This window comes from Shewanella sp. MF05913, assembly GCF_059758095.1.
Map to the genome: position 1 here is coordinate 1 of NZ_JCAYNT010000025.1, position 57,671 is coordinate 57,671.

The window sequence follows — 57,671 nt, forward strand, 5'->3', positions numbered from 1 at the left end:
TAAATGGTTTAATCCCATTTGATTACATCATGGTTTGTCTTGATGAACTGTGTAAACCAGCACCGGATATCGACAACCTGTTACCATGGAATTTTAAACAATAGGTGTGGTTAGCTAGACGGTTACGTTTGAGTGGCATCCACAGTTGGATACAGGTCAAAATCGCCAAGCGAATTTAAGGTAGAGAATTGTAATTCGTTTTTTGCAACATACATTTCTTTACTGTCTCTATCACCATAATGCATGTCAATTTCATCAACATTGTTAAACGCTGTAGCAGTTAGCGTTAACAACGACATGTACTCTGGTGGATAGGATAATAAATTAGCACCAGCTACCTCAAGGAGATTATTACCGCCGACACCTTGATATGATAGCCATTCTTGGTTGCATATGTCTCGAGGTATTTCGCCTTCACCTGCTGCAGTTGGCGAACCGTCTAGCTTAAAGTCACAAGCCGGGTAAGGTACCACTGAAAAGTCATTCCCCGTAGCTAATTCGCCTTGAGTAGGAATCGATGCCATCCAGCCACCAAATGGGCCCGAGTATGGGTGTTCCATTAAAGCAAAGTTATTGACAATCGCGCCAGAGCTCATAACAGGCCACCATGAAAAGCGATATCTTTCTCCGGTTTGTTCGGCAAGACTCATCCATACGTCCATAGAGGTAATGTGTCCTGGTTGCCATACATCACTACGTAAATTGAACGCTTTTACTTCAAGTTGGGTCGCGATAATTTCTGGGATAGGATTTTGTTGAGCTTGGATTTCAGGGAGGGTTAATTCGGGCCCGCCCAGATGCATGAGTATTGGAATAATAAATTTACCATCATTTGCGGCTAAGCGGTCTTGCTCTTGCTTCCAAATCCAGTGTCTGCGGTTGGTCATAGCTTCGTTATGGGGTAAAAAACGCACCTGTTGATTTTCTCGTAACCATGTTTGGTCCATCCGGCGATAGTTATAATCTAAGCGTGAGCCGCCATACCAAGTATTCTGCCCTCTGCTATTTACATATGCAAAATGCCAATCATCGCTATTATAATATTCACCGTCTTTTTCATCAAACACACCATCTTGGTTTTGGTCCCAAGAAAGATGGAATTCATAGGTATCATAGGCTGAGTCTTTATAAGAAATGATATCCCCTTCAAAGCGTAAATCATCATGAGTGCCGACGACAAAGCGTAAAAGATCGAAATGACTATAGATACCTTCAACGAAAATATCAGGTCTTGAAGTTCCCGCGCCCAGTCCATCAGGATTGGTGGCTAAGTATTCACGCATATCCACAGTCTGAACATAAGAAATGGGTCCTGCTTCAACGTTCTTCATCCCTGCTAAGGTTGCATCACGGTGGTTAATAGCGCCATCACCGTTCATATCGCCAGAAAGATCACCGCTAAAAGAGCGCAGCAATGCACTGCTAACCCAAGGTTGAACATTGTCTTGCATCCTGCCCACGTACAGTTGGACTTGTCCTTTTAAGCTTGAATCACCGAACTCCATATAAGGGGAATCAATGTAATTCCAGGCTTCGTTAACCACTTTTCCTTCTGCTGGTGTTTGTGTAGTTGGAGTATCAGTAACGGGTTGATCTAATGCGACTACCGTTTTGTCATCAGATCCACAGCCCCACATACCAATCATCAATAATGCGATTAATGTTTTGCTTTGTATTTTCATCATATTTACCTTTTTCTTATTTATAACAGCTTTTATTTACACGACTATCGTCAAACAAACCCACAAATAAAACAGTGTTATTTAATGTAAAAAAGGTGTTTTTGCTTGACAAATGTGACCGGTGTTACTTAGTTATGGGTTAACTGCAAACGAAATAGAAAAAAGTCTTGTACAAATTGGATAAAACTTAGGCTAAGTATTGGTGGTTCTATAATTGATGATGATAACCACAGTGCCAATGCGCTAGGTTATGATGACGGTTTTACAGGTGCGATTGATGCAAATGCTGCCACTGTGACTGATAGCGGGATACGAACCGAGATTTATGCAAAAGATCTTGGCAGTAAACGTGGTGATGCTGCGGTACATGTCATGGTTTTGAAAATGAGTAAAAAAAGAAAGTAGAAGAATAGAAAACCAGTTGTAATTCAAAGGCCAGAATATGCAAATATTCTGGCCTTTATTCGACACTCAATTAGTTCGGATATTAATACAAGAGACTGGTTCGTTAAGTTGGTAAAGATCTCTGTTCCAACATTGAGATAGTGGTGTACTTGTTAGATGATACACTCATGGGTCGCTTTGTAAATGAGCTCCATTTTGTTCTTTGCAACCAACACTTCCTTGGCTAAATCAAGGTGATAGCTTACGCCTCTTTCAGTAAGATGTAACATGTTGCTAATTTCACTGACGTGAAATCCCATGGCAGTAAGCTCAATCACTTTGCGTGTTTTAGGTTTTATAGTGCCATTATATTGGCTTGGGCTAGTCAAATTAGAGTACTTTCGGGTCATATAAAAATGTATTAAATCGAGATAATCAGCGATTTTATTTTTTTCTAAGTAGTCTTCCAAGTCATCTTGCTTTATTTGTTCGCTGAATATAGCAAAACCACCTACAAAATCTTGTTCAGGACTACTCACAATAATGGTTAGACACGATTCACAACCCAAATTAAATTTGTCTTTTAATGTATCAGACCAAGGCTTATTACTGTCTTGTGAAAACCAACTAGATAATGGTAAATAACCTTTCGGCCAGTCGCCTTTAAGTGCAAAATCAGGTAACGAAATACTATTGACAGATGCAAATGTCGTTATTGGAGTTATTTTTGTCAATATCTTAAGATTAGTGACCAATAATGGATAATTATTTTGAATAACCAATGCCTTAGCAATAGATAGTTTTTTTCCTTTTAATTCACCAAGACCTTCTCTAGGATAGATTTTATAGGCAAGTTCTAATTTGTCATATCTGGATATTTTCTCCTTGAGTTCGCTCATTAAATCTAGTGTTTCTTTCAAGGTCAAACTCATACCAAACCTCTTACATAAATGTTGAGTAGCATTCAATTTAGTAGCTTAATGTTGGTTACATTATAGTTTTGATGATAATAAAACACTGTTGTTTTATGAAGTAAACCATTAGGTATTTGTTGATATGTGAACAAGGACATCATCTTGGGATTACCATACAACCCTCTGCTGTTGACATGATCGTTTTTTGTTAATTAATATAAGGATAATAGTTATCAAGATCTTATTAATAACATGATGATAAAAAAGCCCAGTCGTTATTACTCTGCTGGGCTTCATCAATTAAAGATAGATTATTTTACATTATATTTTTTCGGTTCATGGTTATAACCATGACAAGTACCACAAGTGTATGGATCAGGAAATACCTTACTTAACGTATAATCATTATTATGGCTAGGGACCCAAAGATCATCATAAGGTTGATAATTGCCTAATTCGTTCACAGTAGCTGTACTTGCATGACGTTGATTAGAAACATTCTTTTCTTTAGGAATAAACTTGGCTAAGTTGGAATCGCCATGATGTTTTTGGAGTTGACTTTCATTATTAGTATTGTGACACCAGAAGCAACGAGCCCCGCGGTTATGACCTTCTGTCGCCCCGTTATTTCCATGGCAAGTTGCACAATAATGAGGTTGGGGATAATCAAATCCATCAGCACTGTTTGTTGGCCAGCTTTGCCCACCATGGCCTAGCGGATCCTTTTTATCATTGTGACATTCAGTACAATCGGCTATTTTCCAACCAAAATGAGTCTGGTCGAGAATTTTAGCATTACCTACTTGTGTTTCACTCGTTGCTGCGGGGAGGTATCTTAATGTCCCTGTACCCGTTACGTCTGCAGATGGGTACATGTCAAAATCACCTAGGTTATCAAGTGTCGTATGCTGGAGTTCATCTTTTGCAATATAGACATCAATTTTATGATCTTTGTGTAAATCCACATCAATAGGATTAGGCTGTTCAAACTTAAATGATACTAATTGAAGATATTCCCAAGGGTATGTCATTATTCTTGAGTCATAAGTGAACTCATTGTTTACCGCTCCAGTTCCGTTAAAAGTTTGCCATTCTTTTGCGCAAACAGCTGGATTGATTGGGTCCATACCTGATGCCGGGGAAGATCCATCTCGATTAAAATTACACGCAGGCGGTGTATATGAGAAATCACCTGCAGTCGCAAGTTCACCACGTGATGGAGATGTAGCGGTCCAGCCACCATAAGGGCCAGTCCATTGGTCATACATCATTGCAAAATGGTCTACTACAGCCCCAGAACTCATGGTTGCCCACCAAGTAAACCTGATGTCTGCGTCAATTTGTTTTGCAACAGACAACCAGGCATCCATTTCAGTCATAACTCCCTCTTGGAATACATCAGAGCGAAGATTAAAAGGGTGTACTTCTACATTTTGAGCAACTACCTGCAGTTCACCTGTAAAAGAATTAATATGAAATACTTTTGGAATAATGTATTTCCCATCATCAGCCGCTAGACGATCCTGTTCTTGCTGCCACACCCAATGTCGTCTATTGGTCATCTCATCAGTGAATGGTAAGAATCTAATTTTCATTTCTCGTTTTAACCAAAATTGGTCGATGCGGTCATAGCTCGTTTCAAACGATCGGTTTCCATATTGTCTATTTTGACCAATTGATGGGAATATTGAAAAATGCCAGTTTTCACTATTAAAGTGTTCACCGTCATTTTCATCAAACAGGCCATCACCGTTAGCATCCCAAGAGATTTTGTATTCAAACGTATTATATTGTGAATCTTTATAAGAGGTTATATCACCTTCCCAGCGCATATCAGCACGGGTACCCACAATAAAACGAAGCAAATCAAACGGGCTATAGTGACCTGGTTTAAAGATATCAGGTCTTGCAGTGCCCGCGCCAAGCCCATCGGGGTTAGTTGCAAGATAATCAATCATAGCTTGTGTATTTTGGGTGTAAGCAGGTCCCGTTTCTTTATTAACAATGCCTGCTAGTGCTGCATCGTTGAAAGCAATTCTGCCATCACCGTTTATATCTCGAGAACTGTCACCAGTTGCTTGAAGATACAGGCCTGTGCCAACCCATTTGGTGGTATTGTCTTCAAGTCGGCCAATATTAACCCCAACATTTCCTCTTAATTCAAACCCTTTAATATCGAAATAAGGAGTTTCAATGTAATTCCAGGCTTCGTTAACGACTTTTGAGTCCGCAGGGGTTTCGGTAACGATTGCCTGTGGTGCATCGACCACAGTTTTGTCTTCTGAACCACAGCCCCATAAACTCACCATCAATAAGCTTATCAGTGTTTTATTATATAATTTCATCATACATACCTATTTATTATGTTTAAGTCTTAAACACATTTTTTTGCACAAGTATGGTGAGGTTAAGTTGATTAGTGTTCAGTGTTGTTTTCTGTAAAAAAAGCCGCGTGAGTTGTCAAATTATGAACTGTGTCACTTAATTGTTTGAATTTCGTTTGACGTCTAGAGGATATTCAAACCCCTTAGCAACAATTGGGTATTGATTATCGGGGCAGAAATTCTTCGTGCCAGAAAAATGATTTGATGAAGATAGACTTAGGTTTTTACATAAAAGTCAGTCAAAAACCTTCAAAAGTACTGTAAGAAATCACACACTTTATTTGAAAAAAATGTATCTGTGATCTTGCTCCTAGGCGAATAATAAAACTGGGGGTAACTTGCTTGGCATGTAGAGGTGGACAGTAATATAAACAATATATAACTAGTTCATGGGAATGCGGTGAGATACCGCGGCTGTGCCTGCAACTGTAATCAGAGCAACATATTAATACCACTGGTCGACGATCGGGAAGGAATATGTTTAGACGCTGAGAGCCAGGAGACCGACCTCTATTAGACTTTGACTCAAGCGGGTTTCTTGAGCAGACGACCAAGTATAATAGTGTCGGCAATTAGGGTGTATTTAACACTAGGCTTCACTCTCACTCGGTTTTATCTGTTGTGATCAGAATAAGATGAAACAACCTCTATTTTGATTATCTCCCCCAAAGGGAGCATTCCCGCGCTTTTAACTTTTTTCTAAGGAAAAACCATGCAGTTAAAAACGCGCTTATCTATTGTTGCCTTAATGTGTGCAGCAAGTTTCCAGGTAGCCTCACAAGAAATGGATGACGTTATGGTGGTCACTGCTGATCGCTTTGACACCTCCCCTGAACAACGTCTTGCCGTGGTCAATACCATTGAGCGGACAGAAATTGCACAGATTAATCCTAAATCTGTGGTTGATTTATTAGAACAATTACCCGGTGTGAGTGTTACTCGCACTGGTGGAGCAGGGCAAACCGCCAGTGTGAGTATACGTGGTGCAAATTCAGATCATGTTTTAGTGCTTGTAGATGGTGCTCGTATCAGCTCTGCAACCTTAGGCAGTGCCAGTTTTAATGGCCTATCACCAGAACAAATAGAACGAATTGAAGTCGTCAAAGGACCAAGAGCATCAGTATGGGGCAGCGATGCCATTGGTGGAGTTATCCAAATATTTACTCGTAAATATGCACAAGGCGAAGGCTTTGTTGGTGCTGAATTAGGTAGCGATAATTATTCTCGCTATAGCGCTGGTGGCGGCATTTCACATGGTGATGGATTAACCAGTGTGACTGTGTCAAAAGAGCAAAGTGATGGTTTTGATGCTAAGCGTGACGCTGAGACTGATGATGATGGATATGACAGACTGAGCGTGGGACTTAATGGTCTGCAAAATATTACCGATCAATGGTTAATCAGCTGGAATGGTCAATATTCTTCAGGAAACTATGAATACGACAGTTCTTGGGGCGGTAATGAAGCTGATTTTGATAATTACTACTTTAACGCAGCAGCGCAATACCAGTCAGATGCCTGGGAATCTAAGTTGTTAATTGGTCAGAGCCAAGATTCAAATGAAAATTTCCGTAATGGCGTTGAGGGCAAGTCGTTATACGAAACAACCCGTGACCAAGTGAGTTGGATAAACCAGTTTACAGTAAACGACATGCTGACGTTTAATGCGGGAGCAGATTATATCTCTGAAGAAGTAGAAGGCGATTATGCCCAAAATGAGCGTGATATAACGGCTGTTTTTGCTCTTGCTCGAGTTGATATTAATCAATGGTTACTTGAAGGCGTAGTTCGTTACGACGATGTCGAAAACATTGACAGTGAAACATCGTTCAATCTCAGTGCAGGTTATCGATTTGATGATAATTGGCGTATGAGTTTGGGCTATGGAACTGGTTTTAAAGCACCTACTTTTAATGACTTATACTGGCCTAATTCTGGTAACCCAGACCTTACGTCAGAAACCTCTACCAATGTCGACTTAACGCTAAGTTACACAAACGAAGATTATAATGCTTATGTCAGTGTATTTGATACAGAAGTCGATGATCTTATTAACTGGGTGAACACGGGTGAAAAAGATCAATATGATTGGGATATTTATCGTCCTGAAAATGTTGATGAAGCCTCAATTAAAGGTGCTGAATTTGGTGTTAACTTTACGGTTAATGGCCTACAGCACACACTGAGTTATACCTACCTAGATACTGAAAATAAACTCACTAATGTAGAGCTAGAAGGCCGAAGTGAGCATGAGGCAGACTTTTCTCTCGCATACCCAATCGCGGATTGGGATTTAAGACTTGATTACCATTATCAAGGCAAGCGTAAAGATAGCGCCGAATACAACGATGCTTACCATAAAGTTGATGCAAGTATTGGTTACACATTGGCGCAAAACTGGCAGTTTCGGTTAAAGGCAAACAACCTATTTGACGAAGATATTATATCAAATGCTGATTACTACGGCCCCGGTGCACAGTGGTATTTAAGTGTGAGTTATAACAAATTCTAAGGTTACCAATTGAATGTGTTAATCCTGATTAAAAGGTTAACACATTCTTTTTCCCCAAAGGTTTGCTAACGCGAGGTTAAGATGAACTGCCAATACGATAGCCATCACCACAGAACTCAATATTCTCACGTAACAGTGAAAGATGTTTGCTGGTCAACAGATAAAAAATCGGTGCTTGATAAGGTATCATTTACGGTAAATAAAGGTGAATTTATTGGTATTCTTGGTCCAAACGGAGTGGGTAAGTCAACCTTATTACGGTGCCTATATCGTTATATAAAAGCGAGTGCGGGTGAGGTTTTTCTCAATGGACACAATATTTCTAGCTATTCCCAAGCTGAGTTTGCGCGCCATGTGGCAGTAGTTACACAGCATTGTCCAACAGGATTTACCATGACTGTTCGGCAATTTTTAAGATCGGGTTTATTAGCCAAAAAGCCTTGGTGGAAAAGCGTTAACCAAGCAGATGAAACAACACAAATTAATGCGCAACTCAACCGAGTCAATTTACTCGACAAAGCTAACGATAATTTTGATTCATTATCAGGAGGGGAACAACAGCGAGTATTAATCGCAAGGGCATTATTGCAACAACCACAGTTACTTATTTTAGATGAACCGACTAATCATTTAGACATTCATTACCAAATTGAAACACTTAAATTAGTTAAAAGTTTGGGCATTACTGTTATTGCTTCAATTCACGACTTGAACCTTGCAAGTGCGTATTGCGATAGTTTGTTATTACTTCATCAAGGTAAAGTCTCTGCATTTGGTACGCCCAATGACGTACTCACTCAAGAAAATATAAAACATGTGTATCTTGTAGACGCAGATATTTACTACCATTCAAATAATGTTTACCCCAGTATTCGATTTAAATTTTCACAGCCCAGTAAGGCTTTATATCAATTCGCACCTAAGCAAGTCGCTGAAACTGAAAACAAAGATGAAAATGCAAATTCATCGGCCAGTGAACTCAAAGGGCAAATATATGCTTAAACCCAGCTGGCTATTATTTATCTTAATTCCGATTTTTATTGTGTCGCCCATATTTGCCATCGCCATGGGAAGTGCCGATATTGCCCTTATTGAAGTGTTTAATTCTTTTAGTCGCTATGTGATGGGCCAAGAATACGGTTCGTTAACTGACCGAATTATCTTAGAACTTCGACTACCTAGAGTAGTGCTGGCAATGCTATGCGGTGCCGGCCTTGCAGTATCGGGGACAGTGCTACAAAGCGTGACACGTAATCCACTTGCCGATCCTTATTTATTTGGTATTTCATCGGGTTCAACATTGGGTGCTGTTATTGCACTTACCATGGGGTTCAGTGGTGCAAGTCTACCTTTATATGCATTTCTTGGGGCATTAATTGCTGTTTTTGTGGTGATGATGATGGCTCGAGATGGTCAAGTTGAAGGGCTTATTCTTGCTGGTGTTGCCATTTCATTTTTATTGTCTTCATTGTCAAATATGGTGCTGTATTTCAGTGAAGATCAAGCTATTAAGTCGGTACTTTTTTGGAATATGGGCAGTTTTAGTCGCGCAAATTGGCATAACTTATTATTCCCAAGCATCGTTGTAATCGGTTCTATTTTCATTGTGTATCAATTTCAGCGGCCCTTACAAGCACTCATGGCCGGTGATGAAAGTGCTCACACTCAAGGCGTTGCCGTGGTGCCATTACGTTTAGGTATGTTACTGCTTACCGCAATGATAACCGCATCGTTAGTGGCAAACTGTGGCGGTATTGGTTTTGTTGGGTTGATGGTTCCTCATATCGTCAGAATGCTCATTGGTGCAGCCAGCAGAGCAACACTCATAGCCACAGGCTTGTTTGGTTCAATATTAATGGTTTGGGTTGATTTGTTGTCCAGGCAAATATTGGACAATCAAGAATTACCCGTTGGCGTTGTGACATCAATTATTGGCAGCGTGTTTTTTATAGGCATCTTGATGAAGCGAAAAGGAAAAACATTTTGAAGCAACTCATTATAGGTGGCGCGAGATCAGGTAAAAGCACGTTGGCTACAAAAACGGCGCTAACGTGGCAAAATCTTTCAGGTGGAAAAATTACTTTAATCGTTACGGCTCAACCTGATGGTGTCATCGGCAGTGAAATGTCTAAACGGATTGTGCATCACCAAATGAATAGACCCAGTGACTGGGATGTTATAGAGGCTTGGACAGATTTATCTGAGGCGATTGACCATGCGCAAGCAGATAATACGCTTATATTAATTGATTGCTTAACACTGTGGTTGGCTAATGAATTAATGAGTAACGAAGGCAAATGGTTAGTGGCTAAAGCAAGGTTACTTTCGACAGTGGCCAATAGCCATTGTCCCATCATCATGATTGGCAATGAGGTCGGCCAAGGTGTTGTACCTATGGGAGAGTTTAACCGTAAGTTTGTTGATGAGTTAGGTTGGCTGCATCAGCACCTTGGTGCAGTAGTGGATACCGTTACTGTGTGTATTGCGGGTTTGCCTATGATACTAAAAAGCAAACAAATCAATAGCAGTAATAGCTTATGATGCAGATGACTTGTAAACATAAATGGCAACCTAATCCCATTTTTATGGTTTTATTTCAATTAACTAGCATCATCTTATTGCTTACGTTATCAAGCTTAACGTTTGCTGCTGAGACTCATAGTATTGAACAATTGGATTTATCCAATACGCCTAGTCACAAAACCGTCAATAGTATTGTTGCACTATCCCCACATTCAGTTGAACTGCTTTATGAGATAGGCGTTGGGAATAAGATAATCGCCACCGTTGACTATGCAGATTTTCCTGAAGAAGCTAAAAATATTAAACGTATTGGTCATTCAGATTTCATCGATATGGAAGCATTGCTTGTACTTAATCCCGATTTAGTGGTGTTAAGTTTTGAAGATACCAGCCAACCTTTAATCGATCAGCTTAACAATTTACATTTACCTTTATTAGATACCAGTGTCAGTAAGCTAGACGATATAGCAGATAAACTTGAAGAATTGGGTGCGGCCACTGGACATCTTGAGGTCGGAAAACAAAAAGCCCAGGTATTTAGACACACTCTTAAGCAGTTACGCGAACGATACAGTCATAAAACGCCTGTAAAAGTCTTCTATCAAATATGGCCAGAACCACTTACTACTGTGTCAGGTGGTTGGATGAATGATCTATTAACAGATTGTGGCGCTATTAATATTTTTGCTAACGGTGTTGCTGCATATCCTCAGGTATCGATGGAGCAAGTGCTAGTCAGAATGCCAGAGCTAATTCTTAAACCTCATTATCACGGTAACAGTAATCAAGAAAGTATTGATTGGTCCATGTGGAACGAAATCCCGGCGGTTGCAAATCAGCAAATACAATTAATCAAAGGCGATCTTGTGCATAGAACTGGCCCTCGAGTCGTAAAAGGGATGGCTAAGATATGTGAATTAGTTGATGCGGCACGAGAACAACGGGCGGCATTATGATCAGTCTATTTATTGGCGGCGCACGCAGTGGTAAATCAGGTTTAGCCGAAGCGTTTATTACGGCACAAGCTCAAGGCGAACCCATAATATATGTCGCGACCGCAGAAGCTGCACCAAGTATGCAACAACGCATTGCACTGCACCAACAAAGACGTCCGAAAGAATGGGCCGTGATTGAAGAGCCTTATGCACTTGTCGATGTTCTACTAGACAATTCAGATGTAAATCAATGGATTATTATTGATTGCCTTACTCTTTGGCTGACCAACCATCTTATAGCTGCAAGCGACCTTAAACAGCAAATAGCACGTCTTATTGATGGACTGCAACGCACAAACGCTAATATTGTTTTGGTTTCAACAGAAACAGGGTTGGGATTAATTCCTGATGATGAGATGAGTCAACAATTTGTTATCGCAAGTGGTGAGCTACATCAAGCCGTTGCTACCTGTGCCGACAATGTCATTTTTTGCCAAGCTAATTTAGCCAACGTATTAAAAGGTAGAGATTATTTCGAGTTAACGTCAAACGCAGCACAAGCGCAATTGACGTTGGAGGCATTATGCTAACTAAAATGACTTTACTTAGGCATGGTGAACCGCAAAACGCACATTTATTACTGGGTCGAACAAATCCGCAGCTAACCGCTAAAGGGTTTGAACAGATGAAAGCAAGATGCAGTAACGCTCAATATAACCGAGTAATTACGTCGCCTTTAACTCGCTGTACAGATTTTGCCACTCAATATAGCACCCAAAACAACACACCACTGGTGATCGAAAACAGATTACAAGAGTTAGATTTTGGTGAATGGGACGGTTTAGCGTTGGCTGAACTTTGGCAAATGCCTACAAAAGCGTTTGAAACCTATTGGCACCAGCCCTGGCACCACATCCCGCCGGGAGGAGAGTCAACTAATGCTCTGTTACATCGCGTCAGTCAATTAATACATGAATTAAGCATACGTTTTACCGGAGAGCATATCCTCCTGATTACTCACTCAGGTGTTATACGGGTCATCTTATCTTGGTTACTACAAGGGCTACAGCAGGGAAATGCTCATTTAAGTCGTGTTGAGTTACAACATGGTGCCAGTTTGTCTATAGGGGTGTTTATAGACGATGAAGGTACTCAATGGCCTCAATTGGTAGGCTTAAATAATTCACCTTAAAAAGCTTTAATAAAATATATTGAAACAAATATCTGTTTATAAATGATTTTATCGATGAAATTAATTGATTAATGTTTTGTTTAATGATGAGCGTAAAAATAAATTACGGTGGATATGCTATGAAATCAAGTCTTGGTGTTAAAAACAGTAATGGTTCAGCCTCGATAGAGTATGTTAATGAACAATCAACTTCTTCAGTAACAAGTGATAATAGGAAAGTGATTGTTTTTAATATTCTTAATGCTGCAGCTACACAACTTGAAGAGCTGCATGGCATATCAGATGCGGGGGCTGGTAAAAATTTAATGCACCTGACACCGACACGCGATAGCGAGTTTATTTCTACCGGAGCACATCAAACACCGCTCACTACTTTGCCAAATCCAACCCAGCTTACACTCCAAGGTTTACTCGCCAACGGAGGGATTAGCCCTGCGGTGTTAACGCGTTCGTTATTAGCTTATTTCAATAGTTTAGGTTATGTCATTAAGTTTCGTAGTTATAACTTTGGGGTGCTAAAACCTACCGGAAAACCCAGTGATTGGATTATTTGTTGCGTTCATTATGGTGGTGAAGACGAAGCCCATCGTGAAGAAACTCGCATGCATTTACAACGCGAGTTACAGCAGCAAGCCATCTCAGGCCACATCAGCATTGTCGCTGAATGCGGAGTCGGTGGCACCACTTTTTCAACCCTATGGTTAAGGCTACTCACAGGGTTAACAATATCACCTGCAGGTAGTACAAAAGATAGCAATAAGCTTGCTAAAAAATCAGCAATACTTCGAGATCTAGAATTAGAATATCGTCTTTTACAATCTGATTTTAATCCTGAAACCTTACTGTCTAACCCAAGATTTCACGACGAAATACAAGCTGCAATTTACACCTTGATGTCTCATTGGCCTGCCAATCTCCGTCTACCAAGATTTGCTGGCGGTATGATGTTTGTTGCCCCTTTAATCGCGGCTTTACAACGCAATGATGCTGCCATGACCAATAAAATGCCAATGCAAGGAAACATCGATACCACGCGTTGGGTTTGTGGCGATGGCGTCGACATTGCACCTGTGCTCAGGTTATTGCCATCGTCATGGACATTTAGGGTTAACCGAACTCATTTTGCGAAAAGTCGTTTTTCATGTTTACAAGTATTCGAACAAGGCATAGTTGTTGAAGGCTGTGGCTTTGGTGGCTTGCTTGTACTTGCAGAAGAACTGGGCATAACCCAAGAAAACATTATAAGTGTTCTTGAAAATGCCTGTGAGCAGCACATTAAACAATCCACAGCAGCCCAAGATTCTAATGCTGCCTAATTACAGAGTTTTCATATGAATCGTTATAAATTAATGGTGCAGGGCACCACCAGTGATGCGGGTAAAAGTGTCATGGTTGCGGGGTTATGTAGAGTCTTAGCCCGTAAGCACTTCGATGTCGCACCGTTTAAGCCGCAAAATATGGCATTAAATAGTGCCGTCACTATTGAAGGCGGAGAAATTGGCCGTGCCCAAGCTGTTCAGGCACAGGCAGCAGGTCTTAAACCCAGTATTCTAATGAATCCGGTGTTGCTTAAACCCAATACTGACACTGGTGCTCAAGTGATTGTTCGGGGCAAAGTATTATCCGATATGGATGCGCGAGAATACCATGCCTACAAACCTAAGCTGTTGGCTATGGTGGTTGAAACCTTTGACGATCTCGGTAAACAATTTGAACATCGCATTATCGAAGGTGCTGGCAGTCCAGCAGAGATAAATCTACGTGATAACGACATTGCCAATATGGGTTTTGCGGAAGCCGTTGATGCAAAAGTGGTCATTATTGCTGATATAGATCGAGGCGGTGTATTTGCACATTTGTATGGTACATACGCATTATTGTCGCCAACTGAACAGGCTAGGGTATGCGGATTTATTATCAATCGCTTTAGAGGTGATCCAAGTTTATTGGATTCAGGCTTAACCTGGCTAACAGAAAAAACGGGGGTGCCTGTACTGGGAGTCATTCCTTACTTAAAAGGATTATACCTAGAGGCTGAAGACGCTATTAATGTGCAACAAACTGATGGTGATGCGCACTTTAAAGTCGTTGTTTTGGGTTTGCCTCGGATCAGTAATCACACCGACTTCGATGCTTTACGGCTTCATCCAAAAGTAGACCTCACTTTTGTACGCCCTGGCGATCAATGGCCTAATGCCGATTTAATTATTGTTCCTGGTTCTAAAAGTACCCGTGGCGACTTAGCCGCGTTGCGTACTCAAGGTTGGGACAAACAAATTGCAAGGCATCTGCGTTTTGGGGGGAAAGTCATTGGCATTTGTGGTGGTTATCAAATGTTGGGAAATAAAATTTCTGATCCCAATGGCGTAGAAGGTCCTGCCGGGGAGTGTTTAGGTTTAGGTTACCTCAATATAGACACCAGATTACAAAGAACAAAACAACTTAAACAAGTCTGTGGAACCGTAGCAATTAACGATAAAAAAGCCACTATATCGGGTTACGAAATCCATGTAGGCGAAAGCCATTCCAACGACTTACAACCTTTTACACTCAATGGCGTAAAAGATGGTGCTATATCAAGTTGTGGAAACGTACTTGGTGGCTATTTACATGGCATGTTCGATGATCCTGACGCGTGTAATTTATTGCTTCATTGGGCAGGTTTAGAAACCGCTCATTCTCAAGCATCCGATATGGATCAATTACGAGAAGCAGGATTAGACAGAGTTGCTGACACTTTAGAGGCACACCTCGATCTTGATACTTTATTTGCCGACATTAGAGGATCACTGTCGTGGAAAAAGTAATGTGTCCGGCTTTGTTTATTACCGCCCCTTCTAGTGACAGTGGCAAAACTACCGTGGTTGCGGCAATGGCACGTTACTGGCGCAATAAAGGCAAAAAAGTCAGGGTGTTTAAAACCGGGCCCGATTTTATCGATCCTAAATTTCATGAAATTGCCAGTGGACAACCTGCTTATCAACTTGATCTTGGCATGATGGGAGAGGCCATTTGCCGACGTCATTTATATCAAGCGGCTAAAGATGCCGATTTAATTTTGATTGAAGGTGTGATGGGCATGTTTGATGGCACAAGTAGTAGTGCCGATCTGGCCGCAAAATTTGCCATTCCAATGCTTGCGGTTATTCCAGCCGCTAAAATGGCACAAACATTTGGTGCTATAGCTTATGGTTTGGCGCATTACCGTAAGGATGTCACTTTGTTTGGTGTGGTTGCAAACAAAGTGGGTAGCGTTGGCCATGCAAAACTGTTGCAACAAAGTATCCCCGATGGCATTGCTTATTGTGGCTATTTACCAAGAGATGAAGCGTTGGCACTACCAGATAGACATTTAGGCTTAGTGCAAGCACAGGAAATTCCACAACTTGATAGTTGGCTAGATACTGCTGCATCGTTATTGGGCGAAAGTTGCGACATGCCATTACCACAAGCTGTATCTTTTGAATACGAACCACAAAATAAGCACCTTTTAAAATGTAATCAATTACTAAAAGGTCAATCAATTGCTGTTGCGTGTGACGCTGCCTTTGCGTTTATTTATCATGACAACCTTTCTTTACTACAGAATCTAGGTGCTGAATTGTGTCTTTTTTCGCCACTAACTGATTCCTTACCAGATTGCGATTCGCTTTATTTACCGGGTGGTTATCCAGAATTACATGGCCGCACTTTACAACAAAATCACGTTTTGATGGCCAGTGTTCAACAACATGTTGCTAGTAATAAACCTGTTGTTGCTGAATGCGGCGGTATGCTGTTTTTACTTGATACGTTAACAGATAAGCAAAATGAAACATTTCATTTTGCCGGGGTGTTACCAGGCAATGCAACAATGAAAGATAAATTACAAGGGATTGGTATTTTACAAGTTTCAATAGCTGATGAATTACTAAAAGGTCATTGTTTTCATTATTCTACTAGCGATATCAAGCTTCAACCTATTGCTACAGCATTTAGCACTGGACGTTTCGGATCGAGTGAAGCCGTATACCAACACGGGTCGGTCATTGCCTCATATGTTCATTGGTATTTTGCTAGCGCTCCACAAGTTGTTGCCAATTGGTTTTTAGGCAGCAGCTTACCAAAACATGAAATTTCCTAATAGGTATTGATGATGAGTAATAATCAATTAGCCCCAGAAAATAGTGAGGTTTATAGCGCTTGGCACCCTATATTAATTCTCACTGCTATCGGATTTTTAACACGTATTTCTATGCCTAAATGGGTTGGTTTTAGTCAACAAGATGTTGCTAATGCTTCAAGATGGTTTTCTCTTGTTGGTTTATTGGTGGGATGTTTTCTCGGGTGTTGTTTATGGCTGTTAACACCGTTATTTGGTCAAGCGATCGCGGTAGCCCTTACCATTATTATAAGTTGGCGCCTTACTGGTGGTTTTCATGAAGATGGACTTGCGGACGTGTGTGATGGATTTGGGGGGGCCTGGCAACGTGATCGTAAACTCGAAATCATGAAAGACAGCCAAATTGGGGCTTATGGTGTACTTGCTTTAATCGGATCATTTAGCCTTAAACTCCTTATTCTGAGTCAATTACCCCTAATGTTGGCTGTATTTGGCCTAATATGTAGCCACACTGCTGGTAGAGCTGGCGTAGGGTGTATGCCTGCATTACTTCTTTATGCCCGAGTGGATGGTCCGAGTAAAACCCCGCAACGTAAATTAATTCCGTCTAAAAGTGTATTAGTAATACTAGTGCTAATTGCAGCCATACCATTATGTTTATTCCCCATTAATGCATCACTTTTTTTATGTTGCAGTTGGATTATTGGGTTCTGGTTAATGTTTAGGTTGATGAAGCAGCATTTACAAGGATATACCGGAGATACACTCGGGGCGACAGAACAAGTAATCGAAATAGTGACACTATTAACGTTGGTGTTATTAAATAATTGTGGGGTGTTATAAATGTCAGATGTAAAAACAATCAGCAAACAAGAACAAGACCAAAAGCGTCGAGATGCACAAAAAGCCAAAGTTAACGAGGCTGTAGCAAAAGCGGACATTGAGCGGGGTTTATTACTCGTCATTACGGGTAATGGTAAAGGTAAGTCAACGGCAGGTTTTGGCAACATCACCCGAGCATTGGGTCACGATCAAAAAGTCGCAGTGGTGCAGTTTGTTAAAGGCACTCAAGCCTGTGGCGAGCGTAATTTATTATCAAGCCTTGGGGTGCCTTTTCATACCATGAATACCGGTTTTAGTTGGGACAGTGAAGACCCTGAGCGAGATAAGATGGCTGCACAACAAGCCTGGGCACAAGCCAAAAAGTGGTTGGCAGACCCTCAATATGATGTGATTTTACTGGACGAATTAACCTATATGATCACATGGGGATTTATCGAATTAGCGGATGTATTAAGCTCACTTTCCAATCGTCCTACAGAGATGTCTGTCATTATTACCGGCCGGGCTGCTCATCGAGATTTAAAAGCGCTTGCTGATACGGTGAGTGAAGTCAGGCCAGAAAAACATGCTTTTCAACAAGGTTTAAAAGCGCGTATTGGGATTGATTGGTAAATTATGCAGCATCTCATTAATATTGGTGTCGATCCAAAACCTGGACATTTATTTCAAGATTGGCAACAGGCTGAAGCATTTTTGTTGCAAAATGGCCTTGATGGTTTTGAAATTGCACCTCACGGAAATTTCAATTCGAGCTTATTACCTAAAGCATTAGTTAAAGGGCTGCATTTAACGTTTTTTCCTATATTGTTGCCGTTTTGGCAGCAAGATGCACAGGCGTTATTATCCATTTTTGGCGACTGGCAGACCATTGAGCAGTATTATGGTGGCCTTGAACCACAATGTTTGGTTGACACTTATGTACATCAGTTAAATATGGCGCAAGATCTTAATGTGCCTTATGTTGTTTTTCATCCGGTTAGTTGCGATATGGAACATTTATTCGATTTTGCATTTCCTTGGCAGTTACAAGACACGTTAAAAGCGAGTTCAGCTTTGATTAATGCTGCGCTTAAACAAAGTTATTTTACAGGTAAGTTATTGTTTGAAAATCTATGGTGGCCAAGTAGTTTTCGCCTTGATAGTCGGGATGAGTATGATCAATTACGCAAATTGATTAACTATGACAACTGTGGTCTATGCTTTGACACGGGACATATGATGGCAACCAATACCCAACTTATGAATGAAAGCGAAGGTGTTGCGTTTCTAATGAAAAAACTCCACCAGCTAGATTTATGCAGTGAAATTGAAACGGTACATTTAAATGCTAATCTCAATGGGAGCTATATTAAGTCGGCTAAGCTAAACCAACAGCCGTATCTGCATTGTGATGATTTTTGGCATCAGCTCGAGGTCGCTTTAAAACATATAAGCTTAATTGACAGTCATTCACCTTTTACTCAAGTCTCATTAGTGCCGCTATTAGAATTAATAAAACCTAATCATATTGTCCATGAACTTGGGCAACTCTCATTTGCTCATTGGCAGCAGTCCATTCGTGCACAAATACCTTTGGTGACCCTATGTTAATCAGTTTAATGTTTTGGCAAGTTTGCGCAGCGCTTGTTATAGCACTTACTTTGGATAAGTTGTTGGGTGAACCAAAACGTTTTCACCCACTGATAGGGCTTGGGAATGTTATTAGCTTTATCGAAAAAAAATATTATGCCAAACGCCGTATAAATGGTGTTGTTGCCGTTGTTTTATTGTCATTACCGGTGACATTATTGTATTGGGTCAACATTCCGTGGTGGCTACAAGCTGTTGTTTTATATTTTGTGATTGGTGGTCGTAGTTTAGGTGAACATGGCCGAGCGGTTGCTGATGCACTGCGTCAAAATGATTTATCTTTGGCGCGGGAGCGTGTGGGATATATAGTCAGTCGCCGAACAGAAAATTTGGATGAGTCTCAAGTCATTAACGCCACGATTGAGTCTATGCTTGAAAATGGAAACGATGCGGTATTTGGTGCGTTATTTTGGTTTATTGTAGGGGGGGCTCCGGCTGCGATAATCTATCGTATAGCCAATACATTAGATGCTAGATGGGGATACAAAAACGATAAATATCTTGTTTTCGGTTGGTTTGCCGCCAATTGGGATGATTGGTTAAATTATATCCCAGCACGCTTATGTGTACTGACTTATGCCATACAAGGAAATGTGGGTGATGCGTTAACATGTGCCAGAGTTCAGGGGGCGCAATGTGCCAGCCCTAATGGTGGGCCTGTTATGGCTAGTGGCGCGGGTTCATTAGGTATTACCATTGGCGGGGCCGCAGAATATGACGGCTATAAATGTGATAAACCTTTACTAGGTAAAGGGCCTAAGCCCGATTGGAACAGTATTTATAAGGCGATTCAGTTGGTGGATCGCGGTGCAATATTGTGGGCTGTGTGTTTAGGGATTGTTTATTTTTGTTTGTTGTTATCACAAGGAATATCGCTTTGAGCGGATTAATGCATGGCGGCCGGCTGAGGCTTGCATCTGATAAATATCAAATTCCATTTTCCAATTGGCTAGATCTTTCAACTGGCGTGAGCCCTTGGACTTACCCATTTACCAATGTCGACACATTATGTTGGAATAGATTACCAGAAGAGGAAGATGGGTTAGAAGCGGCGGCGCGGCGATATTATCAAACAGACACTCTTTTAGCCGTGGCGGGCTCTCAAATGGCAATCCAATTGTTACCTAAAGTATGGTTGGATCACCTTAAGGGAAAACCGCAATATTTGTCTTCAAATATTAATCTAAAGGTTGGTTTGCCAAAACAAGGTTACAAAGAACATGAAAAAGCTTGGCTCAAAGCGGGTTGGCAAGTCGTTCATTATGACGGTGTTCCTAGCGCTACTATAGTTGCCGATGTAAATGCATTAGTTGTGATTAACCCTAACAACCCAAGCGGTTTATTGATCAGCAATAAACAACTTTTGGCATGGCACCAGTTATTATCAGCAAATGACGGCTTACTGGTTGTTGATGAGGCGTTTGCTGATATCGATAATAACAGTAGTCTTAGCCATTTATGTCCAAAAAACAATCTCATTATATTAAGGTCTATTGGTAAATTTTTTGGTCTAGCAGGCATTCGAGTTGGGTTCGTTATCGCCAATACTCCAATCCTACATCGTTTAGCTGTAGAGATAGGGCCGTGGATTATAGCTGGGCCCTCTCGTGAAGTGACTAAGCAAGCACTTGAAGATAGCGGTTGGCATAAATTTCAATGTGCCAGACTCAAAAAAAGTACTGAGAGACTTGCAGTGTTATTAACTAAGATTGCTACAAATAAAATACAAGACCCTCACGCTCTGTCTGGAAATACTGAAAGGTGGCGGATTTCTGGTTCTAGTCTGTTTCAGACTTTGTACTTACCCAATGCAAAAGAAGTCCATGATAACTTATGTAAAGAGGCTGTTTTTGTCAGATTAACAGATGAAGAAGATGCGCTAAGGTTTGGTTTACCACTGAATGAAGAACAATGGCTCAGGTTAGAAAGTGTATTGCCAAAAGTATTAACTCTTAAATAATATAAATATCTCGAATAAAGGCATAATTCAACAAAAAAGTACCATCAATTATATTGATGGCACTTTTTAATTTCTATCACTTACTAAAATTTAGTTTAATTGGATACCTAAATCATTTGCGGCATCATTAGCATGTTGTATAAATATAGCCTGTACATCAGGCTTTTCTCCTAGCCCTTCGAGTACAGTGTTAACGTTTATTCCAAGTGTCGTTAATACCGTCTTCCATGAATCTTTTTCATCACTAGCCATATCGTTGTTAGCGTGATCGCCTGCAACAATCATTAATGGACGTAACATTATACTGGTTACATGTTGTGATTCTATTTGCATAACGATGTTATTTAAATCAGGAAAACCTTCAACTAACCCCACAAAAGTTTTAACTTGGGGATACATTTTGTTCATCTCTATTTCGAACTCTTGGTACAAACCCGTTGATAAATGTTCGTTACCGTGGCCCATATATACCAGAGCTCGATTTTGTGATTTTGCTTGAGCAACATCGTCCTTGAGAGCTATTGCAAGAGAATGTAAATCTTGATGGTATGGATATTTAACGCCCCAAGTACCAAGTAACGGACGCCCAAGAGCAAGACGTTTAAAAGGTTTAAATTTGGGTTTTATTGTTTCAATATCTGCAAGGGCATCGACAATGGCTTTAGTGTCAATATACTCTTCACCATGCGTTAAATGGGTAGGCTGTACAACAATATTACTAAAGCCTAAATCTTGTAAATCAGCGAGAGTACCAAGAACATTTTTTACATTATATAAGGTTGCGGGTACATTCTGATGTTCTGCAATATAGGTTTTATCTGCTGCTCTTTTGTGCCATTTTTTTCGGATGATATTAGAGGTAAACGCGAGTCTTACTTCAGTATTTGGATAACTGGTTTGCATTGACGATTTTATATCAAGCAGCGATTCAAGAGTCGACTCATAAGTGGTGCCAAAAGCGGCTATAACGATAGCGTTTTGGGGTTTGTTATCCATATTCTTTCCCGCAGCGTAACTATTAGAGATGAGTAAAGTTGAACCAATAATGACAGCAAATGCCTTATTAAATCGTTTCATATGTGGTCCTTATATTATAAATCAATAGAACTTAATAAGCCTGTTCGGCTTCCAGCATGAATTAACTGACAATAGATGAACAGCGGGTATTTCGGCGTGGTCACTCTACTTATTTAGAAGTATTGAATGCAATTTTAATTGTTATTTTTTATGTCATAGGGCACAAGTATTTATTTATTAATATGAGAAGTAATATGCAAAAATGGTTTATTATTAAAATTAATGTTAATAATCTCATGTTTTATCAATATTTTGTGTGGTATGAGCTTTAATGAAACAGTTAATAACCCCCAAAATCAATGTTTTTCACACAGTTAAATAACGTATTACTACCTAATCTCTACAGGCTCAGGCTGATAAGGTGCATGAAATTAAATTCATTAATAATTGGTAAAATAACAGCTCATTTTTGAACACATATAATTTGGTTTTTAAAGTTCGTGGGGGAAGGTCTAAATCAAATTGGTTGTGGCGGGATTTCCGGGATACAGGTCAATATCCATTTAAGGCACACAACTTAAGGGAGAATATATAGAGATTGAGTCATTGTCCAATACGGTTTAGATCACAGAACCATAACCTTGCTTAAAAGGCTGTTAATTATCACAGTGCTTTACTCATTATATCTCAATACACTTGCGAAGTTGATTTGCCATTAGGCCAGATTGTTGAAAGAGTCTTAAGCTTTAATACTCATTCAACCCTAATTTGAGGGGGAACCAGATGTTATTTCTGGGCTGTACCCGCAACTGTAACTGTTTACCTTTATGTACCTAGATTTATATTATAAATGAGTCGTATACATAGAGACAAATCAGAAGCCAGAGAACCCTAATCAACAAAAAAGCTGAATATCGGGCGGGCCTATCCGAATCACAGTTCAGGTAAGATTGGTATTATTATGTTAATTTATAAAGACATATCCTTAATACCACCTTTACTGGGAAAGAAGTATACCTTGTCTTCTTCAGCAAAATTTTACGTTCTTGGCCGGAACATCAGTTTTAGGATTTCTTCTTTTTGAAGAATAATTAAAATTTATGCCAGTAAATAATGTTATGTCAACTTCAGAAGTGCCTTTATCAATCAATACTCCTGTATTAGAAGGTAAAAGTTTACATAGAAGTTTTGGAAAACGAAAAGCTGTAGATAATGCAAGTTTTTGCATTAATCGTGGAGATATATGCGCTTTCTTAGGGCCTAATGGTGCGGGTAAAACAACGTTAATTAAGATGTTAACAGGCCTAATCTCCCCCGATTCTGGTGATATTTTATATGATGGTCATGCACATAGTACTGATCGACTAGCATTAAAACAGTTAATTGGCGTTGTTCCGCAACATAATAATATCGATCGAGAATTAACCCCCGTAGAAAACCTTACCGTACACGGTTTGTTGTATAAAATGCGTGGCAAAGCACTCACACAAAGAATTAACGAAAGTTTAGCCTTCGCCGAACTTGAAGAACACAGAGATACCCCTTCAGAGAAATTATCAGGCGGAATGAAACGTAAGCTCGTAATTGCTCGTGCACTTATGCACAATCCTAAAATTCTATTCCTTGACGAACCAACGGTAGGACTTGACCCTCATAGCCGACGTAAAATGTGGGATTTTTTATCCAAAATAAATAAAGAATTTGGTTGTACGATTTTCCTCACTACTCACTATATTGAAGAAGCTGAAAGAATGGCCAGTAGGGTCATTTTTATCGACAGTGGCAAAATTATTGCAGACAGTAATGTAGAAACATTAAAGCAAGATTTAGGTTCTCATGTACTTGAAGTAGGGGACGATCGTCGACAAGAGTTTTTTGCCAGCCGTGGTCATGCCATGAAGCGATTAGCCGAATTAGCTGAAACAGTGAGTATCAGACAGACAACCCTTGAAGATGCTTTTTTACAAATGACAGGACAAAGGTTGGTTAAAAATGCTTAGTGGAATAGTAGGGATTTATTACCGTGAAACCATGGTGCTGAGAAAAAAATTGTTGCGGGTTGTTATGGCTGCAGCTGTTCCACCTTTTCTTTATTTAATGGCATTTGGTTACGGTGTCGGAGAGGGAACATCTGTTAACGGGGTTGATTACTTAACATTTTTATTCCCAGGCTTACTCGCCATGGCCAGTATGAATCAAAGTTATAATATTGCGACCGAGATTAATATCAGTCGCTTTTACTTGAAAATTTTTGAAGAGTTTTTATTAGCACCCAATCAACGCTGGCAGGTTGTGGCAGCTCAAGTGCTATATGGTATAACGCGAGGATTAATTCCTGTTGGCGTTATCATCTGTTATAGCGTGGTATGTGGGGTGAGTTTACATTATTCGTTCGGTTTTGTGATTGCGCTATTAATGCACCTTATTGCATTCTCTTTAATGGGATTTATTGTTGCTTTAAAAATGCGTAACCACCGCGACCAAGCATCAATGACAGCATTTATTATTACCCCTATGATGTTTTTATCTGGCACTTTTTTTCCGGTAGATCAAATGCCAACAATTATCCAAGTTGTGGCGGCAATATCACCACTGACTTACAGTGCTGATTTAATACGTACTGCATTACTTAATAGTGGTGATTTTAATTTTATGTCGTTAATCATCCTTATTGGTTTTAATTTAGTCTTATGTGCCGCAGCGCTTCGTATCGCCGAGCGAGTAGAAACATGAAAATAATCTGTTTGGCCTGTTTAGTGTTCATTAGTTTAATCGCGACATTAGTCGGTCCACATTGGATTAATCCATTAAACATTTCGGGGTTAGATGGTGAAATATTAACCCAGCTCCGTGTGCCTCGAGTTCTCTTTGCTGCTGTCATAGGAGCCATGCTGGGGATCAGTGGCAGCATCTATCAACTAACGTTAAAGAATCCATTGGCTGATAGTTTTACTACCGGTGCCGCATCGTCTTCGGCATTAGGCGCTGTATTGGCCATTTCGTTGGGTGTTGGTGGCTATTGGATACCGGTATGTGCTTTCGCAACGGGCATGACAGGCTTATTGTTGGTGTATCGATTGTCGCAAACACAAGGTCGGATAAATCCTATCACTATGATTTTGGCTGGCGTGGTAATGAACATTATTGCTTCGGCAATAATCAGTTTCTCTAAGTATTACTTCGAAGATTCGCTTAATGCCATTGTCTATTGGCTTATGGGCGGGATTTTTTTAGTTACTTGGGATCGTTTATTACTCTGTGCTGTACTGTTTGGCATTATTTATCTATATCTTCAACGGTGGTCAATGGAACTGAATATATTGGCTTTAGATGAACAATCAGCACAAAGTTTAGGTGTCGATGTTAAAAAATTACGTTCGACTTCGTTTATTTTGTCTACTTTGCTCGTCTCGGTTGCGGTGAGCTTTTCGGGCATTATCGGCTTTGTAGGCTTAATTGTGCCACATATTTCAAGAAGTTTGTTTGGTAGTGATATGAGGCACAACATTTTCTACTCGTCTGTATTGGGCTGTGGGTTACTGGTATTGTCAGATGCATTCTCACGAGTGGTTATACCGGGTGGAGCAGAACTTCCTGTCGGCATTGTGACCGCAGTGCTTGGAGGCATGTTCTTTTTCTATCTTTTGCAATCTCGTCGGGAGCATTTTTGGAATGGTTGATATAAAAGTTAACAACCTCATTTATCAACGTGGTGACTTTAGTTTATCGGTAGATCATTTAACGATTAAATCCGGTGAAAAGGTCGGACTTATGGGCGAAAACGGTTGCGGAAAGAGTACATTATTAGGATTGTTAACGGGTTTACTTGTACCTGAGTCTGGCAGTATTGTTTATGGGGATAAGGCATTAAGCCAGTTATCTTTTCCTGCACGAGCAAAGACATTTTCACTATTAGCACAATTTTCTGAGATTTCATTTCCTTTTACTGTCTTTGAGGTTGTTCGTTTGGGGTGTTATGCCCAAAATAGGTTAGGCGAGTTTAGTGCACAAGATGATGCCCGAACATTAGCATTGTTAGACTTGCTCGACATTCGCCATTATGCCGAACGAAGTTACGCCGAGTTGTCTGGGGGTGAGAAACGTCGAGTGATGCTTGCAAGGGTCTTGAATCAGAACACGCCAATTATTTATTTAGACGAACCTAACTCTAGTTTGGATGTTCGGCATACGCTGGATATATTTGCACATTTAACCAAGCTTAATGCCAGTGTAATTACTTCGGTGCACGATATTAATTTGGCATTACACCATTTCGACCGGTTTGTATTTTTCAAAAAAGGTCTATTACTTTATGACGTTAACCGCGCTGATGTCAGCGCTGAATTATTATCTGAGGTATATGATGTTTCGGTTTCTATTGATAATCGCAGCTTTAGCTTTTTCCACTAACAATTATGCCTACGAAAGAGTGGTGTTACTTGCCCCTGCTGCTGGAGACTTATTTATTCAGTTGCAACAGCAGCATAAAGTCGTTGGGGTTACTCGTAATAATGACGATTTTAAAGATGCACTGAAAATAGGTAGCCATATAAAGCCGAATATTGAATTGATAAAATCGTTAAATCCCGATTTAATCATTATAGGTTCTTCAAGATTTTTTTCAGATGAGATGGTGTCTCTATTAGGCGCTAAAACAATTACTTACAACCCAGTTACTTTAGATGCAGTGTTACAACAAATTACACGCCTTGGTACGTTACTCGATTGTTCTGAGCAAGCAACTGCTTTAGTCACTACATTAACCCAAGTCCGTCTTCAAATTAAGCCGTTGCTGACATCACCAACGGTCATGTATGAAGTCACTCAAATGCCCCTGACTATCGCGGGTAAAGGCAATATTGTTAGCGACATTATTGATTCAGCAGGTGGAGTGTTAACAGCACCGTCGTCACGTAAGCTGATTAAATTTAATGTAGAGTCAGTATTGGTTAGTCAACCTGATTATTATCTCTACCAAAAAGGGCCAATGAACCCTAATCCACAACCACCTGAAACACGCCACTTATATAAGATGTTACCGAGCAAGTTTATACAAGTTGATCAATTATCCTACTCTAGAGCCAATAGCCAATCTTTTTATATTGCTGCAGAATTAAATCGTCAATTTAACAAATCATAAGTTTTGATGTGATCTGTAGACGGTTATAGATCACAACTTGGTTTAACAATCTAAATTACTGATATTTCTCACACTGTTTTGCCAGCAATTAGTCCCTAAAATTAATCTTAGTTAAAGCGCCTAAGGCGACTCTGTTGGGTTATTAAAGCGATATTTACATCGATAATCACATCGGTAATTACATCGTTTAATAATATCTATAAGAGTTAGGGGAACCAGATGAAATTTCTGGACTGTACCCGCAACTGTAAAAGATAAAGCGTATTAAACTACGCAGCTGAACTCAATACCACTGGCGCAAGCTGGGAAGGTGAGATTCGGTATAATCTTGAGCCAGGATACCCACTTTAACCATCATGATAAAAACTGGGCGGGCGTTCCTAGTGAGTTTATACCTCAGTGATAACAGCCCTTGATTCAGTACTCAATATTCGATGAATTGCTTGAGTTGTATACAGACTCAATTTTAGGGTTAATTGTGGATATAACGTCAAAAAACTCACCGATGGAAGCTGATTTTCCTTCGCAAGTGACAAAGATAAAGAAAAGTCGAAATCGCAAGGAATTGCGAAAAGGCTATACTACAGGTGCCTGTGCAACTGCAGCTTCTTTAGGCGCATTAACACAATTACTCACATCAGAATATCTTGCAACGGTTCAAATTACCTTACCAACAACAGAACAAGTTCAATTCGATTTACAGACAACCTTACAAACTCGCCAACAAGTCACTTGTTTTGTCATCAAAGATGCAGGTGATGACCCTGACTGTACCGACAAAGCACATATCACAACAACAGTCAGTTTAACCGACAAACCCGGTATAACATTTGTCGCAGGAAATGGCGTGGCCACCGTGACTTTGCCTGGTTTAGAGCTTGCAGTGGGCGAACCTGCAATTAATCCTGTGCCCCGTAAGATGATCCGAGAACATCTACTACCCTTACTTGCAAAATATAGCCAGGTTGGCGCAAGAGTCGAAATATCAGTGCCAAATGGCGAAAAGATGGCAGAAGAATCAATTGCAAGACGATTAGGACTCATTGGCGGCATTTCAATACTGGGGACTCGTGGAACCGTTTTCCCTTATTCAACCTCTGCGTATTCTGCTTCTATTCGTCAAAATATCATGGTTGCCAAAGCACAAGGCCTAGACACTGTGTACTTCACTACCGGCAGCCGTACCGAAAAAGCTGCCATGGAATATTTTCCTCACCAACCAGAATTAGCCTTCGTTCAAGTTGGTGATTTTAGTGGTGTGGGGCTACGAGCTGCTGCCCGTTACGAAATGAAACATGTAGAACTTGTCACCATGATAGGTAAGTTGTGCAAGTTAACCGCAGGAAATATGTTGACCCATGTCAGTGGTAGGGCAATTAATTTCAACCATCTTGCAGACATCGCCGCCACTATTTGTAATGAACAAGATGTAGATGCTATTCGTCATGCTTTAACAGGGCGGCATCTCTTGCAAATGAAACCGCCGTTACCTGATGCCTTCTTTGAACAAATTTGTTTAGTTGCTGCACAACATTGCATTGAATATGCACATTATTCTTATCAATTTAGTTTGCGCCTGGTTGACTTTAACGGCGCAACAATCGCACACGTGACTCTTGGAGAAATACAATGACAGCAATGTCACAGATGACGACACAAGGCCGTCAAATAGAAAATGATTCTTTTTCTATTATCGATCATGAAATACAGACGTTTCACGGTGGTCACCACTTTTCTGCCGGTGAGTGGAATGTAGTAAGAAGAGCCATTCATACCAGTGGTGATTTTGAATTTGCAACGTTATATCAATTTAGTGATAAAGCGGTGGAAACTGGCGTTAACGCATTGAAAAATGGTTGTAATATTATTTCTGACGTTACCATGATTACCGCAGGACTAAGTGCTCAGCGCAAAGCCGTATTTGGTAACCAGGCTTATTGTTTTATTAGCAACGAAACCGTGATTGAACGTGCTAAGGCGAGTGGTTCTACAAGAGCAATAGAATCTATGCGATATGCACGAGATCAAGGCTTGCTCGACGGTGCAATAATTGGTGTGGGTAATGCACCAACTGCATTGTTAGAAGTGCTTACCATGATCCAAGCGGGTGAAATAAAGCCTGCACTCATTATTGGTATTCCTGTCGGTTTTGTTAAAGCCGTTGAGTCTAAACAATTACTGGTAGATCAAAACCAAGTTGACTATATCGCTTCTTTGGGCAGAAAAGGTGGCAGTCCTCTCGTAGTTTCTAGTATTCATGCGTTATTAGTCGAGGCTGCTAAATGAGAGGCCAAATACGTTTAGTCGGTATTGGCGATGACGGCTGTTTAAGCCTAACCAGTCGTGCAATGAATGCCATTTCTGAAGCTGAAGTGTTAGCTGGGAGCGAGCGGCATTTAGCATTTGTTCCTCAATACATGGGTCAGAAGCTTGCAATGACTTCGCCTCTTTCTGGTTTCATTACCCAAGTCGTTGAGCTTGCCAGCCGTCAAGATGTTTGTGTGCTCGCATCTGGTGACCCATTGTTTTTCGGTATTGGTCCGTTATTACTAAAAGCGGCTAAGCAAGCAAATGTCGACGTAGATATTGTTCCATCACTATCAAGTGTACAACTTGCTTGTGCCCGTTATGGATGGTCAAGCCAACAATTGACCATGTTGTCAGTTCATGGCCGTTCATTAACTGGACTCGTTGCAAAATTACAGCAAGCTGATGAATTTGCGCTATTAACCGATGGTGTTAATTCCCCTCAGGTTGTAGCCGCTCATTTATTAACGTTTGCAGAAACACATTGGCAGATCCATGTGTGTGAGGCGCTGGGTGGCGTCGATGAACGTTGCCGAACATTCACCGTAGCTGAACTGGTCGCAGGTGAAGCAGGGGAAGTAAACCCTTTAAACTTAATGTTATTGCGCCGTGGAGATCAAGCCCCTTGGAATGGCATACCGGGTCATGTTGCAGATGAAGAATATGCTAAACGGATTCCATCACAAGGGCTCATCACTAAGGCGCCTATTCGTGCTGTAGCCATTGCTAATCTTAATTTAACACCCGACAGCATAATGTGGGATATCGGTACAGCATCCGGTTCGGTGGCGATAGAAAGTGCAAAGCAAGCATGGCGCGGTCAGATATATGCCATTGAATGTAATAGTGATTGCTTTGAAATGTTAGCGGCAAATCGTGAACTGCATAAAGTCGATAATATGAACATCATCAAGCAGAAAGCACCGGATGGTTTAGCTAATTTACCGGCACCAGATGCCGTGTTTTGCGGTGGAAGCCGCGGACAAATGAGCACTATTTTCACCCATGTTATGCAAGTTCTCAAAACGGGGGGGAGATTTATTGTGTCAGCCGTAACGATAGACAGTGTTACCGAGCTATTTAGCTTATGTCGCCAACATCAAATAGAGCCACAAATATTAATGCTTAATATCTCAAAGACAAAACCCTTAGCACATTACACCTGCTATCAAGCAGAAAACCCTATTCATTTATTTATTATAGAAAAGAGATAACCTACGTATGACAACTAAAATTGGAAAATTATATGCCATTGGTGTTGGCCCTGGCGCTGGCGCTGGCGATTTAATGACATTACGTAGCGTGCGTCTACTTAAATCACTTGATGTAATAGCAATACCTGAAAAGACTCTAGGTGCTCAAGATTCATTTGCATGGGCGATTACTCAACAAGAAGTGCCTTCTGACGAAGTGAGTGGCGAAAAACTATTTCTGTGGTTTCCAATGAGTCGAGACCATACCATTACAGTACCAGCTTGGCACAGAGCTGCTGACGCAATTGTTGAACGGTTGAAGCAAGGTTTAGATGTCGGTTTTATTACCGAAGGCGATCCATCAGTATTTAGCACTTGGGCTTACCTTCAAGAAGAGATTGCAGAACGTTTGGAGCATGTCGAAACAGAAATCGTGCCGGCAGTGAGTTCAATTACGGCAGTACCCTCAGCGACTCAAATTCCATTAGCCGATGGTGAAGAAAGATTCTGCGTCGTGCCAGCAACTTATGGCATTGAAATGTTGCCGAGATTGATGGAAGAGTTCGATACCATCATTTTGATCAAAGCGGGTCGAATGGTCGAGCCTTTGATTAAATTACTAGAGCCTATGAACATGTTGGATTGTGCAACCTATGTCTCATATGCAACTGGTGAAAACCAACAAGTATTTACAGACTTACGTGATGTCCCTAAAGAACACAAATATTTTGCGATGGTACAACTCTCCATTCGCAAGCGTAAAGGCATTTTGCGTAAAGGTACTGCGTAATGCGCATTGCCATACACGCCATTACCCGTAAGGGACAGTTGTTAGCCATGCAGCTTGCCTCTAGGTTAGAAAATGCTGAAGTATTTGTTCTCGATCGCAGTGGCGAGTGGGGTGGAGATACCGCATCAAAAGAGACTCTTAGAGATCATTTGAGTGATAGCTTTAGTCAATTTGATCAACATATTGGTATTTTCAGTGCAGGCATTGCAACACGGTTACTCGCTCCATTGTTACAGGATAAACGCACCGACCCTGGGGTGATATGTGTCGATGAGGCAGGGCAGTTTGTCGTGCCAGTGTTAAGTGGCCACAGAGGCGGAGCCAATGAAATAGCCCAAAAAGTGGCAAAAATACTCAAGGCACAAGCGGTGATCACCACCGCTTCGGATACATCTGAAACCTTAAGTGTTGATATGTTTGGAAAGCCACTAGGATGGCATTTAGCCGCAGAGTCTGAGGAGCATATAACGCCTGTATCGAGCGCGGTTGTAAATGGCGCAGCAACGCTTATTTGGCAACAAAGTGGTCAAAAAAACTGGTGGACCTACGCTAAAAGAATGCCAGAGCACATTTGGGTAAGTGAAACTCAACAGCAACCTGATTTATCTACTTATTCAGCTGCGATAATCATTAGTAACAAGCAGCATGTTATTGATACTGATTTACCTCATGTTATTTGGCGTCCCACCAATATAGAAATAGGTATTGGTTGTGACAGAAATACTCCCCTACATGTTTTACAGCAAGGTTTAGCTTATTTTTTAGAAAAAAATAATTTACACCCTAATTCAATTGCAGGTGTGCACTCTGCAGAACTTAAAGCAAACGAGCTTGGCATTATTGAATTAGCCCAACAACTTAAATTGAATTTTCATTGTTATCCAGCGAAAACGCTTGCTGAGGTTGAGGGGATAGAAAATCCTTCTGAAACTGTTCTACGTTGTATTGGGATTAGTTCTGTAGCAGAAGCGGCATGTTTGCATGGTAGTCAACGAAACAAACTCCTTATCCCTAAGTTTAAATTTAATGCCGACGGTTTCAACATGACATTGGCTGCATGTGAAAGGCATTTCAATGAACCCATGTTAGCAAAAAAGCGCAAAAATATTTGTGGTGAAACAATCGCTATTTCACACAGTTCACATAGAGCAAGTCATGGGCATAGGAAAGAAGAAAATAAGAGATTAATTAGAGAGACAAAGGCAAAGCCAATTAAACACTATGCCCATCATTTATTTATTTGTGAGGGGGGGCGTTGTCAAGATGAAGGCGCTGAAGGATTAGCACATTATATTCGTCAAATACTTAAATCAATGCAACTAAGTAGCGGCGCTAAAAGGATTAAAGTGACTCGTAGTCATTGCGTTGGCGCTTGTCGGCAACGAGCTACAGCAACCATATACGCTCGAAAGCAACAAGATCCGAATCATAGTGTGTGGTTACAATCTTTAGAATTATTAACAGAAGAAAAATGGCGGCAAGTATTACAAGCAATCGCTGACTCAGCACCATTGAATGAATTGTTAGATACTGATTTTATTGCAGAAGTAGAAGCAAGTAATTAGGCATTAAGTCACAAATAAATTCACCACGATCATAGATTAAAGTTGTCAATTGTGGTGCCAATAAGAGTTTTTGGAGGTTTCTGTGAGTGGAACATTAGATGTAGTAGGTATAGGGCCAGGTTCATTGTCTCTAATGACGCCTATGGCAAAAATTGCAATTAGTAATGCAGATTTTGTTGTCGGATATAAACCGTACCTAGATATGATAAGCCCATTACTGGGGGGCAAAGAGACATCCGCCAGTGGTATGACACGGGAAGTAGACCGCGCAGCAGTGGCTGTTGATGCGGCATTAGCCGGACGTAACGTAGCGATTATTTCTTCAGGTGATGCAGGCATGTATGCCATGGGCCCACTTGTATACGAGCTGCTTGCACAAAAAGAATGGAAGAACGATGACACTGTAAAGGTAACAATGATACCGGGAATAACAGCTGCAAATGCTTGTGCATCTTTGGTCGGAGTGCCGTTAGGGCACGATAGTTGTACCATTTCCTTATCGGACTTACTCACACCAATGTCACTCATTGAAAAGCGAATTGAAGCTGCTGCAGTGGCTGATTTTGCAATAACATTTTATAACCCTAGATCTCGTCGTCGAACAGAGCAAATCTTAACAGCACAAAAAATTCTATTAAAACATCGTCATGCAGATACGCCTGTTGCAATTGTTGACAATGCCTATCGTCCAGAACAATCAATTCAAATTTCAAAACTCAGTGAGTTTACAGATTGTGAGTTTGGTATGACTGCAGCAGTAATAGTCGGTAACAGTCAAAGTTATGAATTTGAGAATTTAATTATAACGCCTCGGGGTTATAGCAAAAAATACGACCTAGAAACTGGGTCAATTAAGGCGGGGCAAAAACGCGGCCGCTCGTTAAATGAAGTTCAGCAGGAGGAAGTTGTATGACCGTATTTTTTATTGGCGCAGGGCCGGGTGATCCAGAGTTAATTACCGTAAAAGGTGCTCGTTTAGTGGAAGAGTGTCCAGTGGTACTTTATACCGGTTCATTAGTGCCAAAAGAAGTCGTTGCTCGTGCTCATAAAGAGGCATTGGTATTGAGCTCTGAAGATATGGACCTTGATCAAATCATTCAGGTTTGTGTTGACGCAGATGCCAAAGGCTTAGATGTTGCTCGAGTACAAACGGGCGATCTATCAATCTATAGTTCTTTGGCTGAAACCACCCGTCGGTTAGACGACTTAAACCTCGATTGGAAAGTCGTACCTGGGGTCAGTTCTTTCCAAGCATCAGCTGCAGCATTAGGACAAGAACTGACATTACCGGAACAGTGTCAAACCATTATCTTAAGTCGTGCATCGGGTAGAACACCAGTACCAGAAAAAGAAAACCTTAAATCACTCGCGGCTCATGAAGCAACCATGTGTCTATTTTTATCGGCAACCTTAATCCGTAAAGTTGCTCGAGAATTGAAAGAAGTCTATCCAGGTAATTGGCCAGTGGCGGTTGTTGAAAAAGCTTCACATCCAGAAGAGCGAATTATCCGAGGCACCTTGGATGACATCGTTGAAAAAGTAGAAGCGGCTGGTATACGTTCAACAGCAATGATTATTGTCAGTAAAGTATTAAATCAAACCGAATTTAGAGATTCAAGACTTTATGCAAGTGAGTTTTCGCATGGATTCCGTCGAGGTAACAAGGAAGAGGAGGTTATCTAATGTCTAAGCCGGGGAAAGTATTTTTAGCAGGAGCAGGACCTGGAGACCCAGGTTTATTAACTCAAAAGACCGTTGAACTAATGAGTCACTGTGACGTGGTTTGTTATGATTTATTGATCGATCAAGCAGTACTCTCTATGATCCCCGCAGATAAAACAATGTTGCCAGTGGGGTATAGAGGTTACTGTGGTGCAACGATAGAATATGGCATGCACCCTCTTGTAATTGAGCAAGCTTTGGCCGGGAAATCGGTGTTGCGATTAAAAGCGGGTGACCCGTTTATTTTTGGTCGTGCAACCGAAGAATGCCGCAGCTTGCAACATCATGGCATTGAATATGAGGTGATCCCCGGCATTAGTTCAGCGCTTGGCGCAGCAGCCTATGCCGGATTTCCATTAACAAGTAATGGCATGGCTTCTGATGTTACTTTTGCAAGTGGTCATAAGGTATCAACTACTATTAAATCTTGGGCATTAGCCGGTGATGCTGCCGGCACATTAATTCTTTATATGGGTGCAAAAAAATTAAAGAAACATACAGAAGAATTGATGTTGCTTGGTAAATTACCCTGCACGCCCGTTGCGGTTATTGCAGCGGCCACCAGTTTTAAGCAACGTACATTGATTTCAACTATCGATCAAATCGGAGATCAGATAATTGAGTTTGATAATGGTGATCCAATGCTTGTTGCATTGGGAGAAGTAGTGAGTTTAGCCAACGAATTAAATTGGCGTGACGTATTACCCCTAAGTCAACAACAAGTATTAACCTGCTCTAACGACCAAGAAAGTCGTAATAAACTAAAATTACTTGGAGCAACCATAGTTGACGCACCAAAAATTGAAGTTAATTACCAGTTTGATAGCGAAGATTGGTTAACCATTACAACAAACAAACATTTATGGTTAGATTCTGAAGAAGCGGCCAAAAGCTTAATTGAATGTTCTCGTAAACATAGATTAGATATTCGAGATTGGCATTGGAATATATCCGGCAACCAAGATGCTGCTGATTATCTGCAGCATTTCGGTATTTTCATTCCGATAAATGACAAGCCTGTTGATCATGTTTGCATTGTAGCGTCAACGAAGAGTCATGGTATATGTGGTAGACAAGTTCGTTTGATACAACCTAATTATCAACTGTCACCCTCATCATTTGCATTGACGAATGAAATCGTTGCTGTTGAATTTTTGATCAACAATAATTTATTGCTAGATGATGCCGTAGTATTTACGCGCAATGTAGAGGTTGTAGAGTTTTTGTCTGATACGGATGTGAAATCATATTTGATCACTAAAAATGATTCTTTCGATGAATTAGACATTTCATCATTAATTTTATGTTCCCACGCCGCATAGCAGTATAATCTAAGTAAGCTAAAACAGTTTAGTGCTTAAGAAATCGGCTTAATATTATCGTCGACTTTTTAATAATGTAATTTCCTGGAAATTAATTAGGGCTGTTGTATTAACAGCTTTAATTTTTTTAATGTATAGACTTGCGACGTGTATCGATATTTCCGCGTTAGCGCTTTTTTATTTTAATTATTTCGCAGTTATCTGGCAATACACTAAAATCTGACCAAGGATGATGACCATTATGTATATTGATAAAAATGCGTAACCATTCCCCGTGACCAATTAATAATACATTCCTATCTGTATTATTATCACATAAAGATGAAATGGTACGAGTTATTCTAATTGCAACTTGAGATGCAGATTCAGAACCTTGAATATTCAATTCATCGTTAAGGTGTTTATTGTCAAAAGCATCCCAGAGTTGGGGTTGTTCAGTACGAGAAATCCCTTGTAAAATACCGAAGCCTCGCTCTCTTATTTCAGGCATTATTTCAAGTTTACTCCCTAAAAATGTCGACACGATAGTACCTGTTTCAACCGCTCGCCCTAAATCGCTGCATACGACATGTTCTATTTGATGAGTCTTTGCTTTATTCGCCAACGCTAAAGCTTGTGACTTACCAACATTAGTGAGTTCACTGTTAAATTGCCCTTGAATAAGGCCTTTTACATTCCAATGGGTTTGACCATGACGACAAAAAAATACTGGCATAAAAAAATCTTAACTTCAGATGGTTAATATATAAATTATAGCAAATTAGCATTGATTTGATTGTAACTATAATTAGATTTAGGCTAGAGATCACGCTATTAGTGTTATTAAATTATTTATCATCGGCTTAATTGTTCTACAGTGGTGTTGATAAGTAAACTGATGATCATGTATCACTAATATCGTCTAAATTACTGAACGAAAGCCTTGGTCGCTCGCCGTACGCATAAATATTTTTATATGTTCAATACGAATATTTTTAATATCATCTGGCCAAGGATTAGGGGCAAGTACATTGTCAACTAACTCTATGTAATCTTCAATTTTAAATTTTAAATTGTGCCATTGAAAATAAAACCTTACCTTGATCTCTCGAGTTAATTGAAGAATATAAGGCTAAATGGGATTGGGATTCGTGAAGAATGTATTGTGAATCCGACTATTTCTAATATAATTCAAGTTTTTTGGTCAAACATATGCCTTAAAAACGCAAATCACATCACCAGTTTGAAATAAATAACTTAAAAAAAGAAACGCTTCAATAAAAAGCAATTTAGCCAAATTTAGAGCTTAAACGTGCTTATTTGTCGAATAGGGCAACCGTATGATTGTAGATTTTTTGATCACAATGAATAATTTAAATATAAAATCACCTCCTATCATTCATGAACTGATAACATTCTGTACAAATGTAGTTTAATAAATATACGGAATATGTTTATAAAAACGTTCGCGATCTGGACCAGATTAGGTGAATTAATTTGAGCATGTTGAAGAAATTTGTGAAGACAATAGTGCGAGAAAATGGGCTATTCTTCGTCAAAAGTATCTAATTATGCTTGGTAAGACACTTTAATTTACCCTATCGGCACCAAAGGATGACGGGCTTCACCTAGTATGGCAAAGCTGCACAAAAGGGATACGATGGAACAATTTCAACTTGGAAAAATGTACGCGAATGTACTTCCGATTTCTTGCCCAGTAGGCGGTTAATTCACCGCGTACTTTACTTTTAACTAAATATCTTTAGGCCTCAAGGCTATTCAGTATGGTGGTCATCGCCGGAATTGCTTAAAACATAGTTTGGGCACTTAGGCACAAATTTGGGCACAAGTGCTGTTAGCTATTATTTTATTGACGTCTAAATAATTTATTTTAGTGATGGCTTAAACGGATGATATTGTTTGAATCTTCAAAGGGATTTTGGATTAGCATTCGGAGTAAGGCACACTTTTTAAAAAAAAATATAATAATAAGTGATTGAATTTTATAATGAAATGGTACACCCGAGTGGACTCGAACCACCGACCCCTACCATGTCAAGGTAGTGCTCTAACCAGCTGAGCTACGGGTGTATTGTTTACTTTTAACAAAAACTGACTCTTTATACTCTGTCAGAAGAGTGGTACACCCGAGTGGACTCGAACCACCGACCCCTACCATGTCAAGGTAGTGCTCTAACCAGCTGAGCTACGGGTGTATCGTTTAAAGTAAACATTAATTACGTTTTGCTTCAAAGCGGTCGCTATAGTAAGTGGGATAGCCTACCGCTTGCAAGTAAAAAAATCATTTTTATGATTAAATGGTGATTTGCTGTGCAACTTGATTCAAGGTTAAACAATATGAATGATTAAACCTTGAAAATGTTGCCCTAATTACCCAATCTGTTGAAACTCAAATCCTTTCTTCTGTATGTACTTTAAACGTATTGCAAACAATATTGCGGCTACGGTTAAACCGGCGATTAAACCAATCCAAAATCCATGCGCCCCGATTGGCTCAACAATGATGTTGGTATAACCTAAAATATAGCCCGTCGACATGCCCACAAACCAATATGAAAACAGCGTGATGTAAAATGCACTTCGGGTGTCTTTATAACCGCGTAAAGCGCCAGCGGCGACGACCTGGACTGAATCTGATATTTGGTAAAAGGCTGCCAGCATCATTAAGCTTCCTGCTAATGCAACCACTTCAGGGTTGTCGTTATACAGCAAAGCGATTTCATGTCTAAATGTAACTGTTAATAATGCCGTGCAAACTGCTAACACAAAGGATAGTCCTAATCCTACTCTGGCAACTAACGCTGCTATTTCAGGTTGATTACGGCCAAGGTAATAGCCAATACGGATTGAAACTGCAATGCCGATAGATAATGGCAACATAAATACAATCGATGAAAAGTTAAGTGCAATTTGATGGCTAGCTACAACATTTGCCCCTAACGGCGCAAGAAAGAGTGCAATAACCGCAAATAAGCTCACTTCAAAAAACAAAGCCATGGCAATCGGCATGCCCAGTTTGGTCATTGACCACATGCTGGCCAAATGCGGACGGTAAAATTGCTTAAAGGGCCCAAGTTCTTTAAAGGTCTTATCAACTAACATGTAAATAATCATCGCGGCTAACATTGCCCAGAATACTAACGCTGTAGCTACGCCGCATCCCGCACCGCCCATTGCAGGAATGCCGAAGCCTCCATAGATAAAGATATAGTTAGCTGGGATGTTCACAGCTAAACCAACAAAGCCAATCACCATGGTAGGCATGGTGTAAGATATTCCTTCACTGCAGCCACGTAATACTTGATATAAGACAAAAGCGGGGGCGCCCCATAAAATCGCATCAATATAACCCACCGTTAATGCATGTAATTGCGGTTCTAAATGCATTAAATCAAGTAAATAGGTAGAAGATGCGAGAAAGATCATCACGCCAATCCCACCAATTATGGCAATATAACCTGCTTGAAATATGAGAGACGGGATCACTTGTTGATTATTTGCACCATGATGTTGAGAAAACACTGGCGTAAAAGTCATTAATAAACCTTGAACAAATAAAATAGCAGGCAACCATAAACTGGTACCTACAGCCACTGCAGCCATATCGACCGCACTGACTCTTCCAGCCATTACCGTGTCGATGAATCCCATCATGGTTTGTGTCACTTGGGCAATAAGTACCGGAAGCGCTAATTTTATTAAGCGCTGAATTTGAAAACCTGTATTATTCATTAAAAAGCCTATTACGGAACGAGAGAAATATGTTTACTGGTATAGTTCAAGCCACTTGTGAAGTGGTATCAATACAAAAAACTGCAGGACTTAACACCTTTGAAATCCTTATGACATCAGAGTTAACAAAGGGATTAGTGACAGGTGCAAGTGTTGCCAATAACGGCGTTTGTCTAACAGTAACCAAGATACTAAATGATAAGGTTTTCTTTGATGTAATGGAAGAAACATTAGCGCTGACTAACCTAGGTAATACCTGTGTTGGGGATAATGTCAATATTGAACGTTCGTTGACATTTGGAACCGAAATTGGCGGACATATTTTATCAGGACATGTGCATACTCAAGGTACCGTTGGTGAAGTCAGTAATACTGCGGAACATTATAATATTGAGCTTAAGGTTGACCCACAGTGGATGAACTACATTTTTTATAAAGGTTTCGTCGGCATTAACGGATGCAGTCTAACAGTAGGTAAGGTAAGTGATAGCGGCTTTATGTTGCACTTAATTCCCGAAACATTGAAATTGACTAATTTAAGTCAATATAAAGTGGGTGATAAGATTAATATCGAAATCGATAGTCAAACACAGGTGATAGTCGACACTGTTGAGCGGATACTGGCAAAAAAGCAGTTACTCAATAATTAACCTATGACTAATACTCATCAGTGATAAGCATGTAACGCCATTATTGTTGCCATTATGGCGTTACCCCATTAAAAACGGTTGTCTTTTAAGCCTAATAAATTTGTTCATCATCTGAATCGACATGCAGCTCAATCATTCGTCGGTTTTCATCTAAGTGCATACGGATATGAATGGGGTTACAACAGATGCGACAATCATCATAATATTCTTGATCGCCAGCACTCGCATCGATTGTGACATGTTGATGATGACCGCAATGCGGGCAACAAATTGGGCGCGATAATAATCTCATTTTAAACCTCCCAGTGATGTTGTTATAAACAGTATAGTGGCCTCCTGTTATTGTGGGTCATCCATTTGTTTGATTTATGTCTGTTGAAATTATTTGACTCCAAATTTAGTTTTTTAAAGATTATTAAATAATAGATAATAATATCATTAGCATAGAGAGTGATTTAAATTAACTCTGACAAATAATTCCGCGAGGTACTATAAAAAATGGCTGGCAATATCAATGCTAATTCGTTGTATCTAAAATAAATAACGTAGAACATCAAATAAGTGGTGAATGTCATAATTTATTCTGCGGATAACTATATTTTCTAAAATCATCAAATATAGTCGTTATTCAACCTTATATAGTTGCGCCATAAACGGCTTATCACTTAGAATAAAGGCTACGTTTATGGGTAACTAAGACTCCTGTACTGTCTTGATTTCATTAACGTGTCTCTCGTTCCAAAAGAACATACTTAATTACCATGTGGCCCTACGTGTGGGTCACCACTGGACAAGGACATTTCATGCCTATTATTACATTGCCTGATGGCAGCAAACGTGAGTTTGCCAATCCTGTATCGACTCTTGATGTTGCATTAGACATCGGCCCTGGTTTAGCTAAAGCGTGTATCGCTGGCCGAGTTAACGGTGAGCTTAAAGACGCAACAGACTTGATCACAGCAGATTCAGAACTCGCTATCATTACGGCTAAAGACGACGAGGGTGTTGAAATCCTTCGCCATTCTTGTGCGCATTTATTAGGTCACGCGATCAAACAAATGTGGCCTGAAACAAAAATGGCTATTGGCCCTGTTATCGATAACGGTTTTTACTACGACATCGATTTGGACCACAAGTTAACGCAAGATGATATCGAAGCACTTGAAAAGCGAATGCTTGCGCTAGCAAAAACCAATTACGACGTGGTTAAAAAAGTCGTTTCTTGGCAAGAAGCGCGTGACGCTTTTAGCGAACGTGGCGAAGAATACAAAATTGCTATTTTAGATGAAAACATCAGTAAAGATGCAACTCCAGCGCTATATCATCACGAAGAATATGTTGATATGTGTCGCGGGCCGCACGTGCCGAATATGCGTTTTTGTCAAAACTTTAAGTTAATGAGTGTTGCGGGTGCGTATTGGCGTGGCAACTCTGATAACAAAATGCTGCAACGTGTATACGGAACAGCGTGGGCAGATAAAAAAGCCCTTAAAACTCATTTAGTGCGTTTAGAAGAAGCAGCCAAGCGTGATCATCGTAAAATTGGCAAACAGCTAGATTTATACCATATGCAAGAAGAAGCGCCAGGAATGGTGTTTTGGCATAATGATGGTTGGAGCATATTCCTAGAGCTTGAAAAGTTTATTCGTCAAAAATTAGGCCAGTACACTTATCAAGAAGTTAAAGGTCCATTAATGATGGATCGTTCTCTATGGGAACGTTCAGGTCACTGGGATAAATACTCAGAAGCCATGTTCACAACCAGCAGCGAAAGCCGTGAATACGCGATTAAACCAATGAACTGTCCTGGTCACGTACAGATTTTCAATCAAGGTTTAAAATCGTACCGCGACCTGCCATTACGTATGGCTGAGTTCGGTTGTTGTCATCGTAACGAGCCATCGGGTTCATTACATGGATTAATGCGCGTACGCGGATTTACTCAAGATGACGCTCACGTATTTTGTACTGATGATCAAGTTCAGCAGGAAGTGAGTGCATGTATCCAAATGGTATATGACACATACGCAACCTTCGGCTTTGAAAACATTGTCGTAAAACTGTCAACACGCCCTGAAAAGCGTATTGGCGATGATGCGATGTGGGACCGTGCAGAAGAAGCTTTGAAGCAAGCATTAGCCGCAAATAATATTGAATATGATATATTACCGGGCGAAGGCGCGTTTTATGGCCCAAAAATCGAATTTACCTTACATGATTGTTTAGATCGTGCATGGCAATGTGGTACAGTACAGCTAGATTATGCATTACCGACTCGTTTAGGTGCTACTTATGTAGCTGAAGACAACAGTCGCCAGACGCCGGTAATGATCCATCGTGCTATTTTAGGTTCGTTAGAACGTTTCTTAGGCATCTTGATAGAAGAATACGCGGGTAAATTCCCAACTTGGCTTGCTCCAATGCAAGTCGTTGTAATGAATATTACCGATAAACAAGCTGATTATGTTGAAGAAATCGTTAAATTCTTCAAAGAACAGGGTATTCGAGCATCTTTTGACTTGAGGAATGAGAAAATAGGCTTTAAAATACGCGAACACACACTTAGACGTGTGCCTTATTTGTTGGTCGTTGGTGATCAAGAAATGGAAAATAAGGAAGTCGCGGTGCGTACACGTGACGGTATTGATTTAGGCAAGTTAAAATTAGAAGATTTCGCCTCTATAATACGTCAACAAATTTCGCTCCGTAGTCTCAAATTGTTGGAGGAATAGGTCATAAAGATCAAAAGAACAGCAGGGCGACAGCCAGCCCCTAATAGAATCAATGATGAAATCACTGGTGTTCCTGAAGTCCGTTTGTCGGATTTAGAAGGAGAACCAATTGGTATCGTTAGTATTAAAGAAGCTCAGAGTATTGCAGATGAAGCCGGTGTTGATCTTGTAGAGATCAGCCCTAATGCTGAGCCTCCGGTCTGTCGCATAATGGACTACGGTAAGTTCCTTTTTGATAAAGCGAAAGCTCAAAAAGAACAAAAAAAGAAGCAGAAACAGGTCCAGGTGAAGGAAATTAAATTCCGTCCCGGCACTGATGAAAACGACTATCAGGTAAAACTACGCAACCTGATTCGTTTTCTAGAAGATGGTGACAAAGCGAAAATTACGCTGCGTTTCCGTGGTCGCGAAATGGCACACCAAAACCTAGGTATGGATCTTTTGAACCGTATCAAGGCTGATTTGGAAGAGTATGCGGTTGTCGAATCTTTCCCGAAAATGGAAGGTCGTCAAGCAATTATGGTGTTAGCACCTAAAAAGAAATAGTAGGGCAACCTAAAGTAGCAAAAGTCTCTTGAGGCTTTTGCTCGCCTTACGTTTATTAACGTCCCAATGCGGAGTTTTAGAAATGCCTAAAATGAAAACAGACAAGGGTGTAGCGAAGCGTTTTAAGAAAACCGCTAATGGTTTCAAGCGCAAGCAAGCACACTTACGTCACATTTTGACCAAGAAGAGCACTAAGCGTAAGCGTCACTTACGTGCTAAATGTTTAGTTGCTAAGTCTGATGTGCCAGCGATTGCACGTCAACTACCATACGCTTAATTAAAGGAGAGATAAACAATGCCTAGAGTTAAGCGTGGTGTAACCGCTCGTGCTCGTCACAAAAAAGTACTTAAACTAGCTAAAGGTTATTATGGCGCTCGTAGCCGTACTTACCGTGTTGCTGTTCAAGCAGTAACTAAAGCTGGTCAATATGCTTACCGTGACCGTCGTCAGAAAAAACGTCAATTCCGTCAATTATGGATTGCTCGTATTAATGCGGCTTCACGTCAAAATGGTCTGTCTTACAGCCGTTTCATTAACGGCTTGAAAAAGGCGTCTATTGAAATCGATCGTAAGATTTTGGCTGACATCGCTGTTTTCGACAAAGTTGTATTTGCAATTTTAGTTGAAAAAGCAAAAGAAGCATTAACTAATTAATTAGTGAAATGCTTTAGAAAAGGAACCTTCGGGTTCCTTTTTTTATGCCTAAAAATGAGTTACAACTCTTTTGAATTTAAATACATTTACGATAAATAGTCTTAAGCATCGGTAATCAATTGTCTAAATACATGTGGTTTATCAAAAAAGCGCAATTATCAAAATGTAAAAAATGGTTTTAAATTTTGCAATGTGTGCAAATTTTGTCAGCGATAAAATCTGTATTCAGTGAATACATTTCCCCTGAGCCATTTTATAAACACTCAGCACAATATCTTTAACGCCATTCACACAAAGCTGTGCACATAAAATACAGCTAACAAAAAATGCCTATCAGAAATTGACGTATAGAACATAAACCGAGTTAACATTGCGCTTCTTATATTAAAATTTTATCGAAATCATCGATTAAATTGAAGTTATCTTAAAATTTTTGATTTAATTTTAATGATTGTGTCATTTTATCCCAACAATTAAAAATCTCACTACTCAGCTTGTCGATACAATGGTATAACTAAATAAAATTTGTCTCTTCCCTCAATTAGGATAGTTGTAATGATCTTTTCTGAAGTAACGCTTGCTCCAGCGGACCCAATTTTAGGCTTAACTGATGCTTTTAAAGCCGATACTCGCGCACATAAAGTTAATTTAGGTGTTGGTATTTATAAGGATGAGGCAGGGCAAACGCCAGTGCTGAAATCAGTAAAAAAAGCAGAAGCTATTTTACTTGAAACAGAAATGACCAAAAACTATTTAGGCATTGAAGGTGTTCAAGCTTATAACCAGGTAGTACAAGAGTTGCTGTTCGGTGCGGATAACCAGATTATTAAAGACAAGCGTGCAGTAACAGCACAAGCACCAGGTGGAACCGGTGCCTTACGTGTTGCAGCCGAGTTTTTAGTTCGCAATACTCAATCAACAACGATTTGGGTGAGTAATCCGACATGGGCTAATCACCAAAATATTTTTGAAACTGCCGGCTTAACGGTCAAAGAATATCGTTACTATAAAGCCGAAACTCACGACATGGATTTCGATGCGATGCTGGTCGATCTTAATCAAGCTCAAGCTGGTGATGTGGTGCTATTACATGGTTGTTGTCATAATCCAACCGGCATAGATCTGTCTTTAGCGCAATGGAGTCAGGTTGCGCAAGTTTGTTTAGACAAGCAGCTTTTACCATTATTTGATTTTGCATACCAAGGTTTTGGTGCTGGTATTGAAGAAGATGCACAAGGTCTTCGTACTGTATCGGCTTTGGTACCTGAGTTACTTATCGCGAACTCATTTTCAAAAAACTTTGGTTTATACAATGAACGTATTGGTGCGGTAACGGTTGTAGCACAAGATGATAGCGCAGCGATTAACAGCTTTAGCCAAATCAAAAAAACAATTCGTGCAAATTACTCTAACCCTCCTGCTCATGGCGGATTAATTGTGAGTACTATTTTGGCAAACACCGAGTTGCGTCAACAGTGGGAAGCAGAATTAACTGAAATGCGCCAACGCATTGCAGAAATGCGGACGTTATTTGTAGACAGTCTAAAAGCAGAAGGCGTAGAGCAAGACTTTAGTTTTATTTCACGTCAAAACGGTATGTTCAGTTTCTCAGGTTTAAACAAGCAACAAGTGGCTCGTTTAAAAGATGAGTTTGCCATTTATATCGTTGGTTCAGGTCGCATTAGCGTCGCTGGCCTAACTAAAAACAACATGCCAGCAGTATGTAAAGCTATCGCACAAGTGCTGTAAAAAAATCGAATAATAATTAAGGCTGCTTTTGCAGCCTTTTTTATTAATTTGATTTTCTTGTTTTAGAAACTCATCCTTGAACTCCGCGGTATTAATTAAGTTCAGGGATCTGTTGTTGGGCTAAATGAAATTGACACACTTGTTCAATTGCTTCAGCTAAAGACTGTTTATCATGTAGGCCGGGATGGTGCTGACTGACTAAGTTAAATTGATTAAAACGCACTTCATTGCTGTAATGACTGGCTATTTTTTGTCCCTGCCCATGTTGGATAACATCGACAATCACTTTTTTACCGATAATTTGATTTAACCAAACAATTTTATCTTCAATGCTAAACGTACTAGCTGGAGAATACTCAGCAGTTAAGTTGTCGATAAGCATCACATGCGCATTTGAGTTCCTAATACTTTCGGCAATTTCAGGAATGAGCAGTGGCGGCAAAATACTGGTTAAAAAACTACCTGGCCCCAAAATAATCAATTGCGATTTTTCAATGGCCAAACACGCTTCCAATGTTGCTTGTACTTGTGGTTCTAAAGATAAAGCGATTGGTGCCTCGGTCATACCATCAACGTTTAATTCACCAAACACTTTTGCGCCACAATGACTTAGTGCAACTAAATGAGTTGATGCTTCAGACATGGGGATGATTTGCGTTTCAATTTTTAAAATCCCGCGAATTAAATTGACTGCATCGAGTGGGCGTACGCACAATTGGTCAAGCGCGTGTAACACCACATTGCCCAAATTATGCCCCGCAAGTTCATTGTCGCCAGTAAAACGGTGGTCAAATAGCATAGAACCTAAAGAAGGGCGGTGAGCTAAGTGTGATAAACAATTACGTAAATCACCCCAAGCAATAGTTTGTTGGTCTTGTCTTAATCGTCCTGTTGAACCGCCATTATCTGTGGTGGCAACAATGCCGCTTAATTTAGGACCTAAAAAAGCGAGTGCAGCAAGTATTCTGCCTAACCCATGACCGCCACCGATGGCTACGACATGATCAATGTTCATTAATTTTTGATTCAACATAGCGTTGTTCTCAAATCCTTGAGTGCTGAATGTTACGCGGCGAATAATAAGTGATGAATGCGCGCCGCAAATATAGCTTTGATTCTAACCGTTTAGTGACATTAACGTGTAATTAATTTTAAGCTTTCGTGATCATCGCGTTATGATGACTCAATGAGAGTAATCGCAAAGTGCCTTTGATGAATCATGAGGGTTTTAAGGTTATAATTATCCCGTTTAATACCATAAAAAAATAAGGTAGGTACGATTGAAGTTAGGCAGTATTGGTCAAATGACATTTGCATTGGGTTTAGCCGTTATTGCATTGTTGGCTATAAGAGTGTTTTTCATTCCCAAATCAACGCCTTCTTCACCGAATTCTGCTTTAGGGCAGTTACACAATATTGATTTAGGCAAAATGCCGGATTTTGCCAATATTGAAGACATAGACACAAAAAAACAAAGCTTTTTTGACTACTTACGCCCCGCTATAGAAGCACAAAACCAAATTATTATTCACGAACGCCAATTCCTACTCGCAATGATTGAACAAATTGATAACGGCATTGGTTTAAATGAAAAAGACACTGAACGTTTACAATCGATTATTAGCAAATATCAGTATGATATAAAATCATTAACTCGCACCACGTTAACGCCGTTACTCAAACGAATTGATACTATTCCGGTTAACATGGTATTGGTGCAAGCCGCAAATGAGAGTGGCTGGGGAAGTTCGCGCTTTGCGGTTGAAGGGAATAACTTTTTCGGCCAATGGTGCTTTTCTCAAGGTTGTGGCTTAGTACCTTTAGCACGAGACAATGGCAAAAACCATGAAGTGGCGGTATTTGATTCGCCCAAAGATTCAATTATTGCCTATATGATTAATTTAAACAGCAATCAAGCCTATCGACTATTTCGCTCGATACGTGCTGATTTACGAGCACAAAAAATAAAACCGACTGCAGAGAAGTTAGTATTCGGGTTGATTAATTATTCTGAACGGAAGGATGAATACATTGATGAGCTGCTTGAAATGCTAAAACATAACAAATCTTTTTTAACAGGAAACCAAGCCAATGTTTAACCGCCCGCTACGTCATGGATTATTTATATTATCGGCCGCATTTGTTGCCAGTAGCTGCGTCGCTGAAACCGTTTCACTAGAGTACGTTGGCTTTTATGATCGCCTAAAGCAAGTGAACAAACAAAACTACCCACTTGTTGAGTTAGCGTTTAGTGTTCCTGTGACAACAGATTGCACTATTACCTCCGGCAGTATTACCACAGAAAATCAAACATATCCTTTAACGTATACAGATCAACAACGTTTATATATTCCATATGATGCACAATTAAAATCGGATAGAGGGTTAGTTAATATTGTTGTTGCAGGCAATGCGGATCAATGTGCTATTGCAATGCAAGTACGGGCTCGCTCAACTCAACAACAATATACCCAAGCAGAGTTACTTGCACTCAATATCGATATGGACCGTTTACTTGATGGCCTACAAGGTTTTCCGATGAAGTATTTCCGTAAACCCATTGACGGTATTACGTTTGAATTTTTAACTGCCGACACCACTATCATGATCGATGATGTGCAACAAACCTCGAGCGGCAAGTTAACACTTAGCCTTGAGCAAATAAATCAGTTAACACACATTACATTTAGTGAAAAACCGAATGTGGTCAGTCCGCTCGTTAATCACTAATCAATTTTAGTATAATGAATCGCAATCTCTCGTCCTTAAATGTAAAAGTGTAATCAATTTCAATAAAAAAAAGCGTTGATATTCATCAACGCTTTTTTTATTAAATCAGTAATGTGTCTTCGTAAATCGTTACGGCTTGAACGTCGCGACAATATCAATTCGATTACTGACATCTAAATTAATATGGCCATTGTTACTGATGTCGACAAAATCAAAAGCCGGTAAATCGGCATCTGCAACATCACCTTTTTTTTCTGCATCGGGATTGCGCTTGAGCGATACAAAATCAAATTGCTGACGGTCAACACCTTGAGAAGGCGCAGTATTTTGCATCGCAGTAAAGATGGTTTCAATACGGCCCGGTGATTGTTTATCCCAAAGTTTTAGCATGTTTTTAATTTCGCCACGCTTTAGGTTTTCTTGTGAGCCACACAAGTTACACGGAATAATCGGGAATTCTTTAAGATCAGAATAAGCTTCGATGTCTTTTTCACGGCAATATGCCAATGGACGGATCACCATGTTAGCGCCGTCATCAGACAATAACTTAGGTGGCATCGCTTTTTGTTTACCGCCATAAAACATATTCAAAAACATCGTTTCGATAATGTCATCACGGTGATGGCCTAAAGCAATCTTGGTTGCGCCGATATGTTGGGCAAATCCATATAAGGTGCCACGACGTAAACGAGAGCACAGCGCACAAGTGGTTTTACCTTCAGGTACTTTCTCTTTAACGATAGAGTAAGTGTCTTTTTCAAGAATGTGGTATGGCACGCCAATGTTGTCTAGGTATGCAGGAAGGATATGCTCAGGAAAACCTGGTTGTTTTTGGTCTAGGTTTACCGCAACAATTTCAAACTTGATTGGGGCACGCTGCTGAAGATTTAATAAAATATCTAGCATGGTGTAGCTGTCTTTACCGCCAGACAAACAACACATCACACGATCACCTTCTTCGATCATATTGTAATCTGCAATCGCAGAACCGACTTCGCGGCGCAAACGTTTTTGCAGTTTATTCATACGAGTAATATTTTTTTTTGCGATTGTATCGACTTCAACTTCAGACATAAAAATGCGCCCAGTAACCAAGTGTTTCAGGGCGCGTATTATTCCAGTAATCGAGGGCAGGGTAAAGGTTTTCGCTTACTCTTAATCGACTAATCTTCTAAAGGTGATTTATATCCGTCAGGTTTAATCGCTAATAAGTCACAATTAATACTATCAATAACATGTTCAGCAGTATTACCAATTAATGCAGCTGAAAACCCTGTGCGACCGACAGTCCCTAACACCACTAGTTCAGCATCTAATTTAGCGGCAAGTTCAGGAATAACATCTTCTGGTAATCCTTCCTCAACATGACAATTTTCAAGCGGAATGTTATAAGCTTGCGCAAGATATTGCACACGTTGTTCGTGTTGCATTCTCACCGTATTGTTATAAATGTTGGCATCAAAGTCTGGTAATTCAATGGCTAAATTAACGGGTGTACCTGGGTAGCCGTTCACAAGGTGAACACTGGCAGAGAACTTTTTCGCTAAATCGAGGGCGTGATTAATGATTTTACCATTAAGAGTTTGATGATCATCATCTTCCGACACAACATTAACAGCACAAACAATTTTACCTTGCACTGGCCAATCGTGTTCTTTAACCATCAACACAGGAACAGGTGACTTACGCATTAAATGCCAATCGGTTGGAGTAAAAATCACCGCTTTGAGTTTATCGTGTTGATGGGTACTTTTTACGATAAGGTCATAAGCCCCTTTCATCGCATAATTAATCACACTTTCAAAAGGGCGGTTATGCCAAACCACTTCAGTATTAATGGTCAATTTTTTACTGCTATACCCACTAATTGCATTTTCTAACCACGCAACACGTTGGTCAATAACGCCTTGGCGCATTGCTTCACGTTCTTGGCTAGACAAAATAGAGGTCATTTCGTATGAGAAATCAAAGATAGATAAAAATGCAGTGATGACAGCATTACTTTTACTCGCAAGCTCTACTGCTCGAGCTAATGCTGGTTGATGATCAGTTGTAGGGTTAATCACCACTAAAATCTTTTTATAATCCTTCATAAAACCTCCAAAGCTGTTGAATTTTGTTTTTATATTAACTGCTTATAGTATTACCGTTTACTAATGAATAAACTTTGAGGTAGATCATACTAATTAGCTTTAAGTTGCGATGCGTGAGTTGCCGGCTAATTTGGCCAGTTCATCATGGTCTACAATACTGATGTATTTACCATTGACTTCAATTAACCCAGCCTTTTGGAATCGACCCAATAAACGACTAATGGTTTCAACCGTGAGCCCTAAATAATTGCCGATATCACCGCGAGTCATGGTTAATCTAAATTCTTTTGATGAAAACCCACGGTTACCAAAACGCTTAGATAAATTATTAATAAACGCGGCTAAGCGTTCTTCGGCATTTTTCTTCGACAGTAATAAAATCATTTCTTGGTCAGTCATAATTTCACTGCTCATTAAACGCATTATTTGTTGTCTGAGTTTTGGCATGGTGCCGGCTAGGGTATCGAGGGTATCGTAAGGGATTTCACACACCATTGAGGTTTCTAATGCTTGCGCAAAACTTTGATGTTGCTGCGCATGTATACCATCAAAACCAATCACATCACCCGCAAGATGAAAACCGGTAATTTGTTCATCGCCTTGTTCGGTTATGGTGTAACTTTTAATGGTGCCTGAGCGAATAGCATAAAGAGATTTGAGTCCATCTCCAGACTTAAAAATAAGGTCACCCTTTTGAATAGGCTTTTTACGTTCAATAATGTTATCGAGTTTATCTAATTCATCATTATTGAGAGTAAAAGGGATGCATAAGGCTTCCATACTGCAGTCATGGCAATGAATTGCGCATCCGCTAGTTGACGGTCGACGAGCTTTGATTAGTTCTGAAGTCATACCCATTCTCAGTTTGTATAAACTTTACTATATTAAACCAAATTAATGTTACTAACTAGTTTAGCTGATTAAAAGCAATGTAGAGTGTTTGTAAACCAAACAACACCAATAACAAACCGCTCAGTAATCTCACTGCACGCTTTTGTACCCATTGCGCTAAGGTTTTTGCTGCCATTCCTGCTGCAAATAAAGCCGGTAATGTCCCAAGACCAAACGCTAACATAATCAATGCACCTTGCAGCGCACTGCCCGAAGCAACTGACCACGTGAGTGTGCTATAAACTAATCCACACGGTAGCCAACCCCAAACCATTCCAGCAAGTAATGCCTGATGTGGATATTTAATGGGTAATAGTTTCCGGGTTAATGGCTGTAAATAGCGCCATAAAACCTTGCCTACTTTCTCAATATGTACAATACCAAACCAAATCTGCGCGATGTATAAACCCGTGAATATCATCATAACGCCGGCAAAAATTCGTAGGAACAACAAATAGATATCGGCATTAAATAATTGCCCTAATGCCGATGCGCTACCACCCACTAAAGCCCCTGCGAGGGTATAACTGCTGATGCGTCCCAAGTTATAGCTTAATAAAAACCGTAACTGGTTGGCTAATCTGCTTTGGCCGTTGTTGGGTATATTGGCAGAAAATGCGCCAATTAAACCACCGCACATACCAAAACAGTGAGCTGCGCCCATTAAGCCAACAATAAACGCGCCACCTACATTATATTCAATCACGCTGTTTACTCTGGTTTATTGGCTAAATCATCAGCTTGCTGTGGTTTTTTGGCTTCATCGTCAAATAATATCGACACACTTTGCCTGTCTAAATCATCAAACTGTTCTGACTTTACCGCCCAAAAGAAAATGGCTACGGCAATCATTACAAACAACATTGCAATGGGGATTAGTACGTAGATGATACTCATAGTTTTATCCTAAGAAGCCGTAAACTGTTACTCACCACAATCAGTGAACTAACAGACATACCAATTGCCGCAACATAAGGCGCGACATGTCCAGTCACAGCCAATGGTAAAATAATAACGTTATAAGCAAATGCCCATAATAAATTTTGATGGATGATACGCTGGGCTTGTTTAGCTACATTAATCGCATCGTTAAACCGTGACAAGTGATCTCCGAGTAAAATGAGATCCGCACTGTTTTTAGCAATCGCACTGCCACTCCCCATGGCCACCGACAAATTTGCACCCGCTAAAACAGGGGCATCATTTATTCCATCACCAAACATGGCTACTTTTTTAGTTTGTTGTAATTGATTAATGAATTGCAGCTTACCTTGAGGTGATAACCCCGCGTGTACATCTGTGATCCCAAGCTTTTGCGCTAAATATTCAACATGGCCGGAGCTGTCGCCACTGGCAATACTTAACTCAATTTTAGATTGAGCGAGTTGGTTAACCGTTTGCTGACTGTCTATTCGCAGTTGATCAAGCATTTCAATCTGCGCAACCAGTTGATTGTCTATCGACAAATAAATCAATTGCGAATGTTGAGTGTGGATATTGGAATTCGGTACATTTTGATGCTGATGAGGCAATACAAACGCACGTTTACCGATCTTTACTGATTGATTGTCTAGAGTCGCTGTAATGCCCAAGCCAACATGGTGTTCAAGCTCAGTAAGATTGTAGCGATTATCAAAATAAGGTTTAAAAGCATGTGCAATGGGATGTAACGAACCTTGTTCAATGGCAGCGGCAATAGCCAAAACTTGAGCCTGTGAATAATTATTTTCGACAGTAACTTCACCAATCGACAGTTGGCCACAGGTTAATGTGCCGGTTTTATCAAACACCACATGATTTATTTGAGTCAATTTTTCAAACACACCAGGTTTGCGAGTGATGATGCCTAATTGAGTAAAAATAGCGGTAGCGCAGGTAACAGCGGTAGGCGTTGCCAAGGCGAGGGCGCAAGGACAAGTAGCCACAAGTACTGATAAAGTGACCCAGAATGCATCGTCAGGTGATATAAACGACCACACAATATAAGTGATGAGCGCGATTGACAAAATAGTTGCGGAAAAATACCGGGCTAATCGGTCTGCCACCAATGCAATAGCGGGTTTGTTATTTGATGCCATCTCTTGAAGACGAATAATTTCGGCCACTAATTGATCTTGACCTAATGCATTGACTCTTACTTGAATGGGTTGCTCTACATTAATGGTGCCCGCATAAACATTATCGTTTAACTGTTTAGTGATGGGCATTTGTTCACCCGTGAGCATGGCTTCATTGACACTTGATTTACCCGACACAACAACAGCATCGGCAGCAATAACTTCACCAGGTTTAACTAAAATAATATCGTTAATGCGTAACTGCTTTGCCGCTATTTCTGTAGTTTGGCCATCTTTAATTAAATGAGCGGTTAACGGTACTAATTTATGTAAATTACTCGAGCTGACCGAAGCCCTTTGTCTGGCTGTTTGCTCAAAATAGCGTCCGAGTAATAAAAAGAAGGTAAACATTGAAACTGATTCAAAATAAACCTCACCATTACCTTGTATTGTCGCAACACAACTGGCGATAAACGCGCCACCAATGGCAATAGAAACAGAAACGTCCATGTTAAGTTTGCCACTTAACAGACTGCGCAGGGCACTAAAATAAAAGGGTTGAGCAGAATACAACACGACTGGTGCGGCAAAAATTAAACTAACCCAGCGAAAGTAATCTCTAAATTCGACTTCTAAATCAGTAAAGTAACCCGTGTACAAGGCGAGGGCAAACATCATGACTTGCATGGTAGCAAAGCCCGCCAGACCAAGTCGTAATAAGAATTTTCGGCTGTCAGCTTTGGATTGTTTTTCTTGTTCGTCTACTTGATAAGGTGCAGCTTGATAACCAATTTGGCTAATAAGTTGTAAGATTTCACTTAATTTTATGGTGCTATTATCCCAACTCACCATCGCCCGTTGTGTGGTGGAATTAACAAGCACATTGGTTACCCCGTTAATTGGCTTGAGTTTGTGTTCAATTAACCAGGCACAAGCAGCGCAGGTTATGCCATCAATTGATAATGAGGTAGAGTCGATTTCACCTTGTTTATGAACAAAGTCTTGCTGAACTTCAGGCAGATCGTACGCGCTGTATTGGGTTAACTGCTCTGGTACTAATGCGGTTTGGCTGTTACCTGGCTCACTTCGGAACTGATAATAGCTCGTTAATCCTGCATCAATAATAGCTTGAGACACAGCCTGGCAGCCTGGGCAACACATAGGTTGTGCTTGCCCGTTGATTATGGTGGTAAATTGCTCGCCAGTGAGAACGGGTTCATTACAATGGAAACAAGAGGTCATAAATTAATTAAGCCAATATTCAACGTCATCTTTAATTTCGATACGTTGTTGAATTCGCCATTTTGCATCAAAACCTTCAATACGTACTTCCCAAGGGCCTTTGATTGCAGCATCTAAAGGAATGCGATAAACATAGTTAGCATCAGCAGTCGCATTTAAACTGAAATCGTTCGCTTCAATCGTTGGGTGATAAAAATGGACATTTAACGCAGCACGATATTCAGGACCACCTTGTTGAGTGATTTGTAACTCTTGGTCGGTGACTTTAACTAAAAACTTCATGCCTATTTGCTGCGCATATTTTATCTTGCGCAAGTCCATGTTAATGGCTTTGCCTTCTTTGTAATATTCTTCAGCAACCAAAGAGTCAGAATTATCTAACGCAATTTTTAATGTAGTTAAGCTGGCAATAACGGCACACATTGGTAAAACGATTAAAAACCAAGGCCAAAATTGTTTATACCAAGGGGGTTGATTCGACATGATACATCCTAAATATAGTGTAAAAATTTACCGCAGTATTTTAACGCGTAACAGCTTAATAATCACTTAAAAAAAAGGCCTCGATTATCTCGAGGCCTTATATTTAGCTATTGATAACTATTTGTTTGATAAGCTATAAACATAAGCAGCAATAACGTGAACTTTCTCTTCACCGAGAATGTCTTTCCATGCAGGCATAACACCGGCACGACCGTTAATGATTGACTCAGAAATAACACCACGGCTTCCGCCATATAACCAAACATTGTCCGTTAGGTTAGGGGCACCCATGAACTTGTTGCCTTTTGCGTCCATACCATGACACGCAAAACAACCTTTCATGAACGAGCCTTGGCCTTGAGCAGCTAATGCTTCGTCGTGTTCACCACCAGACAGTTTAATGACGTATTCAGCAAGACCTTTAATCTCGCTGTCTTCGATAGGTAAACCACCTTTAGGCGGCATCATACCGTTACGACCATTCATTAACGTGGTTTTAATAGTGGCTAAATCGCCACCGTATAACCAATCTGAATCAGTAAGGTTAGGGAAGCCTTTACCGCCACGCGCATCCGAACCATGACATTGAGCGCAGTTTTGTAAAAACAAACGGCCACCCACTTTCAATGCTTCTTCATTGTTAACTAACTCTTCTAACGGAGTTGCTAAGTACGCAGCAAAAATAGGACCATATTTTTCATCAGCATGGGCCACTTCGCGGTCATACTGTGATAAACGGTTTTCTGCTTTTGCGGCTTCAAGTGCTGCTGCTGAATCGGCTTTAATACCATTTTCAGTACCAATACTTTGGTTAGAACTTGTCCAACCAAATAGACCTTTGTAGTTACCTAGGCCTGGGTATAGAGCTAAATAGATCACACCGAACACGATAGTCAGATAGAACATATAAGCCCACCACTTTGGTAGCGGGTTATTGAGTTCTTCAATGCCATCAAACTCGTGGCCCATTGATTTGCCTTCTTCTACACCAGTGTAATTATTATTCACTAGCTTAAGCAGAATAAAACAACCAACAATGACCACAATCGTCAGTACAGAAATCCAAATGCTCCAGAAGTTACTCATAATCATTACTTCTGCTCTCCTGAGTCTTTAGACATTTTAGCCAGTTCGTCGTCTGAAAATACTAAGTTAGCCGCTTCGTCAAATTTCGACTTGCTGTGCTTACTGTATGCCCAGTAAAAGATCCCGACAAACGTCACCATGACAATAATGGTTAAAATGCCTTGAAAAGTACCGTAATCCATTATTGCCTCCTACTTGAGTGCGTGACCCAAAGATTGCAAATACGCGATTAGTGCTTGTAGTTCAGTTTTGCCTTCAACCGCTTTTTGAGCGCCAGCAATCTCTTCATCAGTGTAAAGATCATTACCTTTATAACCGCCTTTGTGCAGGTTACGTAAGATAGTCATCTTGTCACCAGTGAGTTCACCGTCTAGCGTATTTTCAGCTAACCAAGGGAAACCAGGCATGTTCGACTGTGGCACCACATCACGTGGGTTGATTAAATGCACTTCATGCCATTTATCGCTGTAACGACCACCAACACGAGCAAGATCAGGACCTGTACGCTTAGAACCCCATTGGAAAGGGTGGTCCCAAACAGACTCGCCAGCAACAGAGTAGTGTCCATAACGTTCAGTTTCAGCACGTAAAGGACGGATCATCTGGCTGTGACAGTTATAACATCCTTCACGGACATAAACGTCACGACCTTCAATCTGTAACGCAGTGTAAGGGATCAAACCTTCAACCGCTTCAGTCGTGTCTTTTTGAAAAATTAGCGGCGTAATTTGCACCAAACCACCAAAACTAATGGCGATAACAGTGAAAATGGCTAGCAGGCCGACATTCTTTTCAATTAATTCATGATTAAATTTCATCGAATCTGCTCCTTAAGCTTCTGCAATAGCAGGTAGTGAATCTTTAGGCGCTTTAACGGTACGAATAACGTTATAAGCCATAATCAACATA

At 40.3% G+C, this 57,671-nt stretch carries 55 protein-coding genes, 2 tRNA genes and 3 riboswitches (1 of these 60 running past the window's edge); of the genes, 36 read left to right on the forward strand and 21 right to left on the reverse strand.

The genetic code is table 11. The features are described from left to right. Positions 1-122: 122 nt before the first annotated feature. The 3 genes from AC19MV_RS20310 to AC19MV_RS20320 all read right to left on the reverse strand — a co-directional run bounded on the left by AC19MV_RS20310 (position 123) and on the right by AC19MV_RS20320 (position 5,328). Positions 123-1,685, reverse strand: a complete 1,563-nt coding sequence (locus tag AC19MV_RS20310; RefSeq protein ID WP_498309777.1) for a hypothetical protein — start codon at positions 1,683-1,685, stop codon at positions 123-125. 554 nt (positions 1,686-2,239) lie between these two features. Beyond that, the gene (locus AC19MV_RS20315) at positions 2,240-2,998 is read right to left on the reverse strand and encodes a helix-turn-helix transcriptional regulator (RefSeq protein WP_498309778.1); all 759 of its coding nucleotides are present in this window, start codon (positions 2,996-2,998) and stop codon (positions 2,240-2,242) included. A 293-nt stretch (positions 2,999-3,291) separates the two neighbouring features. Then, complete coding sequence (locus AC19MV_RS20320; protein WP_498309779.1) at positions 3,292-5,328, reverse strand: hypothetical protein; 2,037 nt, start codon at positions 5,326-5,328, stop codon at positions 3,292-3,294. Positions 5,329-5,700: 372 nt separating this feature from the next. After that, positions 5,701-5,890: riboswitch (cobalamin riboswitch) on the forward strand. A 186-nt stretch (positions 5,891-6,076) separates the two neighbouring features. Between AC19MV_RS20320 and AC19MV_RS20325 the strand changes: the two genes are divergently transcribed. From AC19MV_RS20325 to AC19MV_RS20395, 15 genes are all read left to right on the forward strand, one after another. Next, entirely contained in the window at positions 6,077-7,876 is a 1,800-nt protein-coding gene (locus tag AC19MV_RS20325) for a TonB-dependent receptor domain-containing protein (protein ID WP_498309780.1), read from the forward strand. An 81-nt stretch (positions 7,877-7,957) separates the two neighbouring features. Next, entirely contained in the window at positions 7,958-8,878 is a 921-nt protein-coding gene (locus AC19MV_RS20330; RefSeq protein ID WP_498309781.1) for an ABC transporter ATP-binding protein, read from the forward strand. Continuing rightward, positions 8,871-9,863, forward strand: coding sequence for a FecCD family ABC transporter permease (locus tag AC19MV_RS20335; protein ID WP_498309782.1), 993 nt, complete (start codon positions 8,871-8,873; stop codon positions 9,861-9,863). Before AC19MV_RS20330 ends, AC19MV_RS20335 begins: the two co-directional genes overlap by 8 nt. Then, a complete protein-coding gene (gene cobU / locus AC19MV_RS20340) occupies positions 9,860-10,417 on the forward strand; it encodes a bifunctional adenosylcobinamide kinase/adenosylcobinamide-phosphate guanylyltransferase (RefSeq protein ID WP_498309783.1) in 558 nt (185 codons plus the stop codon). The genes AC19MV_RS20335 and cobU overlap by 4 nt, the downstream gene beginning before the upstream one ends. Then, entirely contained in the window at positions 10,414-11,355 is a 942-nt protein-coding gene (locus tag AC19MV_RS20345) for a cobalamin-binding protein (protein ID WP_498309784.1), read from the forward strand. The genes cobU and AC19MV_RS20345 overlap by 4 nt, the downstream gene beginning before the upstream one ends. Next, the gene (locus tag AC19MV_RS20350; RefSeq protein WP_498309785.1) at positions 11,352-11,924 is read left to right on the forward strand and encodes a bifunctional adenosylcobinamide kinase/adenosylcobinamide-phosphate guanylyltransferase; all 573 of its coding nucleotides are present in this window, start codon (positions 11,352-11,354) and stop codon (positions 11,922-11,924) included. The genes AC19MV_RS20345 and AC19MV_RS20350 overlap by 4 nt, the downstream gene beginning before the upstream one ends. Further along, complete coding sequence (locus tag AC19MV_RS20355) at positions 11,918-12,526, forward strand: histidine phosphatase family protein (protein WP_498309786.1); 609 nt, start codon at positions 11,918-11,920, stop codon at positions 12,524-12,526. The genes AC19MV_RS20350 and AC19MV_RS20355 overlap by 7 nt, the downstream gene beginning before the upstream one ends. Before the next feature lie 119 nt (positions 12,527-12,645). Continuing rightward, positions 12,646-13,842, forward strand: coding sequence for a nicotinate-nucleotide--dimethylbenzimidazole phosphoribosyltransferase family protein (locus AC19MV_RS20360; RefSeq protein WP_498309787.1), 1,197 nt, complete (start codon positions 12,646-12,648; stop codon positions 13,840-13,842). Positions 13,843-13,857: 15 nt separating this feature from the next. Next, on the forward strand, positions 13,858-15,333 hold the full coding sequence (locus tag AC19MV_RS20365; RefSeq protein WP_498309788.1) for a cobyric acid synthase: 1,476 nt from the start codon (positions 13,858-13,860) through the stop codon (positions 15,331-15,333). Further along, on the forward strand, positions 15,321-16,649 hold the full coding sequence (locus AC19MV_RS20370) for a cobyrinic acid a,c-diamide synthase CobB (protein ID WP_498309789.1): 1,329 nt from the start codon (positions 15,321-15,323) through the stop codon (positions 16,647-16,649). Before AC19MV_RS20365 ends, AC19MV_RS20370 begins: the two co-directional genes overlap by 13 nt. Before the next feature lie 12 nt (positions 16,650-16,661). Further along, on the forward strand, positions 16,662-17,471 hold the full coding sequence (gene cobS, locus AC19MV_RS20375) for an adenosylcobinamide-GDP ribazoletransferase (protein WP_498309790.1): 810 nt from the start codon (positions 16,662-16,664) through the stop codon (positions 17,469-17,471). After that, complete coding sequence (gene cobO / locus AC19MV_RS20380; RefSeq protein WP_498309791.1) at positions 17,472-18,083, forward strand: cob(I)yrinic acid a,c-diamide adenosyltransferase; 612 nt, start codon at positions 17,472-17,474, stop codon at positions 18,081-18,083. It begins immediately after the preceding gene. Between the two features lie 3 nt (positions 18,084-18,086). Continuing rightward, positions 18,087-19,061, forward strand: a complete 975-nt coding sequence (locus tag AC19MV_RS20385) for a TIM barrel protein (protein ID WP_498309792.1) — start codon at positions 18,087-18,089, stop codon at positions 19,059-19,061. After that, complete coding sequence (gene cbiB, locus AC19MV_RS20390) at positions 19,055-19,981, forward strand: adenosylcobinamide-phosphate synthase CbiB (protein WP_498309793.1); 927 nt, start codon at positions 19,055-19,057, stop codon at positions 19,979-19,981. The genes AC19MV_RS20385 and cbiB overlap by 7 nt, the downstream gene beginning before the upstream one ends. Beyond that, a complete protein-coding gene (locus AC19MV_RS20395; RefSeq protein WP_498309794.1) occupies positions 19,978-21,060 on the forward strand; it encodes a threonine-phosphate decarboxylase in 1,083 nt (360 codons plus the stop codon). Before cbiB ends, AC19MV_RS20395 begins: the two co-directional genes overlap by 4 nt. 90 nt (positions 21,061-21,150) lie before the next feature. On the opposite strand, the gene AC19MV_RS20400 is transcribed toward AC19MV_RS20395, so the two are convergent. Continuing rightward, positions 21,151-22,137: a sirohydrochlorin cobaltochelatase gene (locus tag AC19MV_RS20400; protein ID WP_498309795.1), complete on the reverse strand. Its 987-nt coding sequence runs from the start codon at positions 22,135-22,137 to the stop codon at positions 21,151-21,153. 677 nt (positions 22,138-22,814) lie between these two features. Next, positions 22,815-22,983, forward strand: a riboswitch (cobalamin riboswitch). A gap of 194 nt (positions 22,984-23,177) precedes the next feature. On the opposite strand from AC19MV_RS20400, the gene AC19MV_RS20405 reads away from it, so the two are divergent. From AC19MV_RS20405 to cobA, 13 genes are all read left to right on the forward strand, one after another. After that, positions 23,178-24,077 (forward strand): ABC transporter ATP-binding protein, encoded by a 900-nt coding sequence (locus tag AC19MV_RS20405; RefSeq protein ID WP_498309796.1) that lies wholly within the window; start codon positions 23,178-23,180, stop codon positions 24,075-24,077. Beyond that, the gene (locus AC19MV_RS20410) at positions 24,070-24,810 is read left to right on the forward strand and encodes an ABC transporter permease (protein WP_498309797.1); all 741 of its coding nucleotides are present in this window, start codon (positions 24,070-24,072) and stop codon (positions 24,808-24,810) included. Before AC19MV_RS20405 ends, AC19MV_RS20410 begins: the two co-directional genes overlap by 8 nt. Next, on the forward strand, positions 24,807-25,757 hold the full coding sequence (locus tag AC19MV_RS20415; protein WP_498309798.1) for a FecCD family ABC transporter permease: 951 nt from the start codon (positions 24,807-24,809) through the stop codon (positions 25,755-25,757). Before AC19MV_RS20410 ends, AC19MV_RS20415 begins: the two co-directional genes overlap by 4 nt. Then, positions 25,750-26,487 carry an ABC transporter ATP-binding protein gene (locus AC19MV_RS20420; RefSeq protein WP_498309799.1) on the forward strand — a complete coding sequence of 246 codons (738 nt, stop codon included), beginning with the start codon at positions 25,750-25,752 and terminating at the stop codon, positions 26,485-26,487. The genes AC19MV_RS20415 and AC19MV_RS20420 overlap by 8 nt, the downstream gene beginning before the upstream one ends. After that, positions 26,456-27,217, forward strand: a complete 762-nt coding sequence (locus tag AC19MV_RS20425; protein ID WP_498309800.1) for an ABC transporter substrate-binding protein — start codon at positions 26,456-26,458, stop codon at positions 27,215-27,217. Before AC19MV_RS20420 ends, AC19MV_RS20425 begins: the two co-directional genes overlap by 32 nt. Before the next feature lie 186 nt (positions 27,218-27,403). Beyond that, a riboswitch (cobalamin riboswitch) is annotated at positions 27,404-27,581 on the forward strand. A 114-nt stretch (positions 27,582-27,695) separates the two neighbouring features. Beyond that, on the forward strand, positions 27,696-28,850 hold the full coding sequence (locus tag AC19MV_RS20430) for a cobalt-precorrin-5B (C(1))-methyltransferase (RefSeq protein WP_498309801.1): 1,155 nt from the start codon (positions 27,696-27,698) through the stop codon (positions 28,848-28,850). Further along, complete coding sequence (locus AC19MV_RS20435; protein WP_498309802.1) at positions 28,847-29,503, forward strand: precorrin-8X methylmutase; 657 nt, start codon at positions 28,847-28,849, stop codon at positions 29,501-29,503. Before AC19MV_RS20430 ends, AC19MV_RS20435 begins: the two co-directional genes overlap by 4 nt. Then, complete coding sequence (gene cbiE, locus AC19MV_RS20440; RefSeq protein ID WP_498309803.1) at positions 29,500-30,738, forward strand: precorrin-6y C5,15-methyltransferase (decarboxylating) subunit CbiE; 1,239 nt, start codon at positions 29,500-29,502, stop codon at positions 30,736-30,738. Before AC19MV_RS20435 ends, cbiE begins: the two co-directional genes overlap by 4 nt. A gap of 7 nt (positions 30,739-30,745) precedes the next feature. Then, positions 30,746-31,507, forward strand: a complete 762-nt coding sequence (gene cobI, locus AC19MV_RS20445) for a precorrin-2 C(20)-methyltransferase (RefSeq protein ID WP_498309804.1) — start codon at positions 30,746-30,748, stop codon at positions 31,505-31,507. Further along, a complete protein-coding gene (locus tag AC19MV_RS20450; protein ID WP_498309805.1) occupies positions 31,507-33,072 on the forward strand; it encodes a cobalamin biosynthesis protein in 1,566 nt (521 codons plus the stop codon). The genes cobI and AC19MV_RS20450 overlap by 1 nt, the downstream gene beginning before the upstream one ends. An 82-nt stretch (positions 33,073-33,154) precedes the next feature. Next, positions 33,155-33,985: a precorrin-3B C(17)-methyltransferase gene (gene cobJ, locus AC19MV_RS20455; protein WP_498309806.1), complete on the forward strand. Its 831-nt coding sequence runs from the start codon at positions 33,155-33,157 to the stop codon at positions 33,983-33,985. Further along, positions 33,982-34,755, forward strand: coding sequence for a precorrin-4 C(11)-methyltransferase (gene cobM / locus AC19MV_RS20460; protein ID WP_124730871.1), 774 nt, complete (start codon positions 33,982-33,984; stop codon positions 34,753-34,755). Before cobJ ends, cobM begins: the two co-directional genes overlap by 4 nt. After that, the gene (cobA, locus tag AC19MV_RS20465) at positions 34,755-36,116 is read left to right on the forward strand and encodes a uroporphyrinogen-III C-methyltransferase (RefSeq protein ID WP_498309807.1); all 1,362 of its coding nucleotides are present in this window, start codon (positions 34,755-34,757) and stop codon (positions 36,114-36,116) included. The genes cobM and cobA overlap by 1 nt, the downstream gene beginning before the upstream one ends. A gap of 166 nt (positions 36,117-36,282) precedes the next feature. On the opposite strand, the gene AC19MV_RS20470 is transcribed toward cobA, so the two are convergent. The 4 genes from AC19MV_RS20470 to AC19MV_RS20485 all read right to left on the reverse strand — a co-directional run bounded on the left by AC19MV_RS20470 (position 36,283) and on the right by AC19MV_RS20485 (position 39,848). Further along, the gene (locus AC19MV_RS20470) at positions 36,283-36,831 is read right to left on the reverse strand and encodes a histidine phosphatase family protein (RefSeq protein ID WP_498309808.1); all 549 of its coding nucleotides are present in this window, start codon (positions 36,829-36,831) and stop codon (positions 36,283-36,285) included. Positions 36,832-38,109: 1,278 nt separating this feature from the next. After that, positions 38,110-38,186 (reverse strand) — tRNA-Val (locus AC19MV_RS20475). 48 nt (positions 38,187-38,234) lie between these two features. Then, positions 38,235-38,311, reverse strand: a tRNA-Val gene (locus AC19MV_RS20480). A gap of 175 nt (positions 38,312-38,486) precedes the next feature. Next, complete coding sequence (locus tag AC19MV_RS20485) at positions 38,487-39,848, reverse strand: MATE family efflux transporter (protein ID WP_432405022.1); 1,362 nt, start codon at positions 39,846-39,848, stop codon at positions 38,487-38,489. 29 nt (positions 39,849-39,877) lie between these two features. Between AC19MV_RS20485 and AC19MV_RS20490 the strand changes: the two genes are divergently transcribed. Beyond that, positions 39,878-40,498: a riboflavin synthase subunit alpha gene (locus AC19MV_RS20490; protein ID WP_498309809.1), complete on the forward strand. Its 621-nt coding sequence runs from the start codon at positions 39,878-39,880 to the stop codon at positions 40,496-40,498. A 91-nt stretch (positions 40,499-40,589) separates the two neighbouring features. On the opposite strand, the gene AC19MV_RS20495 is transcribed toward AC19MV_RS20490, so the two are convergent. Further along, entirely contained in the window at positions 40,590-40,790 is a 201-nt protein-coding gene (locus tag AC19MV_RS20495) for a CPXCG motif-containing cysteine-rich protein (protein WP_498309810.1), read from the reverse strand. 511 nt (positions 40,791-41,301) lie between these two features. Between AC19MV_RS20495 and thrS the strand changes: the two genes are divergently transcribed. From thrS to AC19MV_RS20520, 5 genes are all read left to right on the forward strand, one after another. Next, entirely contained in the window at positions 41,302-43,230 is a 1,929-nt protein-coding gene (gene thrS, locus AC19MV_RS20500; protein ID WP_498309811.1) for a threonine--tRNA ligase, read from the forward strand. A gap of 3 nt (positions 43,231-43,233) precedes the next feature. Then, the gene (infC, locus tag AC19MV_RS20505) at positions 43,234-43,776 is read left to right on the forward strand and encodes a translation initiation factor IF-3 (protein ID WP_432405045.1); all 543 of its coding nucleotides are present in this window, start codon (positions 43,234-43,236) and stop codon (positions 43,774-43,776) included. Positions 43,777-43,858: 82 nt separating this feature from the next. Beyond that, positions 43,859-44,053, forward strand: a complete 195-nt coding sequence (gene rpmI / locus AC19MV_RS20510) for a 50S ribosomal protein L35 (protein ID WP_011496149.1) — start codon at positions 43,859-43,861, stop codon at positions 44,051-44,053. A gap of 18 nt (positions 44,054-44,071) precedes the next feature. Beyond that, positions 44,072-44,431, forward strand: a complete 360-nt coding sequence (rplT, locus tag AC19MV_RS20515; protein ID WP_182773354.1) for a 50S ribosomal protein L20 — start codon at positions 44,072-44,074, stop codon at positions 44,429-44,431. 555 nt (positions 44,432-44,986) lie between these two features. Beyond that, positions 44,987-46,180, forward strand: coding sequence for an amino acid aminotransferase (locus AC19MV_RS20520; protein ID WP_432405038.1), 1,194 nt, complete (start codon positions 44,987-44,989; stop codon positions 46,178-46,180). A gap of 91 nt (positions 46,181-46,271) precedes the next feature. Here the strand turns inward: AC19MV_RS20520 and yvcK are convergent, their stop codons facing one another. Continuing rightward, a complete protein-coding gene (gene yvcK, locus AC19MV_RS20525) occupies positions 46,272-47,213 on the reverse strand; it encodes a uridine diphosphate-N-acetylglucosamine-binding protein YvcK (protein ID WP_432405042.1) in 942 nt (313 codons plus the stop codon). A 247-nt stretch (positions 47,214-47,460) separates the two neighbouring features. Here yvcK and AC19MV_RS20530 point away from each other — a divergent pair, with 247 nt between their 5' ends. Beyond that, positions 47,461-48,279: a glucosaminidase domain-containing protein gene (locus AC19MV_RS20530; protein ID WP_498309812.1), complete on the forward strand. Its 819-nt coding sequence runs from the start codon at positions 47,461-47,463 to the stop codon at positions 48,277-48,279. Continuing rightward, positions 48,272-48,910, forward strand: a complete 639-nt coding sequence (locus tag AC19MV_RS20535) for a DUF2987 domain-containing protein (protein ID WP_498309813.1) — start codon at positions 48,272-48,274, stop codon at positions 48,908-48,910. Before AC19MV_RS20530 ends, AC19MV_RS20535 begins: the two co-directional genes overlap by 8 nt. Positions 48,911-49,039: 129 nt before the next feature. Here the strand turns inward: AC19MV_RS20535 and ttcA are convergent, their stop codons facing one another. From ttcA to ccoN, 11 genes are all read right to left on the reverse strand, one after another. Then, on the reverse strand, positions 49,040-49,984 hold the full coding sequence (ttcA, locus tag AC19MV_RS20540; protein ID WP_498309814.1) for a tRNA 2-thiocytidine(32) synthetase TtcA: 945 nt from the start codon (positions 49,982-49,984) through the stop codon (positions 49,040-49,042). Between the two features lie 89 nt (positions 49,985-50,073). Continuing rightward, complete coding sequence (gene uspE, locus AC19MV_RS20545; protein WP_432400343.1) at positions 50,074-51,003, reverse strand: universal stress protein UspE; 930 nt, start codon at positions 51,001-51,003, stop codon at positions 50,074-50,076. A gap of 99 nt (positions 51,004-51,102) precedes the next feature. Further along, the gene (gene etrA / locus AC19MV_RS20550; protein WP_498309815.1) at positions 51,103-51,855 is read right to left on the reverse strand and encodes an electron transport transcriptional regulator EtrA; all 753 of its coding nucleotides are present in this window, start codon (positions 51,853-51,855) and stop codon (positions 51,103-51,105) included. A gap of 55 nt (positions 51,856-51,910) precedes the next feature. After that, the gene (locus tag AC19MV_RS20555) at positions 51,911-52,600 is read right to left on the reverse strand and encodes a sulfite exporter TauE/SafE family protein (protein ID WP_498309816.1); all 690 of its coding nucleotides are present in this window, start codon (positions 52,598-52,600) and stop codon (positions 51,911-51,913) included. 5 nt (positions 52,601-52,605) lie between these two features. After that, positions 52,606-52,791, reverse strand: coding sequence for a cbb3-type cytochrome oxidase assembly protein CcoS (ccoS, locus tag AC19MV_RS20560; RefSeq protein WP_432400340.1), 186 nt, complete (start codon positions 52,789-52,791; stop codon positions 52,606-52,608). Next, a complete protein-coding gene (locus tag AC19MV_RS20565) occupies positions 52,788-55,193 on the reverse strand; it encodes a heavy metal translocating P-type ATPase (protein WP_498309817.1) in 2,406 nt (801 codons plus the stop codon). Before AC19MV_RS20565 ends, ccoS begins: the two co-directional genes overlap by 4 nt. Before the next feature lie 3 nt (positions 55,194-55,196). Then, complete coding sequence (locus tag AC19MV_RS20570; RefSeq protein ID WP_498309818.1) at positions 55,197-55,676, reverse strand: FixH family protein; 480 nt, start codon at positions 55,674-55,676, stop codon at positions 55,197-55,199. A gap of 117 nt (positions 55,677-55,793) precedes the next feature. Next, the gene (gene ccoP / locus AC19MV_RS20575; protein ID WP_498309819.1) at positions 55,794-56,762 is read right to left on the reverse strand and encodes a cytochrome-c oxidase, cbb3-type subunit III; all 969 of its coding nucleotides are present in this window, start codon (positions 56,760-56,762) and stop codon (positions 55,794-55,796) included. Positions 56,763-56,767: 5 nt separating this feature from the next. Next, positions 56,768-56,944 carry a cbb3-type cytochrome oxidase subunit 3 gene (locus AC19MV_RS20580; RefSeq protein ID WP_188921498.1) on the reverse strand — a complete coding sequence of 59 codons (177 nt, stop codon included), beginning with the start codon at positions 56,942-56,944 and terminating at the stop codon, positions 56,768-56,770. A gap of 9 nt (positions 56,945-56,953) precedes the next feature. Further along, positions 56,954-57,580: a cytochrome-c oxidase, cbb3-type subunit II gene (gene ccoO / locus AC19MV_RS20585; protein ID WP_498309820.1), complete on the reverse strand. Its 627-nt coding sequence runs from the start codon at positions 57,578-57,580 to the stop codon at positions 56,954-56,956. Positions 57,581-57,592: 12 nt separating this feature from the next. Next, on the reverse strand, positions 57,593-57,671 hold the end of the coding sequence (ccoN, locus tag AC19MV_RS20590; protein ID WP_498309821.1) for a cytochrome-c oxidase, cbb3-type subunit I. 1,349 nt of this gene lie beyond the right edge of the window; only the last 79 of its 1,428 coding nucleotides appear in the window; its start codon lies off the right edge, out of view; it ends in the stop codon at positions 57,593-57,595.

Bases quoted from the DNA above. Each gene is read 5' to 3' on its own strand.
- AC19MV_RS20410 (WP_498309797.1), top strand. From the start codon at position 24,070: ATGCTTAGTGGAATAGTAGGGATTTATTACCGTGAAACCATGGTGCTG.
- AC19MV_RS20315 (WP_498309778.1), bottom strand. From the start codon at position 2,998: ATGAGTTTGACCTTGAAAGAAACACTAGATTTAATGAGCGAACTCAAG.
- thrS (WP_498309811.1), top strand. From the start codon at position 41,302: ATGCCTATTATTACATTGCCTGATGGCAGCAAACGTGAGTTTGCCAAT.
- uspE (WP_432400343.1), bottom strand. From the start codon at position 51,003: ATGAAGGATTATAAAAAGATTTTAGTGGTGATTAACCCTACAACTGAT.
- AC19MV_RS20335 (WP_498309782.1), top strand. From the start codon at position 8,871: ATGCTTAAACCCAGCTGGCTATTATTTATCTTAATTCCGATTTTTATT.
- AC19MV_RS20450 (WP_498309805.1), top strand. From the start codon at position 31,507: ATGCGCATTGCCATACACGCCATTACCCGTAAGGGACAGTTGTTAGCC.
- cobA (WP_498309807.1), top strand. From the start codon at position 34,755: ATGTCTAAGCCGGGGAAAGTATTTTTAGCAGGAGCAGGACCTGGAGAC.
- AC19MV_RS20470 (WP_498309808.1), bottom strand. From the start codon at position 36,831: ATGCCAGTATTTTTTTGTCGTCATGGTCAAACCCATTGGAATGTAAAA.
- ccoP (WP_498309819.1), bottom strand. From the start codon at position 56,762: ATGAGTAACTTCTGGAGCATTTGGATTTCTGTACTGACGATTGTGGTC.
- AC19MV_RS20490 (WP_498309809.1), top strand. From the start codon at position 39,878: ATGTTTACTGGTATAGTTCAAGCCACTTGTGAAGTGGTATCAATACAA.
- etrA (WP_498309815.1), bottom strand. From the start codon at position 51,855: ATGACTTCAGAACTAATCAAAGCTCGTCGACCGTCAACTAGCGGATGC.
- AC19MV_RS20580 (WP_188921498.1), bottom strand. From the start codon at position 56,944: ATGGATTACGGTACTTTTCAAGGCATTTTAACCATTATTGTCATGGTG.
- AC19MV_RS20415 (WP_498309798.1), top strand. From the start codon at position 24,807: ATGAAAATAATCTGTTTGGCCTGTTTAGTGTTCATTAGTTTAATCGCG.
- cbiE (WP_498309803.1), top strand. From the start codon at position 29,500: ATGAGAGGCCAAATACGTTTAGTCGGTATTGGCGATGACGGCTGTTTA.
- AC19MV_RS20400 (WP_498309795.1), bottom strand. From the start codon at position 22,137: ATGAAACGATTTAATAAGGCATTTGCTGTCATTATTGGTTCAACTTTA.
- AC19MV_RS20420 (WP_498309799.1), top strand. From the start codon at position 25,750: ATGGTTGATATAAAAGTTAACAACCTCATTTATCAACGTGGTGACTTT.
- cobS (WP_498309790.1), top strand. From the start codon at position 16,662: ATGAGTAATAATCAATTAGCCCCAGAAAATAGTGAGGTTTATAGCGCT.
- AC19MV_RS20310 (WP_498309777.1), bottom strand. From the start codon at position 1,685: ATGATGAAAATACAAAGCAAAACATTAATCGCATTATTGATGATTGGT.
- AC19MV_RS20345 (WP_498309784.1), top strand. From the start codon at position 10,414: ATGATGCAGATGACTTGTAAACATAAATGGCAACCTAATCCCATTTTT.
- yvcK (WP_432405042.1), bottom strand. From the start codon at position 47,213: ATGTTGAATCAAAAATTAATGAACATTGATCATGTCGTAGCCATCGGT.
- ccoS (WP_432400340.1), bottom strand. From the start codon at position 52,791: ATGAGTATCATCTACGTACTAATCCCCATTGCAATGTTGTTTGTAATG.
- cobM (WP_124730871.1), top strand. From the start codon at position 33,982: ATGACCGTATTTTTTATTGGCGCAGGGCCGGGTGATCCAGAGTTAATT.
- AC19MV_RS20565 (WP_498309817.1), bottom strand. From the start codon at position 55,193: ATGACCTCTTGTTTCCATTGTAATGAACCCGTTCTCACTGGCGAGCAA.
- cobI (WP_498309804.1), top strand. From the start codon at position 30,746: ATGACAACTAAAATTGGAAAATTATATGCCATTGGTGTTGGCCCTGGC.
- AC19MV_RS20495 (WP_498309810.1), bottom strand. From the start codon at position 40,790: ATGAGATTATTATCGCGCCCAATTTGTTGCCCGCATTGCGGTCATCAT.
- AC19MV_RS20360 (WP_498309787.1), top strand. From the start codon at position 12,646: ATGAAATCAAGTCTTGGTGTTAAAAACAGTAATGGTTCAGCCTCGATA.
- ttcA (WP_498309814.1), bottom strand. From the start codon at position 49,984: ATGTCTGAAGTTGAAGTCGATACAATCGCAAAAAAAAATATTACTCGT.
- AC19MV_RS20520 (WP_432405038.1), top strand. From the start codon at position 44,987: ATGATCTTTTCTGAAGTAACGCTTGCTCCAGCGGACCCAATTTTAGGC.
- AC19MV_RS20320 (WP_498309779.1), bottom strand. From the start codon at position 5,328: ATGATGAAATTATATAATAAAACACTGATAAGCTTATTGATGGTGAGT.
- ccoO (WP_498309820.1), bottom strand. From the start codon at position 57,580: ATGAAATTTAATCATGAATTAATTGAAAAGAATGTCGGCCTGCTAGCC.
- AC19MV_RS20355 (WP_498309786.1), top strand. From the start codon at position 11,918: ATGCTAACTAAAATGACTTTACTTAGGCATGGTGAACCGCAAAACGCA.
- rplT (WP_182773354.1), top strand. From the start codon at position 44,072: ATGCCTAGAGTTAAGCGTGGTGTAACCGCTCGTGCTCGTCACAAAAAA.
- AC19MV_RS20350 (WP_498309785.1), top strand. From the start codon at position 11,352: ATGATCAGTCTATTTATTGGCGGCGCACGCAGTGGTAAATCAGGTTTA.
- AC19MV_RS20365 (WP_498309788.1), top strand. From the start codon at position 13,858: ATGAATCGTTATAAATTAATGGTGCAGGGCACCACCAGTGATGCGGGT.
- AC19MV_RS20485 (WP_432405022.1), bottom strand. From the start codon at position 39,848: ATGAATAATACAGGTTTTCAAATTCAGCGCTTAATAAAATTAGCGCTT.
- AC19MV_RS20435 (WP_498309802.1), top strand. From the start codon at position 28,847: ATGACAGCAATGTCACAGATGACGACACAAGGCCGTCAAATAGAAAAT.
- AC19MV_RS20405 (WP_498309796.1), top strand. From the start codon at position 23,178: ATGCCAGTAAATAATGTTATGTCAACTTCAGAAGTGCCTTTATCAATC.
- AC19MV_RS20535 (WP_498309813.1), top strand. From the start codon at position 48,272: ATGTTTAACCGCCCGCTACGTCATGGATTATTTATATTATCGGCCGCA.
- AC19MV_RS20330 (WP_498309781.1), top strand. From the start codon at position 7,958: ATGAACTGCCAATACGATAGCCATCACCACAGAACTCAATATTCTCAC.
- AC19MV_RS20325 (WP_498309780.1), top strand. From the start codon at position 6,077: ATGCAGTTAAAAACGCGCTTATCTATTGTTGCCTTAATGTGTGCAGCA.
- AC19MV_RS20570 (WP_498309818.1), bottom strand. From the start codon at position 55,676: ATGTCGAATCAACCCCCTTGGTATAAACAATTTTGGCCTTGGTTTTTA.
- cbiB (WP_498309793.1), top strand. From the start codon at position 19,055: ATGTTAATCAGTTTAATGTTTTGGCAAGTTTGCGCAGCGCTTGTTATA.
- rpmI (WP_011496149.1), top strand. From the start codon at position 43,859: ATGCCTAAAATGAAAACAGACAAGGGTGTAGCGAAGCGTTTTAAGAAA.
- AC19MV_RS20385 (WP_498309792.1), top strand. From the start codon at position 18,087: ATGCAGCATCTCATTAATATTGGTGTCGATCCAAAACCTGGACATTTA.
- cobO (WP_498309791.1), top strand. From the start codon at position 17,472: ATGTCAGATGTAAAAACAATCAGCAAACAAGAACAAGACCAAAAGCGT.